This window comes from Geodermatophilus sp. TF02-6, from assembly GCF_003319115.1.
Lineage (GTDB): Bacteria > Actinomycetota > Actinomycetes > Mycobacteriales > Geodermatophilaceae > Geodermatophilus.
On record NZ_QOHF01000015.1, the window covers coordinates 55,746 to 112,007 of the forward strand.

Annotated in this window: 54 protein-coding genes and 1 pseudogene (1 of these 55 cut by a window edge); 26 read left to right on the forward strand and 29 right to left on the reverse strand. The window is 75.5% G+C overall.

The window, feature by feature from the left end:
• On the reverse strand, positions 1–247 hold the 5' end (the start) of the coding sequence (locus DQ238_RS14575; RefSeq protein WP_113782070.1) for an FAD-binding oxidoreductase. It extends 1,460 nt beyond the left edge of the window; 247 of the gene's 1,707 nt are visible here — the first part of the coding sequence; it begins with the start codon at positions 245–247; its stop codon lies off the left edge, out of view.
• A 16-nt stretch (positions 248–263) separates the two neighbouring features.
• Here DQ238_RS14575 and DQ238_RS14580 point away from each other — a divergent pair, with 16 nt between their 5' ends.
• From DQ238_RS14580 to DQ238_RS14600, 5 genes are all read left to right on the forward strand, one after another.
• Positions 264–1,793 carry a glycerol-3-phosphate dehydrogenase/oxidase gene (locus DQ238_RS14580; protein ID WP_233495978.1) on the forward strand — a complete coding sequence of 510 codons (1,530 nt, stop codon included), beginning with the start codon at positions 264–266 and terminating at the stop codon, positions 1,791–1,793.
• Between the two features lie 199 nt (positions 1,794–1,992).
• Entirely contained in the window at positions 1,993–3,375 is a 1,383-nt protein-coding gene (locus tag DQ238_RS14585; RefSeq protein ID WP_113781996.1) for an FAD-binding oxidoreductase, read from the forward strand.
• Entirely contained in the window at positions 3,372–4,649 is a 1,278-nt protein-coding gene (locus tag DQ238_RS14590) for a (Fe-S)-binding protein (RefSeq protein ID WP_113781997.1), read from the forward strand. The genes DQ238_RS14585 and DQ238_RS14590 overlap by 4 nt, the downstream gene beginning before the upstream one ends.
• 449 nt (positions 4,650–5,098) lie before the next feature.
• Positions 5,099–5,356 (forward strand): hypothetical protein, encoded by a 258-nt coding sequence (locus DQ238_RS14595; protein ID WP_113781998.1) that lies wholly within the window; start codon positions 5,099–5,101, stop codon positions 5,354–5,356.
• 58 nt (positions 5,357–5,414) lie between these two features.
• Complete coding sequence (locus DQ238_RS14600; RefSeq protein ID WP_113781999.1) at positions 5,415–6,446, forward strand: hypothetical protein; 1,032 nt, start codon at positions 5,415–5,417, stop codon at positions 6,444–6,446.
• Between the two features lie 52 nt (positions 6,447–6,498).
• Here the strand turns inward: DQ238_RS14600 and DQ238_RS14605 are convergent, their stop codons facing one another.
• Together DQ238_RS14605 and DQ238_RS14610 are read right to left on the reverse strand one after the other, a co-directional pair.
• Positions 6,499–8,070, reverse strand: a complete 1,572-nt coding sequence (locus DQ238_RS14605; RefSeq protein ID WP_113782000.1) for a GMC family oxidoreductase — start codon at positions 8,068–8,070, stop codon at positions 6,499–6,501.
• A gap of 3 nt (positions 8,071–8,073) precedes the next feature.
• Entirely contained in the window at positions 8,074–8,721 is a 648-nt protein-coding gene (locus DQ238_RS14610) for a gluconate 2-dehydrogenase subunit 3 family protein (protein WP_147263084.1), read from the reverse strand.
• A 285-nt stretch (positions 8,722–9,006) separates the two neighbouring features.
• Here DQ238_RS14610 and DQ238_RS14615 point away from each other — a divergent pair, with 285 nt between their 5' ends.
• Positions 9,007–9,333: a putative quinol monooxygenase gene (locus DQ238_RS14615; RefSeq protein ID WP_113782002.1), complete on the forward strand. Its 327-nt coding sequence runs from the start codon at positions 9,007–9,009 to the stop codon at positions 9,331–9,333.
• 86 nt (positions 9,334–9,419) lie between these two features.
• Here the strand turns inward: DQ238_RS14615 and DQ238_RS14620 are convergent, their stop codons facing one another.
• Both DQ238_RS14620 and DQ238_RS14625 read right to left on the reverse strand, forming a co-directional pair.
• Positions 9,420–10,055 (reverse strand): NAD(P)-dependent oxidoreductase, encoded by a 636-nt coding sequence (locus DQ238_RS14620; RefSeq protein ID WP_158550793.1) that lies wholly within the window; start codon positions 10,053–10,055, stop codon positions 9,420–9,422.
• Complete coding sequence (locus tag DQ238_RS14625; protein ID WP_158550794.1) at positions 10,052–10,918, reverse strand: NmrA family NAD(P)-binding protein; 867 nt, start codon at positions 10,916–10,918, stop codon at positions 10,052–10,054. The genes DQ238_RS14620 and DQ238_RS14625 overlap by 4 nt, the downstream gene beginning before the upstream one ends.
• 47 nt (positions 10,919–10,965) lie before the next feature.
• Between DQ238_RS14625 and DQ238_RS14630 the strand changes: the two genes are divergently transcribed.
• On the forward strand, positions 10,966–11,436 hold the full coding sequence (locus DQ238_RS14630; RefSeq protein ID WP_158550795.1) for a MarR family winged helix-turn-helix transcriptional regulator: 471 nt from the start codon (positions 10,966–10,968) through the stop codon (positions 11,434–11,436).
• 184 nt (positions 11,437–11,620) lie between these two features.
• On the opposite strand, the gene DQ238_RS14635 is transcribed toward DQ238_RS14630, so the two are convergent.
• Complete coding sequence (locus DQ238_RS14635) at positions 11,621–12,376, reverse strand: MerR family transcriptional regulator (RefSeq protein ID WP_113782005.1); 756 nt, start codon at positions 12,374–12,376, stop codon at positions 11,621–11,623.
• A 92-nt stretch (positions 12,377–12,468) separates the two neighbouring features.
• Between DQ238_RS14635 and DQ238_RS14640 the strand changes: the two genes are divergently transcribed.
• Positions 12,469–13,053, forward strand: a complete 585-nt coding sequence (locus tag DQ238_RS14640) for a DinB family protein (RefSeq protein WP_113782006.1) — start codon at positions 12,469–12,471, stop codon at positions 13,051–13,053.
• Between the two features lie 3 nt (positions 13,054–13,056).
• Here the strand turns inward: DQ238_RS14640 and DQ238_RS22855 are convergent, their stop codons facing one another.
• Positions 13,057–13,221 (reverse strand): hypothetical protein, encoded by a 165-nt coding sequence (locus tag DQ238_RS22855; RefSeq protein WP_158550796.1) that lies wholly within the window; start codon positions 13,219–13,221, stop codon positions 13,057–13,059.
• Positions 13,222–13,389: 168 nt separating this feature from the next.
• Between DQ238_RS22855 and DQ238_RS14645 the strand changes: the two genes are divergently transcribed.
• Positions 13,390–14,295 carry a haloalkane dehalogenase gene (locus tag DQ238_RS14645; protein ID WP_113782007.1) on the forward strand — a complete coding sequence of 302 codons (906 nt, stop codon included), beginning with the start codon at positions 13,390–13,392 and terminating at the stop codon, positions 14,293–14,295.
• A 31-nt stretch (positions 14,296–14,326) separates the two neighbouring features.
• Here the strand turns inward: DQ238_RS14645 and DQ238_RS14650 are convergent, their stop codons facing one another.
• From DQ238_RS14650 to DQ238_RS14660, 3 genes are all read right to left on the reverse strand, one after another.
• Positions 14,327–14,938, reverse strand: coding sequence for a LysE family translocator (locus tag DQ238_RS14650; protein WP_113782008.1), 612 nt, complete (start codon positions 14,936–14,938; stop codon positions 14,327–14,329).
• 43 nt (positions 14,939–14,981) lie between these two features.
• On the reverse strand, positions 14,982–15,152 hold the full coding sequence (locus DQ238_RS24135; protein WP_113782009.1) for a YdeI/OmpD-associated family protein: 171 nt from the start codon (positions 15,150–15,152) through the stop codon (positions 14,982–14,984).
• 202 nt (positions 15,153–15,354) lie between these two features.
• Positions 15,355–15,957 (reverse strand): TMEM165/GDT1 family protein, encoded by a 603-nt coding sequence (locus tag DQ238_RS14660; RefSeq protein WP_233495980.1) that lies wholly within the window; start codon positions 15,955–15,957, stop codon positions 15,355–15,357.
• Between the two features lie 293 nt (positions 15,958–16,250).
• Here DQ238_RS14660 and DQ238_RS14665 point away from each other — a divergent pair, with 293 nt between their 5' ends.
• Entirely contained in the window at positions 16,251–17,375 is a 1,125-nt protein-coding gene (locus tag DQ238_RS14665; protein WP_233495981.1) for an MFS transporter, read from the forward strand.
• Positions 17,376–17,407: 32 nt separating this feature from the next.
• On the opposite strand, the pseudogene DQ238_RS24435 reads toward DQ238_RS14665, so the two are convergent.
• Positions 17,408–18,229 (reverse strand): annotated as a pseudogene (locus DQ238_RS24435) (helix-turn-helix domain-containing protein); the annotation flags it as partial.
• Between the two features lie 27 nt (positions 18,230–18,256).
• Here DQ238_RS24435 and DQ238_RS14675 point away from each other — a divergent pair.
• Both DQ238_RS14675 and DQ238_RS14680 read left to right on the forward strand, forming a co-directional pair.
• Positions 18,257–18,730 carry a VOC family protein gene (locus DQ238_RS14675; protein WP_113782010.1) on the forward strand — a complete coding sequence of 158 codons (474 nt, stop codon included), beginning with the start codon at positions 18,257–18,259 and terminating at the stop codon, positions 18,728–18,730.
• A gap of 47 nt (positions 18,731–18,777) precedes the next feature.
• Positions 18,778–18,978 (forward strand): DUF6157 family protein, encoded by a 201-nt coding sequence (locus tag DQ238_RS14680; RefSeq protein ID WP_113782011.1) that lies wholly within the window; start codon positions 18,778–18,780, stop codon positions 18,976–18,978.
• Between the two features lie 22 nt (positions 18,979–19,000).
• On the opposite strand, the gene larC is transcribed toward DQ238_RS14680, so the two are convergent.
• From larC to DQ238_RS14695, 3 genes are read right to left on the reverse strand one after another with little or no spacing between them, the layout of a single operon-like run.
• Positions 19,001–20,173 carry a nickel pincer cofactor biosynthesis protein LarC gene (gene larC / locus DQ238_RS14685; RefSeq protein WP_113782012.1) on the reverse strand — a complete coding sequence of 391 codons (1,173 nt, stop codon included), beginning with the start codon at positions 20,171–20,173 and terminating at the stop codon, positions 19,001–19,003.
• 19 nt (positions 20,174–20,192) lie between these two features.
• Positions 20,193–23,087: a diguanylate cyclase domain-containing protein gene (locus tag DQ238_RS14690; RefSeq protein ID WP_113782013.1), complete on the reverse strand. Its 2,895-nt coding sequence runs from the start codon at positions 23,085–23,087 to the stop codon at positions 20,193–20,195.
• Complete coding sequence (locus tag DQ238_RS14695) at positions 23,084–24,733, reverse strand: GGDEF domain-containing protein (RefSeq protein ID WP_113782014.1); 1,650 nt, start codon at positions 24,731–24,733, stop codon at positions 23,084–23,086. Before DQ238_RS14695 ends, DQ238_RS14690 begins: the two co-directional genes overlap by 4 nt.
• Before the next feature lie 77 nt (positions 24,734–24,810).
• Between DQ238_RS14695 and pheA the strand changes: the two genes are divergently transcribed.
• Entirely contained in the window at positions 24,811–25,737 is a 927-nt protein-coding gene (gene pheA, locus DQ238_RS14700) for a prephenate dehydratase (RefSeq protein WP_113782015.1), read from the forward strand.
• A 202-nt stretch (positions 25,738–25,939) separates the two neighbouring features.
• On the opposite strand, the gene DQ238_RS14705 is transcribed toward pheA, so the two are convergent.
• Entirely contained in the window at positions 25,940–28,048 is a 2,109-nt protein-coding gene (locus DQ238_RS14705; RefSeq protein ID WP_113782016.1) for an MMPL family transporter, read from the reverse strand.
• A gap of 57 nt (positions 28,049–28,105) precedes the next feature.
• Between DQ238_RS14705 and DQ238_RS14710 the strand changes: the two genes are divergently transcribed.
• A complete protein-coding gene (locus tag DQ238_RS14710) occupies positions 28,106–28,609 on the forward strand; it encodes a MarR family winged helix-turn-helix transcriptional regulator (RefSeq protein ID WP_233495982.1) in 504 nt (167 codons plus the stop codon).
• A gap of 55 nt (positions 28,610–28,664) precedes the next feature.
• On the opposite strand, the gene DQ238_RS14715 is transcribed toward DQ238_RS14710, so the two are convergent.
• From DQ238_RS14715 to DQ238_RS14730, 4 genes are all read right to left on the reverse strand, one after another.
• A complete protein-coding gene (locus DQ238_RS14715) occupies positions 28,665–30,017 on the reverse strand; it encodes a Fic family protein (protein WP_199506355.1) in 1,353 nt (450 codons plus the stop codon).
• Positions 30,018–30,241: 224 nt separating this feature from the next.
• Positions 30,242–30,565 (reverse strand): co-chaperone GroES, encoded by a 324-nt coding sequence (locus tag DQ238_RS14720; RefSeq protein WP_233495983.1) that lies wholly within the window; start codon positions 30,563–30,565, stop codon positions 30,242–30,244.
• Between the two features lie 210 nt (positions 30,566–30,775).
• On the reverse strand, positions 30,776–31,120 hold the full coding sequence (locus tag DQ238_RS14725) for a metallopeptidase family protein (RefSeq protein WP_113782017.1): 345 nt from the start codon (positions 31,118–31,120) through the stop codon (positions 30,776–30,778).
• A 13-nt stretch (positions 31,121–31,133) separates the two neighbouring features.
• Entirely contained in the window at positions 31,134–32,567 is a 1,434-nt protein-coding gene (locus DQ238_RS14730) for a GuaB1 family IMP dehydrogenase-related protein (protein ID WP_113782018.1), read from the reverse strand.
• A 100-nt stretch (positions 32,568–32,667) separates the two neighbouring features.
• On the opposite strand from DQ238_RS14730, the gene DQ238_RS14735 reads away from it, so the two are divergent.
• The 4 genes from DQ238_RS14735 to DQ238_RS14750 all read left to right on the forward strand — a co-directional run bounded on the left by DQ238_RS14735 (position 32,668) and on the right by DQ238_RS14750 (position 36,641).
• Positions 32,668–33,525, forward strand: a complete 858-nt coding sequence (locus DQ238_RS14735; RefSeq protein WP_113782019.1) for a polysaccharide deacetylase family protein — start codon at positions 32,668–32,670, stop codon at positions 33,523–33,525.
• Between the two features lie 98 nt (positions 33,526–33,623).
• Positions 33,624–34,919, forward strand: a complete 1,296-nt coding sequence (gene serS / locus DQ238_RS14740) for a serine--tRNA ligase (RefSeq protein WP_113782020.1) — start codon at positions 33,624–33,626, stop codon at positions 34,917–34,919.
• Complete coding sequence (locus DQ238_RS14745) at positions 34,916–35,845, forward strand: HAD family hydrolase (protein WP_113782021.1); 930 nt, start codon at positions 34,916–34,918, stop codon at positions 35,843–35,845. Before serS ends, DQ238_RS14745 begins: the two co-directional genes overlap by 4 nt.
• On the forward strand, positions 35,838–36,641 hold the full coding sequence (locus tag DQ238_RS14750) for an HAD family hydrolase (RefSeq protein WP_113782022.1): 804 nt from the start codon (positions 35,838–35,840) through the stop codon (positions 36,639–36,641). Before DQ238_RS14745 ends, DQ238_RS14750 begins: the two co-directional genes overlap by 8 nt.
• 125 nt (positions 36,642–36,766) lie before the next feature.
• On the opposite strand, the gene DQ238_RS14755 is transcribed toward DQ238_RS14750, so the two are convergent.
• A complete protein-coding gene (locus tag DQ238_RS14755) occupies positions 36,767–37,330 on the reverse strand; it encodes a bacterial proteasome activator family protein (protein ID WP_113782023.1) in 564 nt (187 codons plus the stop codon).
• 89 nt (positions 37,331–37,419) lie between these two features.
• On the opposite strand from DQ238_RS14755, the gene DQ238_RS14760 reads away from it, so the two are divergent.
• Positions 37,420–38,643, forward strand: a complete 1,224-nt coding sequence (locus tag DQ238_RS14760; protein WP_113782024.1) for a cysteine desulfurase-like protein — start codon at positions 37,420–37,422, stop codon at positions 38,641–38,643.
• Between the two features lie 82 nt (positions 38,644–38,725).
• Here DQ238_RS14760 and DQ238_RS14765 read toward each other — a convergent pair whose 3' ends face one another.
• Positions 38,726–39,718, reverse strand: coding sequence for an NAD(P)H-quinone oxidoreductase (locus DQ238_RS14765; RefSeq protein ID WP_113782025.1), 993 nt, complete (start codon positions 39,716–39,718; stop codon positions 38,726–38,728).
• Between the two features lie 230 nt (positions 39,719–39,948).
• On the opposite strand from DQ238_RS14765, the gene DQ238_RS14770 reads away from it, so the two are divergent.
• Entirely contained in the window at positions 39,949–40,179 is a 231-nt protein-coding gene (locus tag DQ238_RS14770; protein ID WP_113782026.1) for a TMEM175 family protein, read from the forward strand.
• Complete coding sequence (locus tag DQ238_RS14775; RefSeq protein ID WP_147263085.1) at positions 40,176–40,610, forward strand: hypothetical protein; 435 nt, start codon at positions 40,176–40,178, stop codon at positions 40,608–40,610. Before DQ238_RS14770 ends, DQ238_RS14775 begins: the two co-directional genes overlap by 4 nt.
• A gap of 99 nt (positions 40,611–40,709) precedes the next feature.
• On the opposite strand, the gene DQ238_RS14780 is transcribed toward DQ238_RS14775, so the two are convergent.
• The 3 genes from DQ238_RS14780 to folP form a co-directional block, all read right to left on the reverse strand.
• Positions 40,710–42,311 carry a 4-coumarate--CoA ligase family protein gene (locus tag DQ238_RS14780; RefSeq protein ID WP_113782028.1) on the reverse strand — a complete coding sequence of 534 codons (1,602 nt, stop codon included), beginning with the start codon at positions 42,309–42,311 and terminating at the stop codon, positions 40,710–40,712.
• A 94-nt stretch (positions 42,312–42,405) separates the two neighbouring features.
• On the reverse strand, positions 42,406–42,831 hold the full coding sequence (locus DQ238_RS14785) for a PaaI family thioesterase (RefSeq protein WP_113782029.1): 426 nt from the start codon (positions 42,829–42,831) through the stop codon (positions 42,406–42,408).
• 214 nt (positions 42,832–43,045) lie between these two features.
• Positions 43,046–43,906, reverse strand: a complete 861-nt coding sequence (folP, locus tag DQ238_RS14790; RefSeq protein WP_113782030.1) for a dihydropteroate synthase — start codon at positions 43,904–43,906, stop codon at positions 43,046–43,048.
• A 29-nt stretch (positions 43,907–43,935) separates the two neighbouring features.
• Between folP and DQ238_RS14795 the strand changes: the two genes are divergently transcribed.
• A complete protein-coding gene (locus DQ238_RS14795; protein ID WP_370447519.1) occupies positions 43,936–44,442 on the forward strand; it encodes a MaoC family dehydratase in 507 nt (168 codons plus the stop codon).
• Positions 44,443–44,518: 76 nt separating this feature from the next.
• Here the strand turns inward: DQ238_RS14795 and DQ238_RS14800 are convergent, their stop codons facing one another.
• A complete protein-coding gene (locus DQ238_RS14800; protein ID WP_113782032.1) occupies positions 44,519–45,775 on the reverse strand; it encodes a serine hydrolase in 1,257 nt (418 codons plus the stop codon).
• 105 nt (positions 45,776–45,880) lie between these two features.
• Positions 45,881–46,165: an HU family DNA-binding protein gene (locus tag DQ238_RS14805; RefSeq protein ID WP_113782033.1), complete on the reverse strand. Its 285-nt coding sequence runs from the start codon at positions 46,163–46,165 to the stop codon at positions 45,881–45,883.
• Positions 46,166–46,457: 292 nt separating this feature from the next.
• On the opposite strand from DQ238_RS14805, the gene DQ238_RS14810 reads away from it, so the two are divergent.
• Positions 46,458–47,381 (forward strand): aldo/keto reductase, encoded by a 924-nt coding sequence (locus DQ238_RS14810; protein ID WP_113782034.1) that lies wholly within the window; start codon positions 46,458–46,460, stop codon positions 47,379–47,381.
• A gap of 36 nt (positions 47,382–47,417) precedes the next feature.
• Here the strand turns inward: DQ238_RS14810 and DQ238_RS14815 are convergent, their stop codons facing one another.
• Positions 47,418–48,671, reverse strand: a complete 1,254-nt coding sequence (locus DQ238_RS14815) for a trans-acting enoyl reductase family protein (RefSeq protein WP_113782035.1) — start codon at positions 48,669–48,671, stop codon at positions 47,418–47,420.
• 272 nt (positions 48,672–48,943) lie between these two features.
• On the opposite strand from DQ238_RS14815, the gene DQ238_RS14820 reads away from it, so the two are divergent.
• Positions 48,944–50,479, forward strand: a complete 1,536-nt coding sequence (locus DQ238_RS14820) for an amidase (protein WP_113782036.1) — start codon at positions 48,944–48,946, stop codon at positions 50,477–50,479.
• 192 nt (positions 50,480–50,671) lie between these two features.
• Here the strand turns inward: DQ238_RS14820 and DQ238_RS14825 are convergent, their stop codons facing one another.
• Entirely contained in the window at positions 50,672–52,699 is a 2,028-nt protein-coding gene (locus DQ238_RS14825; RefSeq protein ID WP_113782037.1) for an acyl-CoA dehydrogenase, read from the reverse strand.
• The gene (locus tag DQ238_RS14830; protein WP_113782038.1) at positions 52,696–53,334 is read right to left on the reverse strand and encodes a TetR/AcrR family transcriptional regulator; all 639 of its coding nucleotides are present in this window, start codon (positions 53,332–53,334) and stop codon (positions 52,696–52,698) included. Before DQ238_RS14830 ends, DQ238_RS14825 begins: the two co-directional genes overlap by 4 nt.
• Positions 53,335–53,473: 139 nt before the next feature.
• On the opposite strand from DQ238_RS14830, the gene DQ238_RS14835 reads away from it, so the two are divergent.
• Positions 53,474–55,222 (forward strand): glycoside hydrolase family 2 protein, encoded by a 1,749-nt coding sequence (locus DQ238_RS14835; protein WP_113782039.1) that lies wholly within the window; start codon positions 53,474–53,476, stop codon positions 55,220–55,222.
• 221 nt (positions 55,223–55,443) lie between these two features.
• Entirely contained in the window at positions 55,444–56,151 is a 708-nt protein-coding gene (locus tag DQ238_RS14840) for a bifunctional 2-polyprenyl-6-hydroxyphenol methylase/3-demethylubiquinol 3-O-methyltransferase UbiG (protein WP_113782040.1), read from the forward strand.
• The last annotated feature ends 111 nt before the right edge of the window (positions 56,152–56,262 follow it).

Consider the following 56,262-nt stretch of genomic DNA (forward strand, 5'->3'; position numbering starts at 1 on the left):
CCTCGGCCAGCCGGGAGGGCGCCAGCCGGATGTCGGCGACCGGCACCGGCGGGGTGCGCCGCGGCGTCCAGTCCAGCTCCCGCGCCAGGTGCCGGCGGGCGGTCCTGGGCAGCAGCTCCGCGAGGTCGGGGAAGGCCGTCAGCTGCAGGGTGCCGTCGTCGGCCTCCGTCCCGCCGGTGACCGTCGCGTCGCGGGGGCGGGTGGCCGGCCCCCAGCCCTGGATCGTGAGTTCGGGCTGCTCGGGCACGGCTACAGTCTGCCGGGTGCCCGGTCCCGGACCCGTCCACGGCGCGGTGCTCTCCCCGGAGCGGCGGGCCGCCGACCTGGACGCCGTCGCCGGTGCCGCGGTCGACGTGGTGGTCGTCGGCGGCGGGGTGACCGGCGCGGGCGCGGCCCTGGACGCCGCCGCGCGCGGGCTGTCGGTCGTGCTGCTGGAGCGCGCCGACCTGGCGGCGGGCACCAGCCGGTGGTCGTCCAAACTCGTCCACGGCGGGCTGCGCTACCTGGCGCACGGCGAGCTCGGGCTGGCCCGGGAGAGCGCCCGCGAGCGCGCCGTCCTCATGGGGGTGACCGCGCCGCACCTGGTCCGCCCGCTGCCCTTCCTCGTGCCCGACGCCGCCGGGCGGACGGCGAGCGCGCTGGCCGCGCTCGGCGGGCGGCTCGGGGACGCCGTCCGGGCCTCGGTGCCCGGCGGCCGCCGTTCCCTGCCCGCGACCCGGCGCGTCGGCGCCGCCGAGGTCGCCCGGCTGACGCCGGGCGTGCGCGGCCGCGGGGGCGGGGTGGTGTTCTGGGACGGGCAGCTGGCCGACGACGCGCGGCTGGTGGTGGCCCTGGCCCGGACGGCGGCCGCGGGCGGCGCCCGGATGGTGACCGGCGCGGCGGTGCGCGCGGTGGACGGCGCCGACGTGCACGTCGAGCTCGACGACGGCGAGGCCCTCGCGCTGCGGGCCGGGGTGGTGGTCAACGCCACCGGTGTGTGGGCGCAGCGGCTGGCGCCGGGCGTGCGGCTGGTGCCCTCGCGCGGGTCGCACCTGGTGGTGCCGGCGGCGCGGCTCGGGGCGCCGTCCGCCGCGCTGACCGTGCCCCTGCCGGGGTCGCGCTCGCGCTACGTCTTCGCCCTGCCGCAGCCGGAGGGGCTGGTGTACCTGGGGCTGACCGACGAGCCCGTGCCCGGCCCGGTGCCCGACGCCGACCCGCTGCCGTCGGACGCCGAGGTGGCGCAGCTGCTCGACACGGTCAACCAGGTGCTGGTCGAGCCGCTGACCCGCGCCGACGTCGTCGGCTGCTACGCCGGGCTGCGGCCGCTGGTGCTGCCCGCGTCGGCCGGCGCCGGTCCCGGGAACGCCACCGCCGACCTCTCCCGGCGGCACCTGCTGCGGGAGGACGGCCCGGTCCTCACCGTCGTCGGCGGCAAGCTGACCACCTACCGGGCGATGGCCGAGGAGGTCGTCGACGCGGCGGTCGCCCGCCTCGGCCGGGGTGCGCCGCGGTCGCCGACCGCCCGCCTGCCGCTGGTCGGGGCGGCGCCGCGGACAGCGCTGGACCGGGTGGCCGCGCCGCGGCGGCTGGTGGCGCGGTACGGCACCGAGGCCCCGGCGGTCGCGGCCCTGGGCAGCGAGCCGGTGGTCGACGGCCGGCCGGAGACGGTGGGGGAGCTGCGCTTCGCGGTGCGGGCCGAGGGGGCGCGGTCGGTCGCCGACCTGCTCGACCGCCGGGTGCGGATCGGGCTGGTGCCGGCCGACCGGGCGCGCGCCGTGCCGGTCGCCGAGCGGGTGCTGGCCGCCGAGCTCTGAGCCGGCCGCCCCCGGTGCAGACCTCGCGGCCAGATCGGCGATCTGGCCGCTTCCTGGCCCCGGAGGCGACCACATCGCCGATCTGGCCGCGAGGAGCGCGGGCCGCCCTGCGCGGGGAGCCGGATGTCGGGCGGGTCACTAGGCTCGTCGCAGCGGCCGAGACGGAGGGGCCCACCCCGTGGCCGTGAGGGGGTGCGACGTGGCGCTGGATCCCGGGGTGCTGGCCGAGCTGGAGTCCATCGTCGGCCGCGAGCACGTGCGCCACCGCGAGGGCGAGGTCGCGCCCTACGCCCGCGACGCCACCCCGCTGTTCTCCTCCCCGCCGGACGCGGTGGTGTTCCCGGCGCGCACGGCCGAGGTCGCCGCCGTCCTGCGGCTGGCCACCGCGCACCGCATCCCGGTCGTGCCCCGCGGCGCCGGGTCGAACCTGTGCGCCGGGACGGTGCCGCTGCGGGGTGGGATCCTGCTGGTGCTCACCCGGATGGACCGCGTCCTCGAGGTCAGCGCCGACGAGCTGCTGGTCCGCGCCGAGCCCGGCGCCACCACGGCCGCGGTCGCCGAGGCGGCAGCCGCGAAGGGGCTGCTGTTCGCCCCCGACCCGGGCAGCCGCACCGTCTCCACGGTGGGCGGCAACGTCGCCACCTGCGCGGGCGGGCTGCGCGGCCTGAAGTACGGGGTGACCCGCAACTACGTCCTCGGCCTGGAGGTCGTGCTGCCCACCGGCGAGGTCATCCGCACCGGCGGCCGGCTGTGGAAGGACGTCGCCGGCTACGACCTCACCCGGCTGCTGACCGGCTCGGAGGGGACCCTCGGCGTCATCACCGAGGTGACCCTCGCGCTGCTGCCCATGCCGGCCACGGCGAGCACCGGGGTGGCCTACTTCCCCTCGCTGGCCGACGCCGGCCGCGCGGTCGGTGCGGTCCTCGGCTCCGGCGTGGTGCCGGCGACGCTGGAGTTCCTCGACCGCACCTGCATCGGCGCGGTGGAGGACTACGCCCGGCTGGGGCTGCGCACCGACGCCGGCGCGCTGCTGCTGTTCGGGGACGACGGCGAGCCGGACGCCGTGGAGCGCAACCTGACCCGCATGGGCGAGCTGTGCGCCGACGAGGGGGCGCTGGAGGTCACCGTGGCCAAGGAGGTCGCCCAGTCCGAGGCGCTGCTGGCCGCCCGCCGCTGCTCGCTGCCCGCGCTGTCCCGGCTCGACACGCTGACCGTGCTCGAGGACGTCACCGTGCCCCGCCCGCGGCTGGCCGAGATGGTCGACCGGATCGAGGCCGTCGCCACCCGGCACGACCTGCTCATCGGCACCTTCGGCCACGCCGGTGACGGCAACCTGCACCCCACCGCGGTCATCGACGTCCACGACCCGGCGGCCGCCGAGCGCACGCACGCCGCCTTCGCCGAGATCTTCGCCGCCGCCCTCGAGCTCGACGGCACCATCACCGGGGAGCACGGCGTCGGCGCGGCCAAGCTGCCCTACCTGCGCGACCGGTTGGGCGACGACCAGATGGCCCTGACCAAGCGGATCAAGGCCGCCTTCGACCCGGCCGGCATCCTCAACCCGGGCAAGGTGGGCTCGTGAGCGCCGAGGTGTCGGGCGCCACCGACGCCCCGGGAGCGGCCGGCGCGGCGTCCCGGGGCATCTTCCCGGCCGAGCTGCTCGACCGGTGCATCTCCTGCGGCTTCTGCCTGCCGGCCTGCCCGACCTACGCCCTGAGCAAGGACGAGAAGTCCTCCCCGCGGGGCCGGATCACCCTGATGCGCGCGCTGGAGACCGGCGTCCTGGACGACGACGACCCGACCCTGCGCGAGGAGTCCTCGTTCTGCCTGGGCTGCCGGGCGTGCGAGCCGGTCTGCCCGGCCGGCGTCCAGTACGGCGAGCTGCTCGAGCACTGGCGCTCCTCCCAGTGGCAGGGCCGGCGCCGGCCGCCGCTGGCGCGGGTGCTCACCAACGTCGTCGTCCGCAACTGGCTGGTGCGGCGCCTGGGTACCTTCCGCGGGCACGCGCGCACCGCGACCGTGGCCCCGCAGGGTCCGCACCTGATGCTCGGCTGCTTCGAGCGCGCGCTGTTCCCCGGCGTGAGCCGGGCCGCGCGGCGGCTGCGCCCGGAGCTGGACTGCCCCGCCGACCAGGGCTGCTGCGGCGCGCTGCACGCGCACAACGGCGACCTGGAGCTGGGCCGGGAGATGGCCCGGCGGCTGGGCGAGCAGCTGCCGGGCACGATCGTCACCACCGCCGGCGGCTGCGCGGCGCACCTGACCGGTGTGCTCGGCCGCGACCGGGTGGAGGAGTTCTCCGAGTACCTCGTCGGTCGGTCAGCCAGCGACGGGTCGCTCTCCGTCGGCGAGCTGCGCGTCGACGGACGGCGGGCCCGGGTCGCCCTGCAGGACTCCTGCCACCTGCGCAACGGGATGGACGTGTGGCGTCAGCCGCGGGAGCTGATCGCCGCGGTCGCCGACCACGTCGAGCTGCCCGGCGCCGCCCGGTGCTGCGGCTCGGCCGGCACCTACTCGCTGCTGCGGCCGAAGGACAGCCGCCGGGTGCTGGCCCCCAAGCTCGACCAGATCGAGGCGGCCGGCGTCGACTACGTCGTCGTGGTCAACCCCGGCTGTCAGCGGCAGCTGGTCGGCGGCCTGCGGCGGCGTCGGTCGCGGGTGCGCGTGCTGCACCTGACCGAGCTGCTGGCCGCCGCGCAGGACGGCGGGCTGCCCCGCCGTCGGCTGCGGCTGCCCGCGCGGCCCCGCCGCGCCCAGGTGCCGGCCGACGAGCCGGCCGGGTTGGCGGCGCACCTCAACGACCGCCCGCTGCCCGACGACCCGGGTGCGTCCGGCGCCGGCCGGCCGGACGCTCTCTGATCGGTCGCCTCCCCCGCCCTCCGCCAGCTCTCCGTCCGCCCTCCCTGCGCCCTCCCTCTGCCCTCCCTCTGCCCTCCCTCCGAGTCGATCATGGGGTTGTTGCGGGACGACACGCGGTGGGCGGCGTGTCGAGCGGCAACAACCCCATGATCAACTCCGGAGGAGGTGGGGAGGTCCGCGACCGCGACACGCCGGCGTCCGGCGGCCGCCGCGGAGTGACCGGCGGCCGCTGACCGGCCGAGCACGCTGCGCGACCGGAGGGATGTCGACAAGGCAGCGCGTGCTGAGGCGGTTCACCGGCTGCTCGGCGGGGGGTGGGCAACGATCCGGTGACGGGGCCGTCCGCACCGGGGTCGAGGGCGGCGGCCGGCGCGGCAGGGGGACCTAGCTTTCGGCTGTCCGCGGCGCTCCCGGTCGCGGCGTCCGACGTCCTCCGAGGAGACCGCAGCATGAGCGCGTCCGTTGCACCGACGACCCCGCTGTCGACCGGGAACGAGCCGGACCGGGCGGGTGTGGGGCTGAGCCTGACGGCGCTGCTGGACCTGGTCGGTGTGCCCGCCGACCGGGCCCCGGCCTCGGGCTGGCCGGCGCCGATCCGCCGCACGGCCGGCTGGTCGGCCACCGGGCTGCGCGAGCGGCTGCGCACCTGGGTGCAGCGGGCGGCCAACTGGGGCGCCGGCCCGCAGGGCGCCTGGTGCGCCTGGTGAACCGGGCGGCCGGCCCGCCCTGTCCGACGACTGACCCGCAGCACGGAGAGGTGCAGTGATGCTGTTCTGGCCGACGGTGGCCGTGGTGGGCTTCCTCGCCCTGACCGGGGTGGTCATCGTGCTGGGCGCCGGCTCGACCGCCCGCTACGAGGCCGAGCGCCGGCGCGTGCGCGAGCAGGCGCAGCCGCCGGCCGTGCCGTCGGGGGGAGGGCAGCCCCCCGCCGGTGGCCCTGCGGCACCGGGAGGGATCCGGCGCGACCTGCGGACGCCGCACCCCCCGGGTGGCGCCGCCACCGAGGCCGGGCAGCGCTCCCGGACGGCGGTGGGCGTGCTGGTCGGCCCAGACGGCGAGGGCGGGACCGGGCGGGCCGCCCCGCCGAGGCGACGGCGCGCGGCGGCCCGCCGGCAGTCCGGTCGGCGGACGCCACCCGCGGCTCCGGCGGGGCCCGACGGCACCGACCGGCTCGAAGACGGGCCGGCCGCCGGGAGCACGACGGTCGGGTGGTGGCTGGCCACCGAGCTCCGCGGCGCGGGCGCCACCGACGGCCGAGCCGTCCGGGCGATGGCCGGCCCCTTCGGCGACCGGGTGGACGCGGACTGGGCCGCCCTGGCCGGCGGGCTCCCGGCGTCCGCGGGCGCCCGGGCCGTCTACGGCGTGCGTCGACCCGACGGGACGCTGTCCCCGCGGACCGAGCCGGAGGAACGGGCGTGGTTCGCCGAGCTCGGCTCGCAGCTGGACAGGCTGGCCGAGGACTGGGACGTGCTGGTGTCGGACACCGACCCGACGACCACGCTGGTGGTCGAGGTGGCCGCGGCGCTGCTCGAGGCCGGGTTGCCGCTGCACGACTGCGACGGGTCCGGCCCGGCCGGCGGGGTGTGCCTGGTCCCCGACCCCGCCGCCCGCGGCATCCTGGTCAGCTGGCGCCAGCACGACCGGATGAGCCGGCAGCAGGTCCGGGGCGCGGCGCCGGACGCGGCGGTGCAGCAGGCGATGAACGCCGCGGTCGCCGACGTCCTGACCCACCTGGGCTTCGCGGTCGAGCCGCTCGGGTCGACCGGTTGCCACCTCGTCGCCCCTGGTCAGCGGTGACGGGGACGACCGCGGCCGACCCCGCCGGGCCGGCGGGGTCGGCGCAGCCGGGTCAGAGGGCCTGCTGGGCCAGCTGCTCGGCGATGTGGTCGGCCTGCCGGATGGCCAGCGCGACGATGGTCAGCGTCGGGTTGGCCGCCGCTCCGGTGGTGAACACCGAGCCGTCGGAGACGAACAGGTTGGGGACGTCGTGCGCCCGGCCCCACCGGTCGACCACGCCGTCCTCGGGCCGCTCGCTCATCCGGGCGGTGCCCATGTTGTGCGAGGCCGGGAAGGGTGGGGTGCGGATCGTCTTGACCGCGCCCACCGCCTGGTAGAGGGTGCGCGCCCGGTCCGCGGCGTAGTCGCGCATGTCGATGTCGTTCTTGTGGTCGTCGAAGTGCACGTTGGGCACCGGGAGCCCGTGCTGGTCGGTGACGTCGGGATTGAGCGTCACCCGGTTGGTGGCGCTGGGCATGTCCTCGCCGACCAGCCACATGCCGGCGAAGTTCTCGTAGGCGTCCATCAGCTCGGTGAAGTCCCGGCCCCACGAGTGCGGGTTCATGAACGAGGCCATGAACGCCGGCCCGAGGTGGATGGTCTCCATGTAGAACCCGCCGACGAAGCCGCGGTCGGGGTCGTGGTACGCCTCGTCCTCGACGATGCCGGCCATGGTGTTGCCCCGGTAGAAGTGCACCGGCTCGTCGAACACCCCCCAGCAGGTGTCGCTCATGTGCCGCATGTAGTTGCGCCCGACCTGGCCGGAGGAGTTGGCCAGCCCGTCGGGGTGCAGGTTCGAGGCGCTGCCCAGCAGCAGCCGCGGCGTCTCGATGGCATTGCCGGCCACGCAGACCACCCGGGCCCGCTGCAGGTGCTCGGCGCCGTCGGCGTCGGCGTAGACGACGCCGGTCACCCGGCCGGCGTCGTCGTGCTCGATGCGCAGCACCATGGACTCGGGCCGGACTTCGAGGTGCCCGGTCGCCTCGCCCTTGGGCAGGTCGGAGACCAGCGGGGACCACTTGGCCCGCGACCGGTTGCCCTCGAAGCAGAAGCCGTCCTGGACGGTGGCCGGCCGCCCGTCGTAGGGCACCGAGTTGTGCGCGTAGTGCCCGGTCGAGTACTTCTGGTAGCCCATCCGGCGGGCGCCCTCGAAGAGCACCTTGGCGTTGTTGTCCGGCTGGTGCAGCGGCATCCCGTGGGTGCCGGCCACGCCCATGTTCGCCTCGGCCCGGTCGTAGTAGGGCTCGAGTTCCTCGAGGGTGATCGGCCAGTCGAGCAGGGTGGCGCCGGGGATCTCGCCGTAGACGGTGCGGGTCCGAAACTCCCAGTCCTGGAAGCGCGGGCAGCAGCCGGCCCAGTGCACCGGCGACCCGCCGACGCACTTGCTGTGCCAGGCGGGCAGGTTGGGGAAGTCCTCGGCCAGCCGGTAGGTGCCGCTGTTGGTGCGCATGTCCAGCCAGGCCAGCTGGTTGAACGCCGGCCACTCGTCGTCGACGTGCTCCTCGGGCTCGACGCGCTTGCCGGCCTCGAGGACGACGACGTCGATGCCCTTCTGGGCGAGCTGGTTGGCCAGGGTGCCACCGCCGGCGCCGGAGCCGATGACGACGACGACCGAGTCGTCGGTGAGGTCGAACGGTGCGGGCACGGCTCAGTCCTCCTCGCCGCTCCGGGCCTGACCGGCCTCGGTCTGGATGCGGGCCTCGTCGCCGTCGCGCTCGTCGCCGATGGTCTCGGCCACCGGCGCGTCGCGGCGGTCCGGGGCGTCGTCGAGCCAGTCGACGTCGTCGAAGCCGCGGTGCAGGTAGCCGCCCTCGTCGGTGGACGGGCCCTCGTAGCCGAAGTACGGCCACACGTCGTGCTGGCTGTAGAGGTTGACCACGACCTCGGCGGCGACGGCCTGGAAGAACGGCGTCTCCTGCAGCCGGGTCAGCGCTGCCACCTGCGCGGCTTCGGGCAGGCCGCCGAACTCCGAGGGGTACCGGCCGGTCGTCGTGGCCAGCCAACCCACGCCCTCGGTGAGCAGGATGCGCATCCGGGCGTCGGCCGCGGCCTTCTCGTCGAGCGCGGCGACCACCCGCTCGTAGTGCACGTCCGGGAGCCGGTCGTGCGGGTACATGGCCCGGGTCATGCTGACCAGCGCCCGGGCGGTGCCCTGGTCCAGGGCCCGCAGGTCGGCGAGCCCCCCTGTCCGGTCCGGGTCGGTGTCGAGCCGTTGCCCAGCGACGGCGGCGTCCGCGACCCGGATGCCGCCCTCCTCGCTGACCTGTCCGTCCAGACCCACTGACTGCGTCGTCATCTCGGCGCCTCTCCCGTCCTCGCGCCGGTACGACCCGTCGGGGCACCGGCGTCTGTTTCTGGGAAACCGGTTGGTCGTGCAGCTGGACGCTCTGCTCGTCCCGCTCCGTCGGCGTGCGCGTCGACCGCGGGACCTGGAGGGCCGATCCAGGGTGGGCGGAGTGTAGGCCCGGCGGCGGCCGGCCCGCAGCCCGACGAGGCGGTGGCCGGGGGCCGCGGTTCGACCCGAGCCGCGGGGGGCACACCGGCGTCCGCAGTACCCGCCACTCGGCACCGGGAGGACGAGATGATCTTCATCACCGCCAAGTTCCGCATCAAGCCGGAGGACGCCGACCGGTGGCCGGAGATCGCCCGCGAGTTCACCGAGGCCACGCGGTCCGAGCCCGGGTGCCTGTGGTTCGACTGGTCGCGCAGCCTGGACGACCCGACCGAGTACGTCCTGGTGGAGGCCTTCCGCGACGACGAGGCCGGCGGGGCGCACGTGCAGTCCGACCACTTCGGGAAGGCCCAGGAGACCCTGCCGCCGCACCTGGTCGAGACCCCGCGGATCGTCAACTTCTCGATCCCGCAGGACGACTGGTCCGAGCTGGGCGAGATGGCCGTCTCGAGGTAGCCGACCGGCTCGGCGTCCTGCCCGTCCGCGTCTGGCGGCCCTCCGGGGGGCCGAAGTGGCCACTCCGGCCCCCCCCGGGCGGGCGCTCAGCGGCGGCCGGCGGCGACGAGGGGTGCCCGGCGCGGGTAGAGGTGCTGCTCCAGGCAGTCGACCAGGAAGGCGGCCAGGTCGGCTCGACTGATCCGGGTCGACCGGCACGACTCCGATGCGTGGTGCTCGACGGCGCCGGTCGCGGGGGTGTCCGTGAGCCGGGGTGGGCGCACCAGCGTCCAGTCCCGGTCGCTGGCCGCCCAGACGGCGTACTCGGCCGGCTTGTCGGCGACGACCGCGCCGCCGAGCTTCTGGATCAGCGTGGAGATGACCCGTGCGCTGGGCGACTTGCGGTCGCCGGGGACGTCGATGCCGGCGCCGGAGACGCCGACGAAGCGGTCCACCCCGGCTCGCTGCATCGCCGGGACCAGCGCCGCCGCGGTCTCCCGGTGCAGCGTCGCGTCCTTGCCCACCGGCCCGAGCGCGGAGACCACCGCGTCGGCGCCGGCGACGAGGTCGGCCAGCGCCTCCGGGTCGCGGCTGGACCCGGTCACGACGCGCACCGACCCGGCCGGCTCGCCCAGCTTCGCCGGGTCGCGGGCCAGCACGCTGACCTCGTGCCCGCGGCGCAGCAGCTCGGCGACGACGGCCCGGCCGGTGCGGCCGGTACCACCCAGGACGGCGACCTTCACGACTGTCCTCCTCGGGGGTTCTCGGGTGTGCGGCGCCAGGCCGCCTGCTCCCGGACGGCGGTGGTGCGCACGCTCGCCGGCGGCCGCCCGGTGACCTGCTCGACGTGGTCGGTCAGCCCGGCGGCCAGCCCCAGCCGCGCCGTCGTGTAGATCGCGGCCGTCACCACCGCCATGCCGACCGGCATGCCCAGGACGGTGCGCGCGTGCCGGAACCAGCCGGGCAGCCCCGGGTCGCGGTAGGTGATCGGGCGGCCCAGCACGTCGGTGAGGACGTCGGCGACCTCGGTGTAGGTCAGCGCCTCCGGGCCGGTCGGCGTCCACGCCTGGTCGCGGTGCGCGGCCGGGTCGAGCAGGGCCGCGGCGGCCACCGCGGCGACGTCGCGGGTGTCGACGAAGGCGGTGCGGCCTCGGCCGGCGGGGACGACGACCTCGTCGCGGTCGCGGATGTCGGGCGCGTGCGTCGTCGACAGGTTCTGGGTGAAGAACGACGGGCGGACGAACGTCCAGCCCAGCCCCGACCCCTGCAGCCAGCGCTCCACGGTGGCGTGCGGGACGACGCGCAGCCGGTCGGCGCCCTGGATGGACAGGAACACGACGTGCTCGACGCCGGCCTCCCGCGCGGCCGCGACGGCGGGTAGCAGGTCGCGCCGCACGTTGCCGATCGCCGGCGGTCGGACGAGGAACAGCGCGCGGACGCCGGCGAACGCCGCCGCCCAGGTGCGCTCGTCGGTGAAGTCGAACCCGACCGTGCCCTCCGGCAGCTGCCCGGAGGACGGGGGTCGGACCGCGCACCGGACGTCGGCGCCGGCGGCGTGCAGCTCCTCGCCCACCCAGCGGCCCACGTTGCCGGAGGATCCGGTCACCAGGACGGGCATACATGTACGGTACATGCACGATCGGGGCGGGGGACGTGGACGAGCACCGGGACGGCGCGGTCGAGACCTCCCTCGAACGCGTGGACCGGGCGCTGCTGCGGCTGCGGCGGATGTGGGACGCGCCGGCCGGCATCGAGCACGAGGGCGCCCTGGTCGAGGGCTCCACCCTGCTGGTGTGCCTGGCCGTGGAGGAGGGGCTGGCCGGGGCGGCGGAGGTCGGCGTCGTCGAGGTGGCCGCGGCGCTGGGAGTGACCCACTCGACGGCCAGCCGGCTGGTGACCCGGGCCGTCGCGGCCGGGATGGTGGCTCGGCGCCCCTCGTCGACCGATCCGCGCCGGACCTCGCTGACGCCGACCGCGGCCGGCCGCCGGCTGGTGGCGGCGTCCCGAGCGTTCCGCACCGCGCGTCTGGCGGCGCTGCTCGCCGGCTGGCCCGACCGCGACGTCGCCGCCCTGGCCGACCTGCTCACCCGCTTCGCCGCCGCGGCGGCCGGCCCACGCCCGTGATCACCTCGGAAGGGGCGGCCCTCCTGCAGGTAAGAGGACCCCCTCCTCCCCCCCTCGCTCCGCTCGGGGCGGTGCCCGGGAGGGGGCCTGGCGCGAGCCTCGGACGGCCCCGTCCGGAGGCTCGCCCGAGCCTGCGAGGGATGAGGAGGACGGGGTCCTTCTCGGGGGGCAGGAGGGTCCTTCCTCAGCCGTCCTGGCGGGCGGCGTTGGTCTGGACGGCGGTGCTCACGTACTGCGCGAGCCCCGGCGCGACCTGCTCGTAGTGGGCGGTGAACCGCTCGTCCTCGACGTACACCCGGCCCAGGCCGGCGTGCATCTGCGGGGAGCAGTCGTAGAAGTTCCGGCTGATCTGCTGCCGGTGCTCCTCGGCGAGGTCCATCGCCTGCTCCGAGTCGGCCGGGACGCCGGCCCGCATCGCCTCGGCGAAGCGGCGCTCGACGTCCTCCCCCTCGGCCTTGACCCGCAGCCAGTCCTCCTTGGTGTAGCCGCGGGTGCGCCGCTGCGACTCGGCGTAGGCGTCGGTCTCGCCCCAGCGTTCCCGCACCTCGGCCTCGTACTGCGCCGGGTCGTGCTCGCCGAACACCTCGAACCGCTCCTCCGGGGTCAGGGAGATCCCCATCGCTCTCGCCTCCAGCTCCTTCTCCACGGCCGCGATCACCGCCCGGGTCCGCTCCAGCCGGTCCTGCAGCAGCCGGTGCTGCCGGCGCAGGTGCTCGGCCGGGTCGGCGGACGGGTCGTCCAGGAGGGTCGCGACCTCCTCGAGGGGGAAGCCGAGCTCGCGGTAGAGCAGCACCTGGTGCAGCCGGTCCAGGTCGGCCGGCGAGTACTGCCGGTAGCCGGCCGCCGTCCGGCCCGAGGGTGACAGCAGCCCGATCCGGTCGTAGTGGTGCAGCGTGCGCACCGTGACCCCGGCCAGGGCGGCCACCTCTCCCACGTTCACGGCTCCTCCTCTCTCCGACGGCACCGAGTGCACAGCCTGACGTCGCGTCAGGGTCAAGCAGGATGTCCCCGGGATGCAGCAGGGTGCCCGTCATGGACGAGAAGGGGACCCTGCACCGGTACTTGCGCCTCCGCCGCGACGACCTGCTGGCCAAGCTCGACCGCCTCGACGAGTACGCCGTCCGCCGGCCGATGACGCCGACCGGCACGAGCCTGCTCGGCCTGGTCAAGCACGTGGCCCACGTCCAGCTGGGCTACCTCGGCGACGTGTTCGGCCGGCCCGGCGGCCGCCCCTACCCGTGGGACGACGGCGGCGAGGCCGACGCCGACATGTGGGCGACCGCGCAGGAGAGCCGGGCGGACGTCGTGGAGCTGTACCGGTTCTCCGCCGCGCACGCCGACGCCACCGTCGAGGCGCTGCCGTTCGACGCCGTGGGCGAGGTGTCCTGGTGGCCGCAGGAGCGGCGGCACCCGACGCTGCACACGATCCTGGTGCACCTGTGCGTCGAGGTCGCGCGGCACGCCGGGCACGCCGACGTGGTGCGCGAGGTGATCGACGACGCCGTGGGCATGAGCCCGGGCAGCCCGAACCTGCCCGAGCGCAGCACCGAGGAGTGGGCGGCCTTCCGCGCCCGCGTCGAGGCGGCCGCCCGGCAGGCGGCGCGGCGGGCACCCTGAGCCTCACCCGGCCAGCAGCCGCTCCACCGCCGCCCGCCCGACCGGCGGCTCGTCGGGATCCGCGGGGACGACGACGTCGAGCACGAGCCGCGCTCCCGCGGCGGCCACCAGGCGTGCGGCCGTCTCCAGGCTCGGTCGCCGTCGGCCGTTCTCGTGTGCACCGACCACGCTCTGGGCCACACCTGGCGCGCCGGCCCAGCTCCGCCTGCGTCAGACCCGCTCGGCGGCGGGCTCGAGCGATGGGTTCTGCCGCCGCCGGTGACACGAGGACGGCCACAGCGGATCGTGTGTGGAGTCGAACGGGTGCCCGCGGGGTGCATGGGTGAGGATCGGGGCATGGCTGCCGACGACGTCTCGCCCGAGGACCCCTTCCCCCGCAAGCGCGTCCGGGTGGACCGGCGGGCCGACGGCACCCTCGAGATGGCCTACGTCGAGGTCGGCGAGGGCGACCCGATCGTCTTCCTGCACGGCAACCCGACGTCGTCCTACCTGTGGCGCAACGTCATCCCGCACGTGGCGCGCCTCGGGCGCTGCCTCGCCCCCGACCTGATCGGCATGGGGGAGTCGGACAAGATCGCCGATCCCGGCCCCGGCACCTACTCGTTCGCCACCCACGCCGGGCTGCTGGAGCGGTTCCTCGACCAGGTCGGGGCCCGGGAGCGGGTGACCTTCGTGCTGCACGACTGGGGCTCGGCGCTGGGCTTCGACTGGGCTCAGCGGCACCGCGACGCCGTCCGCGGCCTGGCCTTCACCGAGGCGATCGTCGTCCCCCTGACCTGGGCGGACTGGCCGGCGGCCGCCCGGGGGATCTTCTCGACCATGCGCGGCCCGGACGGCGAGGCGGCGGTGCTGGAGAAGAACGTCTTCGTCGAGCGCATCCTGCCCGCGTCGGTGGCCCGCGGCCTGAGCCGGCAGGCGCACGACCGCTACCGGGCGCCGTTCCGCACGCCGGAGGAGCGCTGGCCCACCCTGGAGTGGCCGCGGCAGATCCCGATCGAGAGCGTGCCGCCGAAGGTGCACGATGTGGTGTCCCGGTACGGGCAGTGGCTGCGGCACAGCGACGTCCCGAAGCTGTTCCTCGACGCCGACCCGGGCTCGATCCTGGTGGGCCGGCCCCGGGCGTTCGTGCGCAAGTGGGCGGCGCTGAGCGAGGTCACCGTGCCGGGCGCCCACTTCGTGCCGGAGGACTCGCCGCACGAGATCGGCCGCGCCCTGGCCGAGTGGATCCCGACCCTGCGCTGACGGTCGGGGGCCGCACGGGCTCGGCCCGGGCCTAGCGGGAGGTGAGCGCCAGCCTGACGCCGAGGCCGAGGAAGCAGGCCGCGAACGCCTGCCGGATGCGGAGGACCAGCCGTGGCCGCTCGAGCAGGGTGCGGCGCACCGCGGCGGCGGCGACGCCGTAGCCGGTGAACACCACGAACGTCATCGCCATGAACACGCCGCTGAGCGCGAGCACCGTGCCCAGCTGCCCGTCGGCGCCGACGGGGACGAACTGTGGCAGGAAGGCGAAGAAGAACAGCGTCAGCTTCGGGTTGAGCAGGTTGACCAGCACCGCCGAGCCGATCACCCGCCACGCCGAGCGGGGCGCGCGGTCGGCGTCCACGGCCAGGGCGCTGCGGTCCCGCCAGGTCGCCCAGGCCGTGTACAGCAGGTAGGCCACCCCGGCGGCCTTGACCAGCTCGAAGGCCAGGCCGCTGGCCCGCAGCAGCGCCGCCGTGCCGGTGATCGCGGCGGCCAGGTGGGGGACGGTGCCCAGGGTGCAGCCGGCCGCGGCGACCACGCCGGCCCGAGCGCCCCGCGACAGGCCCGCGGCGATGGTGAACAGCGCGCCGGTGCCGGGGGTGGCGACCACGACCAGGGACGTCAGCAGGAAGGCGACGCTCACGCGGGCTCCTCTCCAGGACGCGCAGGGCGGCTCGAGGGGCTGGTCAACGCGTCTTCCTGCCGGCGCGCAGGGACTCGGCGGTCTTCGCGATGCGGGCGGCGCGCGTCTCGGGCCTCTTCGCCTCCTCGACCCAGCGCACCCACTCCTCGCGGTGGGAGGGGGCCAGCCCGTCGGAGGTGGCCCGTCCGGAACCGCATGTCGCGCATCCTGTCACTCCGGCGCCGGGCCGGGACAGGGCGCCGGGCGGTTGGGTCGACCCGTGGTGGCGTCACGACGCGTGCTCGCGGCGACGGCGGGCACGGGGACGGCCACCCCGAGGCCGGGGAGGAGACCGATCCGGGGAGTGGTGGCGGATCGTGTGCACCGCCGTGCCGTCAGCGGTCCCGGGCCACCGCCCCCGACGGTGGCCCCACCGCTCAGCCGGCGAGCGTGCGCACCGTCTCGACGGCCGCGACGACGGCGAAGACGAGGAACAGCGCCGCCGCCACCCGACGGATGAGCGCGACCGGCAGCCGGTCGGCCAGCTCCTTACCGAGGAACACGGCCAGGCCGGAGACGGTGAGCAGCGCCGCCCAGGCGCCGACGAAGACCGACAGCGGGTCGTCGAAGCGCGCGGCGAGGCCCGCGGTGGCCAGCTGGGACAGGTCGCCCCACTCGGCCGCGAACAGCACGCCGAAGGAGATCGCGGCGGCGCGCAGGAACGAGGTGCCCTCGCGGGCGTCGGCGACGTCCTCGGCCTCCTCCGGGCCGGCGGTCGCGCTGCGCCACAGCAGCACCGCGCCGACCAGGAACAGTACCGCCACCACGCCGCTGACCAGCGCCTGGGGGAGCAGCGAGAGCAGGCTGCCGGCGGTGACCGCGATCGCCACCTGCAGGCCGAACGCCGTCCCGACGCCGAGGAACACCGGCCAGGACGGGAACCGGGTGGCCAGGACCAGGCTGGCGAACAGCGTCTTGTCCGGCAGCTCGACGGGCAGGACGAGGATGAACGCGGTCGCGATGACCGACAGCGACAGCACGGTGTCCCTCTTCCGCTCGGCACTGCCGGGCGGGCACGGGCAGCCTCCGACCGGCCGGTGTGCGACGGTCGGGGGTCTGGCCCGCCCACGCCGGTGCGTGGGCCCGCTGACCGGGCGCCCGGAGGCGCCAGCGTGTCGACCAGCGGACGGGGGCTGCTCCCCTTCTCGGCGGTCCAGCCTAGCCGAGCGGCCCCCGGAACCCGGGTGCGCCGAGGGGTGACCCGCGCTACGGTCCGCCCATGCCGTTCCGTTGACGCCGGTCACCGACGATCCCGGCGGCGGCCCGGCCGCTCGTGCGGCTGGCCGTGTGCTGGGCCGCGCTGTCCGAGCTGGTGCCCTTCTACCCGCTCTACGCCCTGCTCTTCCTCGACGCCGGGCTCTCCGACGCCCAGGTCTCGGGACTGTTCGCGCTGTGGTCGGTCACCGGCTTCCTCACCGAGGTGCCCGCCGGTGCGCTGGCCGACCGGTGGTCCCGCCGGGGGGTCGTCGTCCTCTCCGGTGTGCTGCAGGCGGCCGGCTTCGCGCTCTGGACGGTGGCCCCGACGGGGTCGGCCTTCGCCGCCGGGTTCGTGCTGTGGGGCGTCGGCGGGGCGCTGGTCTCCGGTGCCGCCGAGGCGCTGGTCTTCGACGGGCTGGCCGACGTCGGCGCGCAGGCGGTCTACGCCCGCGTCAACGGCTGGATGACCGCAGCCGAGCTGCTGGTCCAGCTGCCGACGGCGGCCGGAGCCACCGCGCTGTTCGCCGTCGGGGACTACCCGCTGGTCGGCTGGGCCAGCGTCGCGGTCTGCCTGGCCGCGGCCGGGCTGGCCCTGCGCTTCCCCGAGCCGCCGCGGACCCCGGACGACGACGGGGAGCCGGCGGGCGGGACGCTGCGGCTGGGGCTCGCCCAGGCGCTGCGCCGTCCCGACCTGCGCCTGGTGGTGCTCGCCGTGGCGCTGCTCGGCGGCCTGGACGCCGTCGAGGAGTACATCCCGGTCATGGCGCGCTCCTGGGACGTGCCCGCCGTCGCCGTCCCTCCCGCCGCCGTCGCCGTCGCGCTGGCCGGAGCGCTCGGCGCGGCCCTCGGAGGCCGGGCCGCCCAGCTGTCCACGCGCGGCCTGCTGGCCCTGCTCGCGGCGTCCGGCGCGTTGCTGGCCGGAGCCGCGGTGTGGGCCCACCCGCCGGCGCTGGCCCTGCTCGCCGCCTGCTACGGGCTCTACCTGGCGGTGCTCGTGGTCGCCGAGGCGCGCCTGCAGGAGCGGATCGCCGGGCCGTACCGGGCGACGGTCACCTCGGTGGCGGGGCTGGGCCTCGAACTGGCCTCGCTGCTGGTGTTCGGCGCGTGGGCGCTGGGCGGGCCGGTGGCGGTCGCGGCGGTGTTCCTCGCCGCCGTCCCGGTGGTCGCCGCCGGGCTGCGGGAGCCGGCCAGGACGCCCTGATGTCCCCGGGCCTCGCGGGCCCGCCGCAGGTAGGCCGACGGCGGCACCCCGACGACGGCGCGGAACTCGCGGCTGAAGTGGGCCTGGTCGAACCAGCCGAGCGAGACCGCCAGGTCGGCCAGGTCGGTGACCTCGCCGGCGTCGATCGCGGCCGCGGCGTCCTGCAGCCGGTAGCGGGCGAGCACCGCCTTGGGGCCGAGCCCGACGGAGGCGGCGAACAACCGCTGCAGCGAGCGGACGCTCACCCCGGCCAGGGCGGCCACCTGCTCGACCCGCACCAGCTCGCGGTCCTCGAGCATCTCCTCGACCAGCGCCAGCAGGTCGAGGTGGGTCGCCGACGGCTGCGGCGCGCAGGCCGCCAGGGCGGCGTCGAGCACGGCGGCCCGGGCGCCGTCGTCGTCCTCGGCCAGGACGGCGGCCATGAGCGCGTCGGGGGCCGGGCCGAGCTCGCCGCCCAGCGGGGTGACGCCGTCCGGCAGCGGCCGCCGGCCGGTGAAGGCCGCCCAGCCGCCCGGGCGGAACTTCACCGCGGTCACCCGCCCGACCCCGGCGAGGTCGACGGTGAACCGGCGGCGGACCGGCCCGTGCACGAGCACGGCCGGCAGCGCGACCCCGAAGCGGGGCCGGGTGCCCTCCTCGACCGAGACGTTGACGCTGGGATGGCTGAGCACCTCCGACCGGAACGGCGGCCGCCCGGTGCGGTCCCAGCGCACCGACCAGTAGCGCTCCACGAACGGGGCCAGCTCCGGCGCCACGGCGGTGTCGCGCCGCAGGTCGGCCTCCCGCGCGGTCTCGGCCGGGCACAGCACGCCGTGCGTCGTCCGCGGGGCTGTCGCATTCGTCCAAGACGCCACCGCCGCAGGGTAGGCAGGGTGGCGGACATGGCGATCACCGACGGCCGTCCCGACGGCTACACGACCCTCACCCCCTTCCTCGTCTGCTCCCCGGCCGGCGAGGCGATCCGCTTCTACGCAGACGTGTTCGGCGCCACGGTGGTCAGCCGGATGGACGGTCCGGACGGCACGGTCCCGCACGCCGAGTTCGACCTCGGCCTGGGCCGGCTGCAGCTGGGTGACCCGAACGACGCCTACGGCCTGGTCGCGCCGAGCGGGCGGGCCGACGACCGGGTGAGCAGCTCGACCTGCGTCTACGTCGCCGACGTCGACGCGGTGGTCGCGGCGGCGGTCGAGCGCGGCGCGACCGTGCGGGAGGAGCCGGCCACCTTCGTCACCGGCGACCGGTTCGCGTCGATCTACGACCCGTTCGGCCACCGCTGGGCGGTGATGACCCGCGTCGAGGACGTGAGCCCGGAGGAGGCCGAGCGCCGGCTCGCCGAGTGGGCGGCGCAGCAGTGACACCCGTCCGGCCGGGCGCGGACCACCCGGGACGGAGGAGCCGAGCCGTGGGCTACACGAACACGTTCATCGCGGTGGCCGAGGACTGCCGGGCGGGCACCGGGGAGGTGCCTCCCGACCGGAGCGGCGTCCCCACGGTCGCCGCCGTCCAGTACGCCCTGCACGCCGTGGACTCGCCGTCGTACGCGCGACTGCGCGCCGACGGGCGGCTCACCCAGCTCCGGGCCATGCGCTCCCGCCGCGGGTAGCGGCGGGAGCGGCGGGAGCGGCTCAGCCGACCGGATGGGCGGCCTCGGCGGCGGCCGTGGCGGCGCGCAGCACCTCCTTCACCGGCAGGCCGCGGTCGCGGGCCAGCGCGGCGACGTCCTCGAACTCGACGCCCACGTTGACCACCCGGTCGCCGACCCGCGCGACCTTGACGCCGACCCGGCCGCCGAGCACCTCGACCGACGTCGACGTCCGCTCCAGCGCGACCTTGCCGACGGGCACCACCCGCAGCCCGATGGTCGACGTGGTGGCGAACACCGCGGCCTGCACCGCGGCGACCGCGTCCGGCCGGCACAGCGCGGACAGGGTGTGCGCCGGGCGCCCCTTCTTCATCAGGATCGGGGTGAGCCAGGCGTCCGACGCCCCGGCGGCCAGCAGGGCGTCGAGCACACCGGGCCACAGCCGGGGGTCGAGGTCGTCGACGTTGGCCTCCAGCACGACCGGGGACGCCGGCGAGGACCCGGCCGGCTCGCCCAGGACCAGCCGGACGACGTTGGGCAGCTCGGCCGGGTCGCGGGCGCCGGCGCCCACCCCGACCCGGTCCACCCGCACCGGCGGCAGCGGCGTCCACTCGTCGACCCGGGCGGCCAGCAGCGCCGCGCCGGTGGGCGTGCACGTCTCGGCCGGCACCGGCCCGGCGTGCACCGGCGCCCCGGCGAGCAGCTCCAGCACCGCCGGCGCCGGGACCGGGACGACGCCGTGCGCGCCGCGGGACGAGCCGCTGCCCAGCGCGACCGGGGAGGCGCTCAGCCGGGTCAGGCCCAGGTGCTCGAAGCCGGCGACCACCCCGACGACGTCGGCCAGGGCGTCGAGCGCGCCGACCTCGTGGAAGTGGACGTCGTTCGGGTCGACCCGGTGCACCCGGCCCTCGGCGAGGGCCAGCCGCGCGAAGACCGCCAGCGCGCCGTCCCGCACGGCGGGAGAGAGGTCGGCGTCGGCCAGCAGCGTCCGCACATCGGCCCAGGTGCGGGTCGCGGTGGACGGCGGTGCCTGCACGTGCACCCGGGTGGCGCCCAACCCGTGCCGGGTCACCTGCTCGGCCAGCAGCCGGACCGGCTCGACCGGCAGCGCGGCGACCGCGGCCGCCGGCACCTCCAGCGGCACCCCGGCGTCGACCAGCGCGCCCAGCAGCAGGTCACCGCTGCAGCCGGCGGACAGGTCCAGCCACCCGATCACGGCTCGACCGTAGGGCCGGTCAGCCCCTCCGGGACCTCCGGGCGATCCTCGCGGCGAAGACGCCGGCGGCGTGGCCGTCGTCGATGTTGCTCACCACGACACCCGGCGAGGCCGAGTTGAGCACGGTGAGCAGCGCGCCGAACCCGCCGAAGGAGCCCGGCTGCCCGGTCGAGGTGGGGACGGCGACGACCGGCACGTCGGTCAGCACGCCGACCAGGCCGGCCAGCGAGGCGTCCGTCCCGGCCACCACCACCAGGCAGTCGACGTCGCCGGGCAGCTCGGGGGCCCCGGTGCGGCGGCCGCCGCTGACGTCGTCCACCCGCACCACCTCGGTGCCGGTGACCCGGGCGGCGAAGGCGGCCTCGGCGGCCACCGACCGGTCGCCGCCGACACCGCGCAGCACCCCGATGCGCCCGGCGGGCTCGGGCAGCGGACCCACCGCCGCCGACATCGCCGCGGCGTCGACCGTCGTGTAGGCGTCGTGCTCGCTGGCCAGCGCCACGAGCGTCTCGGCGGAGGCGCGGACGACGACCGCGGGCCGGTCCGGGAACTCCCGGCGGGCGGTGCGGACCAGCGCGAGCACCTGCTCGGTGCTGCGCCCGGTGCCCCAGACGACCTCGGGCTCGGCCGGCCCGTCGCGCAGCGGCGCGGCGGGGGCGGTGCCGACCCCGCCGGACCCGGCCGGGCGCGCGGTCGCCGGCACCGGGCCCAGGGCCGGTTCGCCGGAGGTGCCCAGGCCGAGCGGCGGGTCGACGGGCTCGACGAGGAGGGAGGCGAAACCGCCGGGCGCGCCGGCCGGGTCGTCCAGCGGGGAGGGCTGCACGGCAGGGACCCTAGGGGCCGCGGAGGCGTCGTCCCGGGGCACGGCGCGGGCCGTGTCCTCCCCACCGGACCCGTCCGTCACAGCCGTCGCAGCTCGCCCCGGCGGGCCGAACAGCGCGTCCAGCGGACCGTCGCCGGCCCGGGTCTGGGTCACCGTCGACAGCCGGACGACGCGGTCGCGGCCGCTGCGCTTGGCGTCGTAGAGCACCCCGTCGGCGGCGGCGAAGAGGGTGCGCCGGTCGTCGCCGCGGGTGGCCGAGGCGACGCCGACGCTGATCGTCACCGGCAGGTCGACGCCGAGGCCGGCCCAGTCGTGCTCGGCGACCGCCCGGCGGGTGCGCTCCAGCGCCCGCTCGGCCTGCTCGGCCGTGGTGTCGGGCAGCAGGACGACGAACTCGTCGCCGGCCCAGCGGCACACCTCGTCGGTGTCGCGGACCCCGGCGCAGAGCAGCTCGGCGACCGTCCGCAGCACGGCGTCACCGGTCGGGTGGCCGGCGGTGTCGTTGACCTGCTTGAACCGGTCGACGTCGACCACGGCCAGCGCCGGGGCGGACCCCGAGGACAGCAGACAGTCCAGCGTGGCCTCCGCGTAGCGGCGGTTGGGCAGCCCGGTGAGCGGGTCCTCGTAGGCCTGCCGACGCAGCTGACCGGCGGCCCGCTCGGTCTCCAGCAGGCTCTTGCGCCGGCCGAACAGCTCCACCCACCGGGTGCGCCGCTCGTCGACCCGGTCCAGCTCGTCGGCGAGGTAGGCCTGCAGGTAGGGCAGCGCCCGGCCGGCGTCGTCCAGCTCGGCGTGCAGCGTGCACAGCTCGCGCAGCGCCGCCCGGCGCAGCCGCGGCAGGCCGTGCTCGGTCGCCGTCGCCAGGGCCCGGGCCAGCTGCTCGTCCGCTCCCCGGCCGTCGCCCTGCCGGCGCAGCGCGCGGCCCAGCGCCAGCAGCGCCGTGGCCAGCAGCGCCCGGTCGCCGGCCGCGGTGGTCGTCCGGACGGCGGCGCGCAGCGGCCCCGCGGCGGCCGCGTGCTCGCCGAGGCCGACCAGGGCCCAGCCGTGCACCACCTGCGCGCTGACCACGGGGTCGGCCGCCTCCGGCGGGAGCAGCGCCAGCGCCTGCTCGGCCAGCGCGCGGGCCTCGGCGAAGTGCGGCTGCGCCGACTCCGGGACGCCGTCGTCGAGCAGCGCCTCCCCGAGCTCGGCGCACAGCTCGCCGAGGCGGGTGGCGGCGCGGGCCACCAGGACGTCGGGCCCGCCGTCCGGGTGCCCGTCCCCGCGCCGTCCCAGGGCGCCGGAGGCCGCGGCCGCGACGGCGGCCTGGTGCGCCCGCCGCTGGTAGTCCAGGGCCAGCGGCATGAGCTCGAGGTCGGCCAGCACCCCGGCCAGCGCCGTCAGGGTCTCCACCAGCAGCGCGGACGGCGGCAGCTCCGGGTCGAGCAGGCTGGCCGCCTCCACGGCCTCGTCCATGGCGGCGTCGATGCGGCGGGAGAGCAGCTCGATGCGGGCGTGCCGGGCCAGGCCGGCGGCGCGCTGCAGCTCGTCGTCGGTGGCCTCGAACGCGGCCTTCGCGGAGCGGACCAGCGCGATGGCCAGCGCGGCGCGGGACGCCGGCTCGGTGCGCGCACCCCCGTCCTGCGCGCCGTCGATGAGCTCGGCCAGGCCGGCGTGCAGGTCGAGGGCGGGCGGGGAGCCGGTGCCGTGCGGGAGCCCGACCGGGTCGCCGAGGAGGGTGAACCCGGCCTGCCGCAGCCGGCGCACCAGCAGCTCGGCGCGCAGCGTGTCGGCCCAGGCCCGGCCCAGGTCGACGGGTGCAGGGTCGACGGGTGGGGAGCCGGCGGGTGCGTCGTCGGCCGCGCCGTCGCGCGGGGCGGGCGCCACGTGGGGGGAGGGGTCGGTGCCGACGTCGGCCAGCAGCTCCTCGGCGTCGTCGAGCCGCCAGCTCGCCAGGGCAGCGGTCACCCGCTGGTGCAGGGCTCCCGGTGGCACGAGCGCACTGTGCCCGCCGTCCCGGTCGGTGTCGAGCACCGGTGGGGAGGCGCGCGGGGCGCCGTCCCGCTCGCCGTCCGTCTGGCCACAGGGGTCCCACCCCGCCTCCGCCGTCACGGGTCCTCCCGCGGAGGCCGGCCGCCGGGGGCGCGCACCCGGTTGCGGCCACCGCGCTTGGCGGAGAACAGGTACAGGTCGGCGGTGTCGAACAGCGAGCGCCAGCCGAGCGGCTCGTCGGCGGCCGGCGGTGCGCTGGCCACCCCGATGCTCACGGTCACCGGCTCGGGCAGCTGCAGGTCGTCCCAGTCGGCGTCGGCCACGGCAGCGCGCAGCCGGTCCATGGCGACCAGCGCCTGGCCCTCGGTCGCCGTCGGCAGGACGACGAGGAACTCGTCCCCCGCCCAGCGGTACACCTCGTCGCCGGCGCGGCTGTGCTCGCGCAGCAGGTCGGCCACCCGGCGCAGCACCTCGTCGCCGTGCGAGTGCGAGGTGTCGTCGTTGACCTCCTTGAACCGGTCGACGTCCACGACGGCCAGCGACAGCGGCTCCTCGCCGGTGCGCAGACCGGCCAGCCGGCGCTCGGCGCTGCGCCGGTTGCCCAGTCCGGTGAGCGGGTCCTCCAGCGCGTGCCGGCGCAGGACGGCGGCCTGGCGCTCGGCCTCCCGCAGCCGGCTGCGCCGCACGAACATCTCCGCCCACAGCTCGCGGCCGCGGGCGTGCGCCCGGCCGGTGTCGGCGCGGTAGGCCTCCAGCCAGTGCAGCGCCTCGGCGGGCCGGCCCATCGCCGCGGTGCCCTGGCCGAGCTCCAGCAGGCACTGGCGGTAGCGCCGGCGGTCGCCGGTGGCGGCGAAGGCCCCGGCGGCGTCGACCAGCAGGTCGGTGGCCTGCCCGCCGTGCCCGCCCCCGGACTGGGCCTGGGCCAGGCGGGTGAGCAGCCGGGCGAGCACCAGGTCGGCGTAGCCGCGCAGCCAGGTACTGCCGTCGCGGTGGATGCGCCGGTGCGCCCGCCGCATCGGGCCGACGGCGTCGTCGACCTGGCCGCGGCCGGCCATCGCCCAGGCCTGGACGACGTCGAGCAGGTCCTGGTCGCCCGGGTCGGGTTCGACGCCCAGCTCCCGGGCGGCGCTCGCGCAGTCGACGGCCGTCGCGGCCAGCTCGGCGGAGCGCTCGGCCCGGCCGCGCCGGTGCAGGGTCTGGGCCAGCTCGGCGTGCTGCTGCGCGCACAGCTGCAGCAGCCGCCACCGGTCGGCCGGGTCGGGCAGCCGGGCGGCGACCCGGTGCCCCTCCAGCGCGGAGGCGACGGCGAGCTCCTCCAGGTCGAGGGCGGCCAGGGTCAGCGACAGCCACAGGTGGGCCTGGTGGAGGGCGCGGGAGGGCTCCGCGGCGCTCGGCTCGGCGAGCAGGCTGGCGTCGACGGCCAGCAGCATGGCGGCGTCGACGTGGTCGGCGGTGACCTCGACGTGGGCCAGGTAGGCCAGCGTCAGGGCGGTCTGCGCGTCCGGCCGGCACCGGCCGAGGGCCTCGCGGGCCGCCGCCACCCCGGCCGCGGCGGACCCGCGGTCGCCGTCCAGCAGCTGTCGGCGGGCGGCCAGCGCGTGCCGCCAGGCGGTCCAGCGGGGATCGGTCGAGGCGGTCAGCGCCGCCTCGGCGCGGTCGTGCTCGGCGGTGAAGGTGGTGGGGTCGTCGCGGTCGCTGGCGGCCAGCAGACGCCAGAGCGCATCGTCGAGGTCACCCTCGGTCAGGTGGCTTGGGCGGGAGGTCACGCGTCCTCCCCTCGACGGTGCGGCCGTGCTCCTGCGGTGGAGCGACCGCTGCGACCCGGCCGCACTACCCTCGTCGGGTGCCTGGGACGCGGTACGCCTATCTCGGCCCCGAGGGTACCTTCGCCGAAGCGGCCCTGATCAGGGCGGTCGCCGCCGCGGAGGGATCCCGGCAGCCCGCCGGCAGCGTCGCCGCCGCGCTGGCCGCCGTCCGGTCGGGGGACGCCGACGCCGCGGTCGTCCCGCTGGAGAACTCGGTCGAGGGTTCGGTGCCGGCCACCATGGACGGGCTGGTCGACGGCGCCCCGCTGCTGATCACCCGCGAGGTGTTCCTCCCCGTCTCCTTCGTCCTGGCCGCCCGCCCCGGGACGGCGCCGTCCGACGTGCGCTCGGTGGCCAGCCACCCGCACGCGCTGGCGCAGACCGCCCGCCGGCTGACCGACCTGCTGCCCGGCGTCGTCCCCCTGCCGGCCACCTCCACCGCCGAGGCCGCCCGGCAGGTCGCGGCCGGCGAGCACGACGCCGCGGTGTGCGCTCCGATCGCCGCCGAGCGCTACGGGCTGACCGCGCTGGCCGAGGACGTCGCCGACCGCCCCGGCGCGGTCACCCGGTTCGTGCTGGTCACCCCGCCCGGCCCGCTGCCGGAGCCGACCGGCAACGACAAGACCTCGCTGGTCGCCGTGGTCGGCGACCGCACCGGGGCGCTGCTGGAGCTGCTCGGCGAGTTCGCCGGGCGCGGGATCAGCCTGACCCGCATCGAGTCGCGCCCGACCCGCGAGCGGCTCGGCGTCTACTCTTTTTCCCTCGACTGCGAGGGGCACGTCGCCGACGCCCGGGTGGGGGAGGCGCTGGCCGCGCTGCACCGCGTGTGCGACGAGGTCCGCTTCCTCGGCTCGTACGCGCGCGCCGACGAGCGGGAGAACAAGCCGGTCCCCACGGCGTCCACCGATGCCGCGTTCGACGAGGCCGCGCAGTGGCTGGAGCGGGTGCGCGCCGGCCGCGCGTGACCCCGACCCCGGCCGTCCACCCCTCCCGCCTCCCCTCCCCCCCTTCTTGAGTTGATCATGGGGTTGTTGCCAGCTCCGTCGGCGTGTCCGCGCGTGTCGGCGGCAAGAACCCCATGATCAACTCGGGAGGGGGCGCGGGAGGGGCGCCCCCCTCCAGGGTCCCGCCCCGAGCCTGCGAGGGGTGGGAGGGAGGGGTCCTTCTTCAGACGCGTTCCAGCTCGCGCTCGGGTTCGGGGTCCGGGCGGCGGCGGGACAGTCGGCTCGGCCACCAGGTGCGGTCGCCGAGCAGGGCGACGGCCGACGGCACCACCAGCGACCGGACGACGAAGGTGTCGAGCAGGACGCCGAAGCCGACCAGGAACGCCACCTGGACCAGGAACAGCAGGGGCAGCACCGACAGCGCGCCGAAGGTCGCGGCGAGCACCATCCCGGCGCTGGTGATGACCCCGCCGGTGACGGCCAGCGCCCGCAGGACGCCGTCCCGGGTGCCGTGCCGGGCCGACTCCTCCCGGGCCCGGGTCATCAGGAAGATGTTGTAGTCGATCCCGAGCGCGACGAGGAACACGAACCCGATCAGCAGGATGCCGGGGTCGCTGCCGGGGAAGCCGAAGACGTGGTCGAACACCAGCGCGGCCACGCCCACGGTCGCGCCGACGCTGAGCACGACGGTCGCCACCAGCAGCACCGGGGCCACCAGCGAGCGCAGCAGCAGGGCCAGCACGACGCAGACGACGACGAGCACGCTGGGCACGATCACCCGCAGGTCGCGGGCCGCGGTCTGGCGGGTGTCGAGGTTGGTGGCGGTGTTCCCGCCGACCAGCGCGGCCGGGTCGGCGGCGTGCACCGCGGTGCGCAGCTGGGAGACGACGTCCTCCGCCCGGTCGCTGTCGGCGGGGACGGCGAGGACGGCGTCGAGCTGGACCAGCCCGTCCACCACCAGCGGCGGCGCGCCCGGCTGCGGTGGCCCGCCGGCCCCGGTGAAGGGCACGACGCTGGCCACGCCGTCCGTGGCGGCGGCCGCCCGGGCCACCGCCGGCCAGCTCGCCTCCGGGGTGACGACCACCGTCGGGCTGCCCGAGCCGGCGTCGAAGTGGCGGGCGAGGGCCTCCTGCCCGGCGACGGCGTTGGACTCGCCGCGGATGGCCTCGGAGGTGGTGATGCCCGACGCGTCGAAGGTCGGGGCGAAGACGGCGGCGGCGACGAGCAGGAGCGTGCTGACCGCGAGCACCCGGCGGGGACGGCGGCCGACGAGGGCGGCGACCCGCTGCCAGCCCCGCCCCCGCGGCGGCTCGGTGCCGTAGCGGGGGCGGAACGGCCAGAACGCGGCGCGCCCGAGCAGGGTCAGCGCGGCCGGGAGGAAGGTCAGCGCGGCGAGGACGGCGAAGGTGACGCTGACCGCCGAGATCGGGCCGAGGCCGCGGTTGGACTTCAGGTCGGAGAGCAGCAGGCACAGCACGCCGAGGACCACGGTCGCCCCCGAGGCCACGATCGGCTCCCAGGAACGGCGCAGCGCGACCCGCATGGCGGCGTACCGCGACCGCTCCTGGCGCAGCTCCTCGCGGAACCGGGCGACCAGCAGCAGGCCGTAGTCGGTGGCCGCACCGACGACCAGGATCGCGGCGATGCCCTGGCTCTGGCCGTTGACGGTGATCACCCCGTTGCTGGCCAGCAGGTAGGCGACGGCGTTGGCCGCGGTGAGGGCCAGGCCGGCGGTGCCGATGACCAGGAACGGCAGGATGGGGCTGCGGTAGACGACCAGCAGGATGAGCAGGACGACGCCGAACGCGGCGAGCAGCAGCAGGCCGTCGATGCCGGCGAACCCGTTGGCGAAGTCGGCGAACACCCCGCCGGGGCCGGTGACGAAGGAGTCGGTGCCCGCGACCGGGAGGGCCGCGCGCAGGTCCTCGACCAGCGAGACGATCTCGTCGCCGACGTCCGGGGCCAGCGGCAGGACGACCTCCACCGCCGCGCCGTCGGCCGACGGCACCGGCGGGGACGGCTGGCCGGCCAGCGCGCCGGCGTCCTGGGCGATGCGGGTCGCCTGCCGGGCCCGGTCGCCGATGGCGGTCAGGGTCTGCGCGTCGAGGGGCCCGTCACCCTCCCACAGCAGGACGGCGGGGATCGCCTGGACCGGGGAGAAGCGCTGCTGCAGCTCGGTGACGCGGGTCGACTCGGCGCTGTCGGGCAGGAAGGCGGCGGCGTCGTTCTGCTGCAGGCCCGACAGCTTGCCGCTCAGCTGACCCAGGGGGCCGGCGCCACCCAGCCAGACCAGCAGGACGAGTGCGGGGAGGAGCCAGCGCCAACGACCCATGGTGTCGTCCCTCGAAGATCGATAGTCTCGACAGCCGAGAGGTTATGGGCGGGACCGGTGCGGGTGCAACAGGAGGTGGAGGTGGACGTCGAGGAGCGTTCGGAGATCGCCCTGCTGCTGCGCCGGCTGACCGTCGAGCTGGACGCCGTCGGTGAGCGGTTCGCCGGGATCCACGGGCTCGGGCGCACCGACGTCCGGGCGCTGGTGGCGATCATGGACGCCGCCCGTTGTGGGCGGGCGCTGACCGCCGGGGCGCTCGGCGCCGCGGTGGAGCTGAGCTCGGCGTCGGTGACCGCCCTGGTCGACCGGCTGGAGCGCGCCGGTCACGTACGGCGGGTGCGTGACGCCACCGACCGCCGCCGGGTGGTGCTGGAGATGACCGAGTCGGCGCAGTCGGCCGGCGCGGAGTTCTTCGGGAGGCTGCAGCGCGACCTGGTCGCGGCGATGGGGGAGTTCCCGGACGAGGAGCTCGCCGTCGTCCGCCGGTTCCTCGAGCAGATGACCGACGCGATCATGCATCACGCCAGGATCGATCAAACGCCGGGCGAACGCACGAACTGAGGGCCAGCGTGGGTCTGGCGGCCTCCCTCGGTCGTCAGCTTCGCCCAGTCAGTGGTCAGGCGAGCGCTCGCAGTCGTTCACTGAGGTCGCTCGGTGGCACGAAGACGAAGGCCTTGCTCTCTCTGCGCTTCTCGAGCAGGCCACGGTCGAAGAGATCGAGAAGGTCCGTCCGAGCTGTCTGATAGACGACGTTGTGGGACCGCCGGTGCCCCTCGATGGTGTAGTGCGCGTGGGGGTCCCGAAGTGCATCGCCGAGAAGTGCGCGCTGCCGGTGGTTCAGGCCACTGTCACCCCGGACCAGGGCTTCGACCTCCTGCACCTCGCGGATCTTGCGCTCCAGGTAGTCCTGGAGGTCACAAAGGGCACGCCTGAGGACCTCAAGGTGGTACCGGATGAAGTACGTCAGGTCGTTGTCGTCCGTCTCCGTCAGCAGGAAGCTCTGTGCATAGGTCGTGGGTGCCTTGCGCAGGATGGTGCTGATGGTGAGGAACTCGGCTAGCCAGTACCCCTGGCGCAGCATCGACCAGTAGAAGATGGCACGTGCCGTCCTGCCGTTCCCATCCTCGAAGTAGTGATCGTATCCGAGCCAGAAGTGGAGGATGACGGACCGCACGACGGGATGGATCCAGGCGTCTTGCCCTCCTTCGTTGGCGAAGTCACAGAGGGCCCGCAACCGCTTGGGGAGTTCCTCGGCGGGCGGCGGCGTGTGCAGGAGTTGATCACCGTCGCCCCACACCTTCACTTGCTCCTCGTTCGGGTGCTGTAGGCGCCCCGCCGCGGTCGGATTGTCCAGAGTCCCGTCCGTGACCAGGCGATGAACCTCGAACACGAACTTCGGCGTGAGTGGTTGATCACGATGAGCCGTGACGTACTGCATGGCCCGGAAGTTGTTGACGATCATCTGCTCACTGCGATCACGGGGTTGCCGTCCCGTGCGGAGCATCTCCTTCGCCACTCTCCGGCTCGTGGAGGCACCCTCCAGTTGAGACGAGGTGATGGCCTCCTCCATGAGGCTCGTGATGACGTACCGGTCGCGCGTCGCGGGGTTGGTCACGCTGTCTGCAATCCCGATGCGCCCGCTCGCCTCTTGGTCGATCTTGTGCAGTGACTCGAGGGTGATGTCCGGGAGTGTGAACCAGAATGCCGAGCCCTCGGTGTCGAGGAGCGGGACGGACCGGCGGCCGGCCCCGCGGGTCAGCTTGAGCCGGAGCCACCACTCGCGGTGCGTCAAGCCCTCGGGGGCCGACAGGTGCAGGAGCTTGTCCCAGTGCAGGTAACCGTCGTCTCCAGGTACGCCCGTCCCCAAGGGCTGTGAGATCACCCGGGCGATCCGCTCGGGGCGGATCTCCGCGAGTAGTTCGTCGAGGGAGGGTGGAGTCAGGGGAACGTGCATCAGCTCTCTAATCACACCGGTGTCGTACTAATCAGATACTAACACGGGTAGTAGTTAGTAGGTCTGTCCGGGCCACCGGTGCTGCTACTAACTACCAAGGAAGTTGGTAGCAGATCAGTAGGACCCGGTCGCTCCTCGGGTCCCTCCAGCAGGGAGCGCGCATCGGGGCCCGCCCGCACAGAAACGGACGGCTTCGCACCCACTCGTTCGCGTCCGTGCAGTCCCGTGGAACGGCCACCTCAGAGGTAGAGGCCGGTGGACTCCTCGATCCGCTCGGCGGCCACGGCGTGCACGTCCCGCTCGCGCAGGATGATCAGCTCCTCGCCGTGGACCTCGACCTCGTGCTGGTCCTCGGGGGAGAACAGGACCTGGTCGCCGACCTTCACCTGCCGCACGCTCCCGCCGACACCCCGCGCCTCGCCCCACACCAGCCGCTTGGCCACCTGCGCGGTCGCCGGGATGAGGATGCCGCCACTGGAGCGACGCTCGCCGTCCTCCCTGCTCAGCGCCACCAGGATGCGGTCGTGCAGCATCTTGATCGGCAGCCCCTTGACGTCAGCCACGGTCGATCACGGTACGCGGCGGCGAGGTGCTCGAGCGGCCCGCTCCCGGGACCCGCCGCTGGCCCCTGCAGGGTCCCGCCGCGAGCGGGTGAGGTGCTGGAACGGCCCTCCTGCCGGGCCCCGCTGGCCCGCTGCAGGGTCCCGCCGCGAGCTCGCGAGTGGCGGGGGGCAGGGGGTCCTTCTCCGAGCGGAGGGGGCAGGAGGGTCCTCTCACCAGCCGAGCTCGTGCAGCCGGTCGTCGTCGATGCCGAAGTGGTGCGCGATCTCGTGGACGACGGTGATCGTCACCTCGTCCCTGACCTCCTCGGCGGTCGAGCAGATCTCGCAGATCGCCTCGCGGTAGACCATGATCCGGTCCGGCAGGGCGCCGCCGTACTGCCAGCCGCGCTCGGTCAGCGCGTATCCCTCGTAGAGACCCAGCAGCTCCGGTTCCTCCTCGTTGCGGTCCTCCACCAGGACGACGACGTTGTCGAGCAGCGCCATCAGCTCGCCCGGGACGGCGTCGAGCGCGTCGGCGACGAGCTCCTCGAAGACCGGCAGCGGCAGCGGCCTCACCCCTGCCGCCCGATCACCAGGACGTCGGCAGCGGTCGGCCCTCCTCGTAGCCGGCCGCGCTCTGCACGCCGAGCACCGCGCGCTCGTGCAGCTCGTCGACGGTGCGGGCGCCGGCGTAGGTGCACGCCGAGCGCACCCCGGCGACGATCTGGTCGACGAGGTCCTCCACGCCGGGGCGGGCCGGGTCCAGGTACATGCGCGAGGACGAGATGCCCTCCTCGAACAGGCCGGCGCGGGCCCGCTCGAAGCCGCTCTGCGTCGCCGTCCGGGCCTTGACCGCGCGGGCCGAGGCCATGCCGAAGGACTCCTTGTACAGCCGGCCGGAGCCGTCGTCGTGGATGTCGCCGGCCGACTCGTAGGTGCCGGCGAACCACGAGCCGACCATCACGTTGGCCGCGCCCGCGGCCAGGGCGAGGGCGACGTCGCGCGGGTGGCGCACGCCGCCGTCGGCCCACACGTGCCGGCCGAGCTCGCGGGCGGCCGCGGCGCACTCCTCGACGGCGGAGAACTGCGGCCGGCCGACGCCGGTCATCATCCGCGTGGTGCACATGGCGCCGGGGCCGACGCCGACCTTGACGACGTCCGCGCCGGCCTCGACCAGGTCGCGGGTGCCCTCGGCGGTGACCACGTTGCCCGCCACCACCGGCACCGCCCCGGCCACCGACCGCGCGGCACGGACGGCCTCCACCGCCTTCTCCTGGTGGCCGTGCGCGGTGTCGACCACCAGCACGTCCACGCCCGCGGCCAGCAGGGCGGCCGCCTTCGCCGCCACGTCGCCGTTGATGCCGACGGCGGCCGAGGTGAGCAGCCGGCCGTCGCCGTCGACCGCCGGTGAGTACAGCGTCGAGCGCAGCGCGCCCGTGCGGGTGATCACCCCGACCAGCCGGTCGCCCTCGACGACCGGTGCGGCGTTGACCCGCGCATCGGAGAGCACGTCGAAGACCTTGGGCAGGTCGGTGCCGGCCGGGACGGTCAGCGGGTCGGTCACCATGACCTGGGCGAGCTGGGTGAACCGGTCCACGCCCTGGCACTGGCCGTCGGTGACCACACCGACCGGGACGCCGTTCTCCGCCACGACCACGATCCCGTGCGCGCGCTTGGTGAGCAGCGACAGCGCCTCGGCGACCGTCGAGGTGGGGGAGAGCGTGATGGGGGTGTCGTACACCGGGTGGCGCGCCTTGACCCAGGAGACGACCTCGCCGACGACGTCCACCGGGATGTCCTGCGGCAGCACCGCCAGGCCGCCGCGGCGGGCCACGGTCTCGGCCATCCGCCGTCCGGAGATCGCGGTCATGTTGGCCACGACGACCGGGATGGTGGTGCCCACGCCGTCCGGCGTGGTCAGGTCGACCTCGAGCCGCGACCCCACCGTCGAGTGGTTGGGCACCATGAAGACGTCGGCGTAGGTCAGGTCGGTCGCCGGGCGGGTGCCTCCCAGGAAGCGCATGGCCCCATCGTCCCGTACCGACGCGCGTGCGCCAGCGAGGCGGACCGGCGCCGGGGCGTGGGTACTTGCCGGCCGGGTCCGGAGTGGTCACCGTGCTGGTATGGACCGCCGGACCTTCCTCGCCGCAGGCCTCGCCGGGATCGCCACGATCGCCGGGTGCTCGGCCGACCGGTCGGCCGCTCCCCAGGCGGCGACGACGACGCCCTCCAGCGCGCCACCGACGACCTCACCCGCGCCGCCGGCGCCGCCGACCCCGGGCACGCCGCAGGAGGTCCTGGCCCGGTCCACCGTGCCGGTGCTCTGCTTCCACCAGCTGCGCGAGTTCCGCCCCGACGACGGCGCCTACGCCCGCAGCATCATCACCCCGCCGGCGGTGTTCACCGCCCAGCTCCAGGCGCTGCGCGACGCCGGGTACACCCCCGTGACCGCCCCGGCGCTCGTCGACCACCTGGAGTACGGCACCGGACTGCCGGACCGGCCGGTGCTGCTAACCTTCGACGACGGGTCGGAGACCCACCACTCGGTCGCCCTGCCGACGCTGCAGCAGTTCGGCTTCGTCGGCACCTTCTTCCCGATGACCGTCGTCCTGGACAAGCCCGACTGGCTCAGCCGCGACCAGGTGCGCGAGTTGGACCAGGCGGGCATGACCATCGGCTGCCACACCTACGATCACCAGCGGCTCGACCGGCTGCCCGCCGACCAGTGGCCGGTCCAGTTGGATCAGCCGGCCGCCGACCTGGCCGAGATCGTCGGCCACCCGGTGGACCTGCTGGCCTACCCCAACGGCATGTGGTCGCAGGAGGCGCTCGACCACGTGGCGGCCGCCGGCTTCCGGGCGGCCTTCCAGCTCGCCGACCCGCAGGACCCCCAGCGCCCGCTGCTGACCGTGCGCCGGGTCATGCCGCCGCCGACGTGGGACGGGCCCACGCTGCTGGCCCAGCTGGAGGCCGACTTCTGAGGCGGACGAGGGGCGCCGGCGGCGGCGTCGTCCGGACACCCGGGGTCCTTCCCGGCACCTGGCCGCGGTGTCGTCCGGAGGATGACAGACTGGACAGGGTGATCGACCTGCGACTCGTGCGCGAGCACCCCGACCTCGTCAAGGCCAGCCAGCGTGCCCGCGGGGCCGACGAGTCCCGGGTCGACGACCTGCTCGCCGCCGACACCGCCCGCCGCGAGGCGGTCAAGCGCGCCGACGACCTGCGCGCCGAGCAGAAGGCGGCCTCGCAGGCGGTGAAGAAGGCCTCCCCCGAGGAGCGGCCCGCCGTCCTGGAGCGGGCGAAGGCGCTGGCCGCGCAGGTCAAGGAGGCCGAGGAGGCGCTGCGCACCGCCGACGCCGCGCTGCGGAAGGCGCACCTGCGCATCCCCAACGTCGTCGCCGACGACGTCCCGCCCGGCGGCGAGGACGACGCGGTGACCCTGCGCACCGTCGGCGAGGTCCCGGCGTACGACTTTCCCGTCCGCGACCACCTGGAGGTCGGCGAGGCGCTCGGCGCGATCGACGTGGAGCGCGGGGCGAAGGTCTCCGGTGCCCGCTTCTACTTCCTCACCGGCCCCGGCGCGCTGCTGGAGTTCGCCCTCGCCCAGCTGGCGGTCGGCCGCGCCGTCGCCGCCGGGTTCACCCCGGTCGTCGCCCCGGCCCTGGTCAAGCCGGCCGCGATGGAGGGCACCGGCTTCCTCGGCGAGCACGACGAGGAGGTCTACCGGGTCGAGCGCGACGACCTGTACCTCGTCGGCACCTCCGAGGTGGCGCTGGCCGGGATGCGCGCCGGCGAGGTGCTCGACCTGTCCGGCGGACCGCTGCGCTACGCCGGCTGGTCGTCCTGCTTCCGCCGCGAGGCGGGCTCCTACGGCAAGGACACCCGCGGCATCATCCGCGTGCACTGGTTCGACAAGGTCGAGATGTTCAGCTTCTGCGCTCCTGCGGAGTCCGCCGAGGAGCACCTGCGGCTGCTGGCCTGGGAGGAGGAGTTCCTCCAGGCCCTGGAGCTGCCCTACCGGGTGGTCGACATCGCCGCCGGCGACCTGGGCACCAGCGCCGCCCGCAAGTACGACATCGAGGCCTGGTTCCCGTCGCAGGGCACCTACCGCGAGCTGACCAGCACCTCGGACTGCACCACCTTCCAGGCCCGGCGGCTGGGCATCCGCTACCGGGACGCCGACGGGCGCAACCAGACCGCGGCCACGCTCAACGGCACGCTCTGCGCGATCGCCCGCACCATCGCCTGCCTGCTCGAGGTGCACCAGCGCGCCGACGGGTCGGTGTACGTGCCCCGGGCCCTGCGCCCCTGGCTGGGCGGCCGCGAGGCGCTCACCCCCGGCATGACGCTGGCGGCGCCGGTGCCGGTCGCATGACGGCTGACCGGTCGGGCGTGCTGCCCAGCGCCGGCACCGCCGCCGCGGGTGCCGACGTCGTCGTCGAGCTCGGGGACGTCGGGTCCTGGCGGCCGAAGCTGGTGGCCAGCGACCTCGACGGCACGCTGCTGACCTCCGACGGCGCGGTCAGCCCGCGCACCCGGGCGGCGCTGAGCGCCTGCTGGGACGCCGGCATCCCGGTCGTCGGCGTGACCGGCCGCGGCCCCCGGCTGTTCGACAGCGTGCGCGCCGCGCTCGACGGGCGGGGCATCGCCGTCCTCGCCCAGGGCGGGTTCGTCGTCGACCTGGAGCGCGACGAGGTGCTGCGCACCGTCGGCCTGCCCCGGGATCAGGCGACGGCGGTCATCGAGCGGATCGAGGACGTCGCCGGCGAGCTGGTCGTCGCCGTGGAGGACGCCGCCGAGCAGGGTGAGGTGCACTCGCCGCTGCGGGTGCAGCACGGGTTCGACTGGCCCTACCCGGAGCCGGCGCACCTGCTGCCGCGCCACCAGGTGCTGCCCACCGGCGCGGTGCTCAAGGTGTTCCTGCGCTCGGCGTCGCTCGGCCAGGACGAGCTGCTCGCCCGCGCCCGCCGGGTGGTCGACCCGGCCGAGGCCGAGGTCACCCACGCCGGGCTGGGCTTCATCGAGGTGCTGCCCGCGGGGGTCACCAAGGCGACCGGGTTGGCGATCGCGCTGGAGCGCTACGGCGTCGGGTTCGGCGACGTCCTCGTCTTCGGCGACATGCCCAACGACCTGCCGATGATCGAGGCGGTACGCGCCGCCGGCGGGCGGGCGGTCGCGGTGGCCAACGCCCACCCCGCCGTCCGCGCGGCCACGCCGCTGCTCACCAGCGGGCACGACGCGGACGGCGTCGCGCGCTACCTGGAGGCCCTGCTGTGCGACGGGAGGCAGCCCGGTGTCTGACTGGCGGCCGCGGCTGATCGCCAGCGACATGGACGGCACGCTGCTGCGCGGCGACGACACGGTCAGCGCAGCGACCGTCGCCGAGCTGGAGCGCTGGCGGGCCGACGGCGTCCCCGTCGTCCTGGCCACCGGCCGGCCGCCGCGCTGGATGGTCCGGATCCGCGAGGTCCTGCGCTACGGCACCGCGGTGTGCTGCAACGGCGCCGTCCTGCTGGACCTGGCCGGCTTCGAGGTCGTCGACGAGGACCCGCTGGAACCCGAGGTGCTGCAGCAGGTCACCGCCGAGCTGCGCCGGCACCAGCCCGACACGTGGTTCGCCGTCGAGTACGGCCTGGAGTTCCGGCACGAGCCGGTGTACCAGCCGCGCTGGGACGTCGACGCCCCCGGCGTGGCGGTGGCCACGCTGGAGGAGATGGTCGCCGCGCCGGTGGCCAAGCTGCTGGCCCGGCACGAGTCCCTGCCCCGGGACGAGTTCGTCGCCCTGGTCGAGCGGGTCGTGGGTGACCAGGCGACGGTCACCAACTCCTCGAGCGACGCCCTCGCCGAGATCTCCGCGCTCGGCGTCACCAAGGCCACCGGGCTGGCCAAGGTCGCCGCGGCGCACGGGGTCGGCCCCGGGGACGTCGTCGTCTTCGGCGACATGCCCAACGACATCGCCGCCTTCGACTGGGTGCGCGAGGGCGGCGGCCGCGCGGTGGCCATGGCCCACGCCCACCCCGACCTGCTCGCCGCCGCCACCGACGTCACCGGCAGCAACGAGGACGACGGCGTCGCCGCCTTCCTGGCCTCCCTCTGACCGGCTCGACTCCCCCCCCCCCGCCGCGATCATCGGCGGGTGACTCCTCCGCTCGGCGTGTCGGGCAGCCACTCTCCGGTGATCACCCGTGGGGGCGGGACTGATCGCCCGGGGGGCGGGGCAGGTCACAGGTACTGGCCGCTGGGCCGCAGGTCGGGGCCCGGGGTGGGCTGGCCGCCGGGCAGCGCCCGGCGGCGCATCTCCTCGAGCTGGGCGCGGGCGGCCATCTGCTGGGCGAACAGCGCGGTCTGGATGCCGTGGAACACGCCCTCCAGCCAGCCGACCAGCTGGGCCTGGGCGATGCGCAGCTCGGCGTCCGACGGCGTCTGGTCCTCGCTGAACGGGAGCGTGATCCGCTCCAGCTCCTCCCGCAGCTCCGGGGCCAGGCCCTGCTCCAGCTCGCGGATCGAGGTGGCGTGGATGTCGCGGAGCCGGTTGCGGCTGGCGTCGTCCAGGGGCGCCGCGCGGACCTCCTCGAGCAGCTGCTTGATCATCGTGCCGATCCGCATGACCTTCGCCGGCTGCTCGACCATGTCGCTGATGCCCCCGCCGTCCGCGGGGCCGTCTCCACCGCTGCCCGGCCCTCCCACGCCGCCGTCCGGCACGGGCATCGTGCCGACCGGCCGGCCGTCGGGGCCGACGACGACGACCTGCTGTGGGCGTTCACTGCCGTATCCGGGTGCGGTCATGTCCCCATCCTCCCCCGCCCGACCGGCCGTCCGCCGGGAACCTCCGAGGCGTGCTCGGCCGCCGAGGGCTGCGTCTAGGGTCGCTGACCATGGGACCGGGGGAGGGGCGGCTGGACGTCGCCCGCGTCCGGGGCCTGTTCCCCGGGCTCTCCGACGGCTTCGTCCACGCCGACGGGCCGGCCGGCACGCTGCTGCCGGAGAGCGTCGTGTTCGCCGTGGCCCAGGCGATGCGGGTGCCGGTCGCCGACCGCGGCGGGGTCTTCCCGGCGTCGGCCCGCGCGGAGGGGCTGGTGGCCAGCGCCCGGGCCGCCGTCGCCGACCTCGTCGGCGGGGTCGCTGCCGGTGTCGTCCTCGGGCCCGACCCCACGACGCTGACCTGGACCGTGGCCCGCGCGCTGGCCCGCACCTGGCGGCCGGGGGACGAGATCGTGGTCAGCCGGCTCGACCACGACGCCAACATCCGCCCGTGGGTGCAGCTGGCCGAGCGGCACGGCGTCGGGGTCCGGTGGGCCGAGGTGGACATCGAGACCGGGGAGCTGCCCGACTGGCAGTACGACGAGCTGCTGACCGGCCGCACCCGGCTGGTCGCGGTCACCGCCGCGAGCAGCGCGATCGGCACCCGCCCGCACGTGTCGGCGATCGCCCGGCGGGCGCACGAGGTGGGCGCGCTGGTCTTCGTCGACGGTGTGCACGCGGTCGCCCACGACCCGGTCGACGTCGGCGAGCTCGGCGCGGACTTCCTCGTCGTCGCGGCCGACCGGTGGTGCGGCCCGCACGTGGCCGCGGTGGTGGCCGACCCCGCGCTGCTGGGCGAGCTGGCGCCGGACAAGCTGCTGTCGGTGTCCGACCGGGTGCCCGACCGGTTCGAGAGCGGCGGTCACGCGTTCGAGCTGCTGGCCGGGGTCCCCGCGGCCGTGGAGCACCTGGCCTCGCTCAGCGAGGACGCGACCGGGTCGCGGCGCGAGCGGCTGCGCACCTCCATGACCGCGGTGGCCGTCTACGAGGGCGGGCTGTTCGAGTGGCTGGACCAGGCGCTGCGCGCCATGCGCCACGTCCAGGTGATCGGGTCGGCCGCGGACACCACACCGACGCTGTCGTTCACCGTCGCCGGCATGCGCCCGCGGCAGGTCGCCGCCGAGCTGTCCCGGCGCGGCGTCTGCGCCTGGGACGGCGACTTCTCTGCCCGCGAGCTCTTCGACGCCCTCGGGGTCAACGAGGAGGGCGGAGCGGTGCAGCTCGGGCTGATGCACTACAACACGGCCGAGGAGGTCGGGTACCTCGTCGACTCGGTGGCCGAGCTGCGCCCCCGCTGACGTTCCCGGGCATGGGAAGCGATACCTGCGTCCTGCGCCCGCGGACGCAGGCATCGCTTCCTATGCCTCTCCTATGCCTCTCCTATGCCTCCGCCAGCAGCAGCACCTTGCCCACGTGCTCGCTGGCCTCCACCACCCGGTGCGCCTCGGCCGCCCGCGACATGGGCAGCCGGCGGTCGACGATCGGGCGGACCACCCCGCGCTCGACGTCGGGCCACACGTCGTGCCGCACCGCCGCGACGATCTCCGCCTTGCCGCCCGGCCCGGTCGCCGGCCGCGACCGCAGCGTGGTGGCGTGCACCGAGGCCCGCTTGCGCATGAGCGCGCCGAGGTCGAGCTCCGCCCGCGTGCCGCCCTGCATCCCGATGCAGACCAGCCGGCCGCCGGTGGCCAGCACCTCGACGTTGCGGGCCAGGTACGCAGCGCCCATGTTGTCCAGGACGACGTCGACACCGGCGCCGTCGGTCTCCGCGCGCACCCGCTCGACGAAGTCCTCGTCGCGGTAGTTGATCGTCACCTCCGCGCCGAGCTCGCGGCACACGTCGAGCTTGGCCGGGGTGCCGGCGGTGGTGAACACCCGGGCGCCGGCCCGGGCGGCCAGCTGGACGGCCATCGTGCCGATGCCGCTGGACCCGCCGTGCACGAGGAAGGCCTCGCCGCGGCGCAGCCCGGCGAGCAGGAAGACGTTCGACCAGACGGTGCAGGTCACCTCGGGCAGGGCCGCTGCGGTGGCCAGCTCCACCCCCGCGGAGCGGGGCAGCAGCTGCCCGGCCGGGACGGCGACCCGCTCGGCGTAGCCGCCGCCGGACAGCAGCGCGCACACCTCGTCGCCGAGCGCCCACCCCGAGACGCCCTCGCCGACCTCGCTGACCACCCCGCTGCACTCCAGGCCGAGGATCTCGCTGGCCCCCGGCGGCGGCGGGTAGCGACCGGCCCGCTGGAGCAGGTCGGCCCGGTTGACCGCGGCGGCCACGACGTCGACGAGCACCTCGCCGGGCCCCGGCACCGGGTCGGGGACCTCCCCCCAGCCCAGCACCTCGGGGCCACCCGGTCCGCTCGTCGTCACCGCACGCATGCCTCGACCTTAGAAGGCCCCCGTGCAGGGTCCCGCCGCGCGGCTCCGTCCCGAGGCTCCGTCCCGAGGTTCGGCCTCCGTGCAGGCCGAGGGCCCCCCTCCCCGAGCCCGTCGTCGAAGGACCTCCTCCCCACCCCTCGCTCCGCTCGAGGGAGACCCGGGAGGGGGCCGCCGCGGGCCACCGGCAGCCGGGCGCCCGACACCGCGATGCTGCGCCTACCCTGCGGTCCGTGCCCCTGCGACGGGACGGATCGACCTGGCCCCCGCACCGCCTGAACGCACTGTGCGACGGCGTCTTCGCGATCGCGATGACGCTGCTCGCCCTCGAGGTGAGGGTGCCGGAGGAGACGCTCACCCGCCAGGAGTTCCGGTCCGCGCTGCCCGGCCTGCTCGCCCAGCTGGGTGCCTACTCCCTGGCCTCATCACCGGCCAGTACTGGCAGTCGCACCACCGGGTCATGAGCACGGTGCAGCAGATCGACAGCGACGTGGTCCGGCGCACTCTGGCGTTCCTCGTCGGTGTCGCGGCCCTCCCGGTGGCCACCGGCCTCATCGTGCACAACGCCCAGGTCCCGGAGGCGGTGGCGGTGACCGCCGGGTTGCTCGCGCTGACCAGCGCGCTGGCGTTCCGGCTCTACCGGTGGGCGCTGGGACCCCGGGGGGCCGACGTCGACCCGGACCTGCGGCGACGGCTCCTGGTGCGGCCGGTGTCGTCGGCCGTGGTGTTCCTCGCCGCGGTCCCGCTGGCCTACCTCCTGCCCAGGAGCAGCTACGCCCCGCTGGTCTGGGGCGCCCTGCTCGTCACCCGTCCGGCCAGCGACCGGTTCGCCGTACGGAGGTCGACCGGGCGGCCCGGGCCCGACGGCCGTGTCCGGGTCGGACACGGTCACTGAGCACCGGGCGGTCCGCCGGGCGCGAAGGGCTCGGGGAGGGTGGCCCCCTCCCGGGACCCGCCCCGAGCCCGCGAGGGCTCGGGGAGGGGCCGGGGTCCTTCAGTTCGCGGCCTTGAGGTCCTTGCGCAGGATCTTGCCCGCCGCGGACTTCGGTACCGCCTCGATGAACTCGACGAACCGGATCTTCTTGTGCGGCGCCACCCGGCCGGCCATGTACTCGACGACCGCCTCCGGGGTGAGCGTCGACCCGGCGGTGCGGACGACGAACGCCTTGGGCAGCTCCTCACCGCTCTCGGCGTCCGGGACGCCGATGACCGCGGCGTCGGCGATCTCCGGATGGCCGATCAGCACCGCCTCGAGCTCGGCCGGGGCCACCTGGTAGCCCTTGTACTTGATCAGCTCCTTGACCCGGTCGACGACGGTGTAGCAGCCGTTGTCGTCGACGACCGCGACGTCGCCGGTGTGCAGCCAGCCCTCGGCGTCGATCGTGGCGGCGGTGGCCTCGGCGTTGTCCAGGTAGCCCTTCATGACGTTGGGGCCGCGCACCCACAGCTCGCCCCGTTCGCCCGGGCCGGCGTCCTCCCCGGTGATGGGGTCGACCAGCCGGCACTCGCTGTTCGGGACGGCGAAGCCCACCGAGCCCTTCGGGACCGAGCCGGCCGGCGCGCCGGGCGGCTCGCACCCCGGGTCGGGGGTCGTGTGCGACACGGGAGAGAGCTCGGTCATGCCGTAGCCCTGCGCCACCGTCACACCGGTGTCGGCCCCCTTGCGCAGCCGCCGCTGGGCGGCCAGGGCCAGCTGCTCGTCCAGTGGGGCGGCGCCGGAGAGGACCGAGACCAGCGAGGACAGGTCGTAGGAGTCGACCAGCGGGTGCTTGGCCAATGCGAGCAGGATCGGCGGGGCGACGAAGGCGCGGGTGATCTTGTGGTCCTGGATGGTGCGCAGGAAGTCCTCGAGGTCGAAGCGCGGCAGCGTGACCACCGCGCCACCCCAGGCCAGACCCTGGTTCATCAGCACGGTCAGGCCGTAGATGTGGAAGAACGGCAGGACGGCGATGATCCGCTCGTCCTCGCCCAGCTGGATCAGCGGCCGGCACTGCGCCACGTTGGCCACCAGGTTGCGGTGGGTGAGCAGAACGCCCTTGGGCAGGCCGGTGGTGCCGCTGGAGTAGGGCAGCGTGACCAGGTCGTCGGCCGGGTCGATGTCGACCTGCACCGACGGCGCATCGGTGGAGAGCAGGTCGAGCAGCGAGGCGTGCCCCTCGGCGCCGTCCATGACCACGATCTCGTCGACCGGTGCCTCCGCCACAGCGGCCTTCGCCCGGTCGAGGAACGGCGAGACGGTGATCAGCACCTTGGCGCCGGAGTCGCGCAGCTGGAAGGCGATCTCGTGGGGTGTGTACAGGGAGTTGATCGGGCTCATGACGCAGCCGGCGGCGGCGATGCCGTGGAAGACCACCGGGAACCACGGCGTGTTGGGGCAGAAGACGGCCACCACGTCGCCCTTGCGCAGACCGCGCGCGTGCAGCGCCGCGGCCACCCGGTCGACGTAGCCGGCCAGCTGGCCGTGGGTGATCGTGTCGCCCGTCAGGCCGTCGACGAGCGCGGGCGCGTCGGGCCTGTCCCTGCCGGCCGCGAGGACGAACTGGGGGACGGAGACGTCCGGGATCTCGACGTCGGGGTATCGGCTGGCCAGCGCCAACGGGGACTCCTTCGCGCTCGGTCGGTGTGGCGCCAGTCTCACATCCCCCGGGGCCCGTCCGACGAGCGGGGTTACCCGCGGGTACCGGATCGGGTCACCGCGGCCACAGCACCGACTGCGTGCAGCGGAACAGCGCGATCGTCCTCCCCGAGCCGGCCGCGGTCACGACGGCGTCCCACACCTGCGTCGTCCGGCCGGCGTGGGCGTTGGTGGCCACCGTGGTGACCCGGCCCTCGCGCAGCGTGCCGACGAAGTTGCTCTTCAGCTCGAGGGTGGTGAAACCGACCGCCCCCTCGGGCAGCAGCGCCCGGGTGGCCAGCCCGCAGGCGGTGTCGGCCAGCGCGACCACGGTCGCCGCGTGCAGGTAGCCGTTGGGGGCCAGCAGCTCCGGGCGCACGTCGAGGGCCGCCTCCAGCCGGCCGGGCTCGTGCGCGGTGACGGTCAGGCCCAGCAGGCCCGGGAGGGTGCCCGGGAGCAGGGCGTTGAGCTCGTCGGCGGTGAGGAACCCGGTGGCGGTCATGGAGCGGAACCTAGTCGCCGCTCGCATCCGCGCCGTCGCCCCCGGATGATGTCGCCCCCCGGATGATCAGGTCAGCTGGTCGTCCGGCGTCCTGGCTCACCGTCGACGGTGAGCCAGGACGCCGGACCGTGAGCTCAGCTGATCGTTCTCGGTGGTCGCCGCCCTGCAGGGGCCGCCGCGAGCCTGCGAGTGGCGGGGGTCCGCGGGTCACCGTTCAGGCCAGGCCGCGGGTGGTGCGGGCCGGCGGCCGGTCGCCGCGGATCGAGGCGACCATGTCCAGCGTCTGGCGGGTCGCCGCGACGTCGTGCGCCCGGAACACCGTCGCGCCCAGCCAGGCGCTCACCGCGGTCGCGGCCAGCGTCCCGGTCAGCCGCTGCTCCAGCGGGACGTCGAGGGTCTCCCCGACGAAGTCCTTGTTCGACAGGGCCACCAGCACCGGCCAGCCGGTGGCCACCAGCTCGTCCAGCCGGCGGGTCACCTGCAGCGAGTGCCGGGTGTTCTTGCCGAAGTCGTGGCCGGGGTCGACCAGCACCCGCTCCCGGTCCACGCCCGCCGCGACGGCCTCCTCCGCCAGCGCCGTCGTCCGGGCGACCACGTCGGCCACCACGTCGGCGTAGGCGACCCGGTGCGGGCGGGTGCGCGGCGGCAGGCCTCCGGCGTGGGTGCACACGATGCCGGCGCCGGCCTCCGCGGCGACCGCGGCCAGCGACGGGTCGACCCCGCCCCACGCATCGTTGACGACGTCGGCCCCGGCGGCCAGCACCTCCCGCGCCACCTCGGCCCGCCAGGTGTCGATCGAGATCGGCAGCGTGGGGTGGGCGGCGCGGACCGCGGCGACCAGGTCCACCGTGCGCCGGATCTCCTCGGCAGGGGAGACGTCCTCGCCGGGCGCGGCCTTCACCCCGCCGACGTCCACCACGTCCGCGCCCTCGGCGACCACCCGGTCCACCCGGTCGAGGGCGGCGGCCATGGCGTAGGTCGCGCCGCGGTCGTAGAACGAGTCGGGTGTCCGGTTCACGATCGCCATCAGGACGAAGGCGCCGTCCGGCACGTCCAGCGCGCCGATCCGGAGCACCCCGTCCCTCCCTCGCCGACGCTGGTGTGGTGGAGTCAGCCAACCAGACCACCGCAGGACGGGAGGACGGCGCGATGGCGGCGACGACGGCGCAGGGCGTCGAGGGTGTGCAGAGCCTGGTCGGCGAGCACCTCGGCCACAGCGACTGGACGACGATCACGCAGGAGCAGGTCGACCGGTTCGCCGACGCGACCGGTGACCACCAGTGGATCCACGTCGACGTCGAGCGCGCGGAGCGGGAGAGCCCCTTCGGCGGGCCGATCGCGCACGGCTACCTGACCCTGTCGCTGGTCCCCGTGCTGCTGGCGGGGATCCTGGACGTCGAGGGCTTCCGGATGGGCGTCAACTACGGCACGGAGAAGGTGCGCTTCCCCACCCCGGTGCCCGTCGGGTCACGGGTGCGGGCCGGCGCGACGATGGAGTCGGCCACCCCCATCGACGGCGGCGTCCAGATGAACGTCGCCGTCACCGTGGAGGTCGAGGGCGCCAGCAAGCCCGCGCTGGTCGCCACCGTCGTCTACCGCCGCTACCTCTAGCCGACGACCCGGGCATGGGAAGCGATACCTGCGTCTTCAGCCCGGGAACGCAGGCATCGCTTCCCATGCCCGGCCTTCAGTCGGCCAGGGCCTGGTTGACCAGCTGGCGGAGGAAGTTGCGGATCGGCAGCGTGCTCGAGGGCAGCAGCTGGGTGTAGAAGCCGACCGTGACGTCCTCGACCGGGTCGACGTAGAACGCCGTGGACGCCGCGCCGCCCCAGCTGTAGTCGCCGACGTTGGACAGCACGCCGTAGCGGACCGGGTCGATGACCATGGAGAACCCGAGTCCGAAGCCCACCCCGCGCAGCGGCGTCTCGGCGAACAGCGGCCGGCCGAAGGTCTCCAGATCGGCGTTGCCCGGCAGGTGGTTGCGGGTCATGTAGGCGATCGTGCGGGCGTTGAGCAGCCGGCCGCCGTCGTAGGACCCGCCGCGGCGCAACAGCTCGACGAACCGCAGGTAGTCGGCGGCGGTGGAGACCAGCCCGCCCCCGCCGGAGAGGAACGCCGGCTTGGCGTGCGCCGCGGTGCCCATCGCGTCGTACGGGGCGTACCCGGTGGGCGCGCCGCCGGGCTCACCGGGGACGGCGGCGTAGAGGCGGGCCAGCGACTCGACGTCGTCGTCCCCGCGCAGGCCGAAGGAGGTGTCGGTCATGCCGAGCGGGGTGAAGATGCGCTGCTCGAAGAACTCGTCGAGGGGCATGCCGGAGACGACCTCGACCAGTCGTCCCAGCACGTCGGTGGAGACGCCGTAGTTCCACTCCGACCCCGGCTGGAAGGCCAGCGGGATCGCCGCCCACTGCCGGCAGACCTCCGCGGAGTCGGCGCCGGCCGGGGTGCCCCACTCGTGCCCGGCCGCCCGGTACATCGCGTCGACGGGGGAGGCGTGGTGGAAGCCGTAGGTCAGCCCGGAGGTGTGGGTGAGCAGGTGGCGCACCCGGATCGGCTCGACCTGCGGCTGCGTGACCGGCTTCTGCGCCGACCCGGCCACGTACACCCGGGTCTCGGCGAACTCGGGCAGCCACCGCGCGATCGGGTCGGAGAGCTCGAAGGCGCCCTCCTCGTAGAGCATCATCGTCGCGACCGACGTGATCGGTTTGGTCATCGAGTAGATGCGCCAGCGGGTGCCGGTCTCGACCGGCAGCCCCTCCTCGACGTTGCGGGAGCCGTAGCGGCCCACGTGGACCAGGTGCCCGTGCCGGGCCACGGTCACGAGGTGGCCGGGCAGCTGCCCGTCGTCCACCCAGCGGGCCAGCCGCCGGTCCAGCCGGGCCAGCCGGCCGGCGTCGAAGCCGACCTCGGCGGGGTCGGTGTCCACCTGGAGTGCCGTCGTCACGTGTCCTCCGTTCCCACCGCCCGCCGTCGGACGGCGACCACCTGCGCATCCTGACCCACGACGCTGCGGATCGGGACACGGGGGCAGCCGCCGCCCCGGGGTCGGTCAGACCGGCACGTCGCTCGCGGCCTTCTTCAGGGTCGAGCCCGCGGTGACCTTGACGGTGTTCGCGGCGGGGATCTGCATCGGCTCGCCGGTCTGCGGGTGGCGGCCGGTCCGCGCGGAGCGCTGGGTGCGCTCGACGGTCAGCAGGCCGGAGACGGCGACCTTCTCACCGCGGGTGATCGCGTCGACGAGCTCCTCCTGGAGGCCGTCGAGCACGGAGTCGACGGTGGCGGTGGGCACGTCGGCCCGCTGGGCGATGGCGGAGACGAGTGCGGCCTTGTTCACGGGTGTCCTCTCTGCTGGGAACGGGGAGGCGCCGACCGCGGCGGATCCGTCGAGGTCAGGCCGGAGGGCACGCTGCCATGCTGCCCTGACGAGCCGCCACCGCGGGGAGCGGACGGGTCCCTCCCGCCCCACCGGCCCCTCCGGGTCGGCCGGCTCCCGGACGGCGGCGTCGGCCCTCCTGCCTCCCGTCGCCGGCCCCGTCCAGAGGCTCGCCGCGAGCTCGCGAGCGGGGGAGGAGGACGGGGTCCTTCTACGACGGGAGGCAGGAGGGCCCTTCATCTAGCGTGGGGCCATGCCACGGATCCCGGGGACCGACCTGACCGTCAGCGACCTCTGCCTGGGCGGCAACGTGTTCGGCTGGACGGCGGACGAGCCGACGTCCGCAGCCCTGCTGGACCGCTTCACCGACGCGACCGTGAGCACCCAGTCCCCGTTCGTCGACACCGCGGAGTCCTACGGTCGGGGCCGCTCGGAGGAGATCCTCGGCGCCTGGATGGCCGAGCGCGGCGTGCGCGACCGGATGGTGGTGGCGACCAAGGCCTCGCGGCTGGACAAGGAGCACCCGCTGTCCGCGGCGGAGATCCGGACGGCGGCCGAGGGGTCGCTGCGCCGGCTGCAGACCGACCGGATCGACCTCTACTACGCCCACTACGACGACGAGACCACCCCGCTGGAGGAGACGCTGCGCGCCTTCGACGAGCTGGTGCAGGCGGGCAAGGTCCGCTACGTCGCGGCGTCCAACTACTCCCCGCAGCGGCTGACCGAGGCCCTGGAGACCTCCGAGCGGCTGGGCCTGGCCCGCTACGTCGCGCTGCAGCCGCACTACAACCTGGTGGAGCGACCGGCCTACGAGGACGGGCTGCGCGAGGTCGTGGCCGCGCACGGGATGGGCGTGCTGCCCTACTTCGCCCTGGCCAAGGGATTCCTCACCGGCAAGTACCGGCCCGGCGAGCAGGTCGACTCGCCGCGGGCCGAGGGCGCGTCGGCCTACGTCGGGGAGCGCGGGGACCGGGTGCTGGCCGCGCTGGAGCAGGTGGCGCAGGCCCACGGGGTGACGACGGCGGCGGTGGCGCTGCGCTGGCTGGCCGACCAGCCGACGGTCGTCTCACCGATCGCCAGCGGCCGGTCGGTGGAACAGCTGGCCGACCTGCTGCCCATGCAGGACCTCGTCCTCACCGACGAGCAGCGCCGGCTGCTCACCGACGCCTCGGCCTAGACGAGGGACCCGGCAAGGGGGCCGGGGTCCTTTCTGTCAGGCCGGGGCGACCTCGTAGGTGTGCCCTGCGGCGCGCAGCCGGTCGACCAGCACGTCGCCCAACGCCGTCGCCGGGGTGAGCGACCCCGCGCGGTCGGGCAGCCGGTCCTCGTCGAGGGCCAGGGCCAGCACCGTCTCCCCGAGCATGACGGCGGTCGCCGCGTAGCCCGGGTCACCCGGGCCGGCCGCGGTCGCCCGGTAGCGGCGGCCGCCCTCGGTCTCGGCGTCGACGCTCATGCGGAACCAGCCGCGGCGGCGCGCCTGCTCGCTCGGGCCGGTGCCGGGGGCGGGCAGCAGCCGGTCGAGCAGCGCGCTCGTCGGCGGCAGGCTCATCGCGGCCAGGCCCGCGGCCAGCCCGGCGGTGACCCCGGCGGCGGTGAACGCACCCACCGGGCCGCGGCCGCAGCCCATCACCTCGCCGTAGCGCATCCCCCGCCCGTAGGCCCACTCCTGCAGCGCGTTGCTGCGCCGCACGATCCGGGTGTTGAACGGCGCCATCACGAAGGGGGCGGTCCACCGGCCGTCGCGGGTGCGGGTCGGCGGGCCGGCGTCCGCGGGCTGGCGGGTGCGCGGTTCGGCGTCCCGGTCCGGGCTGAGCGCGTACGGGTCGGCCGCCAGCCGCCGGGCGGCGGGGTCGCTGCGGACGGCGGCGAGCTGGCCCCGCACCGACTCGATCGTCCCGCCGCTGAAGCCGCCCCGGGCCGTGGCGACCAGCCGGACGTCGCCCAGCCGGCCGGCACCGTCGGCGGCGGCCCGTTCGGCGAGCAGGAGCACCGACAGGTCGGAGGGGATCGAGTCGTAGCCGCAGGCGTGCACGATCCGCGCGCCGGTGTCGCGCGCGACGGCGTCGGTGCGGTCGATCGCCTCGCGGACGAACAACACCTCGCCGGTCAGGTCGGCGTAGTGGGTGCCGGCGCGGGCGCAGGCCTCGGCCACGGGCAGGCCGTACCGGGCGTAGGGGCCGACGGTCGTGGCCAGGGCTCGGGTGGAGCCGGCCAGGGCGGCCAGCGACGCGGGGTCGGTGGCGTCGGCGACCACGACGTCCCAGTCCCGGCCGGCAGTGGGCAGCCCGGCGCGGACCTCCTCGAGCCGGTCCCGTGCGCGCCCGGCCAGGGCGATGCGGGTGCCGGCGGGGGCGTGCTCGGCGAGGTACTCGGCGAGCAGCCGGCCCACGAAGCCGGTGGCCCCGTAGACGGCGACGTCGTGGGTGCGGTCGTGGGTGCGGTCGTGGCTGCGCGTGGTGTCGGGCACCCGGCCATCCTGGCCCCCCGGCCACCGGGTGCGCGCGTCAGCCGCGGCGGCGCCACCGGATCCCGGACCGTTGCGCGGCCCGGGCCCGGACCGGCCGGCGGCGGCCCCTCGCCGGCCGTGATCATGGGGTTGTTGCCGGCCGCTGCGGCGCGTCCGGCCGTGTCGCCGACAACAACCCCATGATCAACCCGGGAAGGGGCCGGCGATGCGGTGACAGGGCGGCGGGGACGCCACTAGCTTGCGGCCACACCTGCGCTCACCTGGAGGTCGCCGTGCCCGTCCGCCCGCCCGACGAGAAGGAGGTGGCCGCGCTCGCGGCCAGCTACGGCATGGAGCCCAGCGCCGAGGAGGTGGCCGCCTACACGCCGATCGTCGCGGCGTTCCTCGGCTCCTACGACGCGGTCGAGGAGCTCTACGCCGGCATCGCCCCGCAGCTCCCGGAGGGGCGGGCCGGAAGCCGCCCCGCCGAGGCGGACAACCCGCTCGGGGCCTGGTACGTGACCACGGAGATCCCCGGCGCCGCCGAGGGCCCGCTGGCCGGGCGGACGGTGGCGGTCAAGGACAACACCGCGGTCGCCGGCGTCCCGATGATGAACGGCTCGCACACCGTCGAGGGCTTCGTCCCCCGGCAGGACGCCACCGTGATCACCCGCCTGCTCGAGGCCGGCGCGACCATCACCGGCAAGGCCGTCTGCGAGGACCTCTGCTTCTCCGGCGGCAGCCACACCTCGGTCACCGGCCCGGTGCGCAACCCGTGGGATCCGTCCCGGACGACCGGCGGCAGCTCCAGCGGCAGCGCCGCGCTGGTGGCCGCGGGGGAGGTCGACCTCGCCCTCGGCGGCGACCAGGGCGGCTCGATCCGCATGCCGGCGGCGTTCTGCGGCATCGTCGGGCACAAGCCGACCCACGGCCTGGTGCCCTACACCGGCGCGTTCCCCATCGAGCTGACCCTCGACCACCTGGGCCCGATGACCGGCACGGTCGCCGACGCCGCCCTGGTGCTCGACGTCCTGGCCGGCCGGGACGGCGACGACCCCCGTCAGCCGGCCGACCTCGCGCCCGAGCAGTACGCCGCCGCGCTGGACGGGGACGTCACCGGTCTGCGGGTCGGGGTGGTCGCGCAGGGCTTCGGCTGGGAGGAGCTCTCCGAACCGGGTGTCGACGACACCGTCCGGGCGGCCGCCGACCGGCTGCGCGAGCTGGGCATCGAGGTCGTCGACGTCGACCTGCCCTGGCACCGGCACGCCCTGCACGTGTGGAACGTCATCGCCACCGACGGCGCGACCGTGCAGATGATCGAGGGCAACGCGTACGGCTGGAACTACGAGGGCCGCTACGACCCCGAACTGGTGGCCCACTACGGCCGGCGGCGGCGGGAGGTGGTCGACCGGTGGTCGCCGACGGTCACCGCGGTGGCGCTGGCCGGGCGGTGGTCGCTCGAGCAGGAGCAGACCCGGCACTACGCCATGGCGCAGAACCTGGTCCCCGAGGTGCGCCGGCGCTACGACGCCGCGCTCGCCGACGTCGACCTGCTGGTCCTGCCGACCGTGCCGATGGTCGCCCCGGAGATCCCGGCACCGGACGCCCTGCTGGAGACCCGGATCGCCCGAGCACTCGAGATGATCGTCAACTGCGCGCCGTTCGACGTCAGCGGGCACCCGGCGACCAGCGTCCCGGCCGGGCTGTCGCAGGGGCTGCCGGTCGGGATGATGCTGGTCGGCCGCCGCTTCGAGGACACCACGTGTCTGAAGGTGGCGCACGCCTTCGAGCGGCTGGTCGGCGGCTTCCCGCGCCCACCCGCCCGCTGACACGGCGTCCCTCTCTCCGTCGGGCACTCCTCCGGGCCCTCTCGCCCCTCCGGGCGTGATCATGGGGTTGTTGCCGGCCGCTGCGGCGTGTTCTGCCGTGTCGCGCGCAACAACCCCATGATCGACTCGGGAAGAACTCGGGCAGAGCTCGACTCGGGAAGAACTCGGGCAGAGCTCGGGGAGGGGCCGGGCTCACTGCGCGGGCGGGACCGCCACCGCGGTCGCCGTCCCCTGCAGCGGCCCGGCGTCGGGGACGGCCGCGTCGTGGGCGGCCATCGCCTCCTGCCGGCCCTCCTCCTCGCGCAGGACGGCCGCGGCCTTCCAGCCCTCCGGGATGGCGAAGGCGTCCACGAGCGTGACCGCGTGCGGCCGCAGCTCCCGGACCAGCTGGTTCACCGTCGCGGTCAGCGCCTTCGCGCGGGCCGGGGTGAGCCGGCCGTGCTCGAGGAACCAGCCCTTGTCCGCCTCGATGGTCGACAGCGCGTACAGGTCGCAGACCCGCTCCAGCAGGGCCCGCGCGCCGTCGTCCGTCGTCCGCTCGATGCCGGCGACGAAGGCCTCCAGCACGATCCGGTCGACGTGCGCCTGCGCGGTCTCGAGCACGTGGTCCTGGACGTCGTTGAAGACGTCGAACGGCGCCATCCCGGGTGTCTGGGCGTTGCGCCGCAGCCGGCGGACGGCGCCCTCGAGGACGTGCTTCTCGCGGTCCTCGAACGCGCTCAGCTGCCAGCCGCGGTCGAGCAGCGGCACGTCGTCGTCCCGCCCGGGGACGGCGTCGACCAGCCGGGCGATCAGCCCGCGGGCCGCCGTCCGCTCGAGCACGGTCTCGCGGACCAGGTCGGCGACGAAGCCCAGCCGGCCCCAGCCGTCCAGCGAGCCGAACGCGTCGCGGTAGCCGGTGAGCAGGCCCTTGGCGACCAGCTGCATCAACACGGTGTTGTCGCCCTCGAACGTGGTGAAGACGTCGGTGTCGGCCTTCAGGTGCGGCAGCCGGTTCTCCTGCAGGTAGCCCGCGCCGCCGCAGGCCTCGCGGCAGGCCTGGATGGTGCGGGTGGCGTGCCAGGTCTGGGCGGCCTTGAGCCCGGCGGCCCGGGACTCGAGCTCTCGTTGCTGCTGCTCGTCCACCCGGTCGGCGGTCTGCAGGTCGTGCATGGTGCCCACCAGCTCCTCCTGCGCGAAGGTGTACGCGTAGGTGGTGGCCAGGGCGGGCAACAGCCTGCGCTGGTGGACGAGGTAGTCGTTGACGGCGACCTCGCGGTCCGCGCCGGGGACGGTGAACTGGCGGCGGACGTCGCCGTAGCGGACCGCGATGTCCAGGGCGAGCTTGGTGGCCGACGACGCCGCGCCGCCGACGCTGACCCGCCCGCGCACCAGCGTGCCGAGCATGGTGAAGAAGCGGCGGGTCGGGTCCGCGATCGGGCTGGTGTAGGTGCCGTCGGGCGCGACCTGCCCGTAGCGGTCGAGCAGCATCTCCCGCGGCACGCTCACGTGGTCGAACATCAGCCGGCCGTTGTCCACGCCGTTGAGGCCGGCCTTGGGGCCGTCGTCGGAGACGGTGACGCCCGGCACCGGGTCGCCGTGCTCGTCGCGGATCGGCACCAGCCAGGCGTGCACGCCGTGCCGCTCCCCGCGGGTCACCAGCTGGGCGAAGACCACGGCCATCCGGCCGTCTCGCGCCGCGTTGCCGATGTAGTCCTTGCGCGCGGCCGGGTGCGGGGTGTGCAGGTCGAACGTCTGCGTGGCGGGGTCGTAGGTGCACGTCGTCCGCAGGTTCTGCACGTCGGAGCCGTGCCCGGTCTCGGTCATCGCGAAGCAGCCGGGCAGGTCGAAGCCCATGATGTCGCGCAGGTACGCGTCGTGGTGCCGCTGGGTGCCGAGCGCCTGGACGGCGCCGCCGAACAGCCCCCACTGGACGCCGGCCTTGACCATGACCGACAGGTCCCCGAAGGCGAGCATCTCCACCGAGACGACCGACCCGCCCGGGTCGTCCTCCCCGCCGTACTCCTCGGGGAAGCCCAGGGTGACCCGGCCGGACCCGGCGAGCGTGCGGGCCATCCGGGTCACCCGCGCGCGGGCCTCGGCGACGGTCTCGCCGTAGACGGGCAGGAGGTCGGGGTCGTGCAGGTTCTCCCGGGCGTCGCGGCGCACGTGCCCCCAGCGCCCGTCGAGCACCTCGGTGAGCGCCCTCGGGTCGACGCCGGTCGGCAGGCTGGTGGTCATGGGGTCTCCTCGGTGCTGGTGGTCACCACGCCGGACAGCCCGGCCCAGGCGAGGTCGGTGAGGTGGGCGGCGAGGTCGGCGCGCGGCATCGGCCGGTCGGCCCGCAACCACCAATCGGCAGCCGAGCGGACCAGGCCGACCAGGGCGTGGCCCCAGGGCTGCGCGGCGGCGGGGTCGCGGCCGGCCCGCTCGAGGGCGACGGCGACCAGCGCGGCCGCCTGGTCCCCCACGAGGGAGGAGAGGGTGCCGATCGGGTCGCCGTCGGCCGGCGGCCCGGAGACGACGAACCGGTACAGCTCCGGATCGGCCTCGAGGAAGCCCAGGTAGGTGTCGACGGCGGCGGCGAGCGTCTGCCGCGGGTCCCGGCTGTGCGCCGTCGCCGCGCGCAGCCGGGCGGTGAGGTGTCCGGCCACCCGGGCGCAGACGGCGACGTGCAGCTCGCCGCGGTCGGCGAAGTGCCGGTAGACGACGGTCTTGCTGGTGCCGGCCGCGGCGGCGATCTCGTCCATGCCGACGCCGGCGCCGTGCCGGCCGACCGCGGCGACGGTGGCGTCGACCAGCTGCTCGCGGCGGGCGCGGCGGTGCTCGTCCCACCGCGAGTCTCGTCGGTCACGGCGCGCGGTGCCCGGTTTCACGGTACCAACAGTACGCGGTACCACGGGTATCGACGCATGTAGTGATCATCGTTGAGTGGCTGTCCCCACCGGCGGGTCCGGCAGCCACTCGCCGGTGATCGACTGGAGCGACGGGGTGGTCCTCGGGTGAGGTGGGCTCGTGCACCCGCTGGACGCCACCGCCCACCCCCGGCCGCTGCTGCGCCGTCCCTGGACCCCGCTCGACGGCGTCTGGGAGTTCGCCGCCGACCCCGACCTGACCGGCACCGTCGGGGGAGTCGCCTTCGACCGCACCGTGCGGGTGCCCTACGCCCCCGAGACCCCGGCCAGCGGCGTGCACTGGAAGGGGCCGCTCGACCGCGCCTGGTACCGCCGCCCGCTGCCGGGACGCGCCGGCGACCGGCGCACCGTGCTCCACCTCGGCGCCGTCGACCGGGTCTGCGACGTCTGGGTCGGCGGCGCCCACGTCGCGCGCCACGAGGGCGGCTACACCCCGTTCTCGGTCGACGTCACCGACGCCCTGGGCGACGGCGCGGACCTCGTCGTCCGGGCCGACGACGACCCGCTCGACCTCGAGGCGCCGCGGGGCAAGCAGGACTGGCGGGACGAGCCGCACGAGATCTGGTACCCGCGCACCACCGGCATCTGGCGCACCCCGTGGCTGGAGGAGCTCTGCGCCCGGCACATCGCCGACGTGCAGTGGCGCGGCGACCCGGACACGCTGCGGGTCGACGTCCGCGTGGAGCTGGCCGTCCCGGTCTCCGGGGCGCGGCTGCACCTGCGGCTGCGCGCCGGCGACCGGCTGCTGGCCGACGACGCCGTCCGCGTGGACGGCACCGTGGTCGAGCGGACCCTGCAGGTGGGGGACGGCGGCTTCGACGACCGGTGGGGCCTGCTGTGGGAGCCCGGCGACGGGCGGCTGCTGGACGCCGAGCTCGCGCTGGTCACCGACACCGGCGAGGTGCTCGACGAGGTGGCGAGCTACACGGCGCTGCGCTCGGTGGCGGTCGACGACGGGCGGGTCCTGGTCAACGGCCGGCCCGTGCCGCTGCGGCTGGTCCTCGACCAGGGCTACTGGCCCGACACCGGCGCCACCCCGCCCGACGTCGCGGCGCTGCGGCGCGACCTCGAGCTCACCCGGGCGCTGGGCTTCACCGGCGTCCGCAAGCACCAGAAGACCGAGGACCCGCGCTGGCTCGCCCTCGCCGACCGGGTGGGGCTGCTGGTGTGGGCCGAGATGCCCTCGGCCCACCGCCCGGGTCCGACCGCGGCCGCGCGGCTGCTGCGGGAGTGGCCCGAGGTCGTGGCCGCCCACCGCGGCCACCCGAGCGTGGTGGCCTGGGTACCGCTCAACGAGTCGTGGGGCGTGCAGGAGGTGGCGACCGACCCCCGGCAGCGGGCGCTGGTCCGGGCCCTGGCCGCGACCGCCGAGGCGCTCGACGGCACCCGGCCGGTGTCGGCCAACGACGGCTGGGAGGCGCTGGGGGGGAGCATCCTCGGCGTCCACGACTACGCGCAGGACCCGGTGGCGCTCGCGGCCCGCTACGCCTCCCGGGAGGACGTCGAGCGCGCCGCCACCGGCCGCCGTCCCGACGGCCGGCTGACCGACCTGGAGCGGGCCGGGGTCGCCGGCCGCGCCGTCGTCCTGTCCGAGTTCGGCGGGGTGGCGCTGCGGCACCCGGCCGACGACGACCGCGGCTGGGGCTACGCCGACGCCCGATCGCCCGAGGACCTGCTGGCCCGCTACCGCGACCAGTGGGCGGCGGTGCACGCCAGCAGCGTGCTCGCCGGGGCGTGCTGGACCCAGCTGACCGACACCTACCAGGAGGTCAACGGGCTGCTCACCGCCGAGCGGGTGCCCAAGTGCGACCCCGACGCCATCCGCCGGGCCACCCTCGGCGAGGGCTGACCCGACGCGGCGCCCCGCCCCGCCCCCGCCGAGCCCCGCCGAGCCCCGCCGAGTTGATCATGGGGTTGTTGCCACGGACACGCCGCCCGCCGGCGTGTCGTCGGGCAACAACCCCATGATCACGGACGGCGGGGGCGGAGGCACGCCGGTCGAGCGGGGGGCCGCACCCGGGAGGTCACCGAGCACGGCGGGCTCCCCGTCACCTGTGCGAGGCTGCGGTGATGGCGGCGGTTGAGCGAACGACCAGCACCCGGACGCAAGCCCACGGGTCCTACGCGGGGCACGGCATCCACGCCGCACCGGGTGTGCACGAGTACGCCGTCGAGCTGGTGCGGGCGGCGCTCCCCGATGGTGGGCGGGTCCTCGAGGTCGGCTCCGGGTGCGGGGCGCTGGCGCTGCGGCTCCGGGACGCCGGCTTCGACGTCGTCCCGACCGACCTCGACCCGCCGCACGAGTGGATCCACCGGCTCGACCTGGACGACCCCGAGTGGACCGAGGAGACCCGCGGCCCCTTCGACATGGTGGTCTGCGTCGAGACGCTGGAGCACGTGGAGAACCCGCGGCAGGTGCTGCGCTCGATCCGGTCCCTGCTGCGCCCCGGGGACACGCTGCTGGTCAGCACGCCGAACGTCACCCATCCGCACTCACGGTTGAAGACGTTCCTGCTGGGCGCCCCGTACGTCTTCGGGCCGGAGTTCTACCACCAGCCGGGGCACATCACGATCCTCCCGGACTGGATGCTGACCGAGCACGTCCGCCTGGCCGGGTTCGACCGGACCGAGGTCACGACCGGCGGCAACACCTTCTACCGCGGCCTGGCCCGTCTCGCGTACCGGGTGGAGATCGCCCTGCTCGCGCTGGCCGGCGTACGGCAGCGGGCGCAGCGCGGCGACGGCATCTGCACCTTCGTCACCGCCGTCGCCGCCTGACCGGGCCGGCGACACGCCGGCGCGGCGCCGACCCGGAGGCCTCACCGACCCGGGGGCCGGGCTCCGCCACGCTCGGCGCCGGCCGCAGCGGTCGACAAGTGGTGCGGCGGA

Excerpts from the sequence above, each read along its gene's own strand:
- DQ238_RS14785 (WP_113782029.1), bottom strand. The coding sequence starts at position 42,831 with ATGACCGCCACCGGGTTCCTCACCGCCGACGAGCTCAACGCCCTGCTC.
- DQ238_RS14705 (WP_113782016.1), bottom strand. The coding sequence starts at position 28,048 with ATGGGTCGTTGGCGCTGGCTCCTCCCCGCACTCGTCCTGCTGGTCTGG.
- DQ238_RS14745 (WP_113782021.1), top strand. The coding sequence starts at position 34,916 with ATGACGGCTGACCGGTCGGGCGTGCTGCCCAGCGCCGGCACCGCCGCC.
- DQ238_RS14675 (WP_113782010.1), top strand. The coding sequence starts at position 18,257 with ATGGCGATCACCGACGGCCGTCCCGACGGCTACACGACCCTCACCCCC.
- DQ238_RS14640 (WP_113782006.1), top strand. The coding sequence starts at position 12,469 with ATGGACGAGAAGGGGACCCTGCACCGGTACTTGCGCCTCCGCCGCGAC.
- DQ238_RS14755 (WP_113782023.1), bottom strand. The coding sequence starts at position 37,330 with ATGACCGCACCCGGATACGGCAGTGAACGCCCACAGCAGGTCGTCGTC.
- DQ238_RS14760 (WP_113782024.1), top strand. The coding sequence starts at position 37,420 with ATGGGACCGGGGGAGGGGCGGCTGGACGTCGCCCGCGTCCGGGGCCTG.
- DQ238_RS14775 (WP_147263085.1), top strand. The coding sequence starts at position 40,176 with ATGAGCACGGTGCAGCAGATCGACAGCGACGTGGTCCGGCGCACTCTG.
- DQ238_RS14730 (WP_113782018.1), bottom strand. The coding sequence starts at position 32,567 with ATGCGCTTCCTGGGAGGCACCCGCCCGGCGACCGACCTGACCTACGCC.
- DQ238_RS14735 (WP_113782019.1), top strand. The coding sequence starts at position 32,668 with ATGGACCGCCGGACCTTCCTCGCCGCAGGCCTCGCCGGGATCGCCACG.
- DQ238_RS14645 (WP_113782007.1), top strand. The coding sequence starts at position 13,390 with ATGGCTGCCGACGACGTCTCGCCCGAGGACCCCTTCCCCCGCAAGCGC.
- DQ238_RS14615 (WP_113782002.1), top strand. The coding sequence starts at position 9,007 with ATGATCTTCATCACCGCCAAGTTCCGCATCAAGCCGGAGGACGCCGAC.
- DQ238_RS14610 (WP_147263084.1), bottom strand. The coding sequence starts at position 8,721 with ATGACGACGCAGTCAGTGGGTCTGGACGGACAGGTCAGCGAGGAGGGC.
- DQ238_RS14840 (WP_113782040.1), top strand. The coding sequence starts at position 55,444 with ATGGCGGCGGTTGAGCGAACGACCAGCACCCGGACGCAAGCCCACGGG.
- DQ238_RS14765 (WP_113782025.1), bottom strand. The coding sequence starts at position 39,718 with ATGCGTGCGGTGACGACGAGCGGACCGGGTGGCCCCGAGGTGCTGGGC.
- DQ238_RS14600 (WP_113781999.1), top strand. The coding sequence starts at position 5,415 with ATGCTGTTCTGGCCGACGGTGGCCGTGGTGGGCTTCCTCGCCCTGACC.
- DQ238_RS14825 (WP_113782037.1), bottom strand. The coding sequence starts at position 52,699 with ATGACCACCAGCCTGCCGACCGGCGTCGACCCGAGGGCGCTCACCGAG.
- DQ238_RS14595 (WP_113781998.1), top strand. The coding sequence starts at position 5,099 with ATGAGCGCGTCCGTTGCACCGACGACCCCGCTGTCGACCGGGAACGAG.
- DQ238_RS14810 (WP_113782034.1), top strand. The coding sequence starts at position 46,458 with ATGCCACGGATCCCGGGGACCGACCTGACCGTCAGCGACCTCTGCCTG.